At 71.9% G+C, this 55,543-nt stretch carries 60 protein-coding genes (1 of these 60 running past the window's edge); 15 read left to right on the top strand and 45 right to left on the bottom strand.

Annotated elements, in window-relative coordinates:
• The 8 genes from AB0M30_RS08200 to AB0M30_RS08165 all read right to left on the bottom strand — a co-directional run.
• Nucleotides 1–376 carry the 5' end (the start) of an NADH-quinone oxidoreductase subunit D gene (locus AB0M30_RS08200; protein ID WP_364581445.1) on the bottom strand. 1,004 nt of this gene lie to the left of the window's left edge, so the window shows 376 of its 1,380 coding nt (coding positions 1–376); its start codon is at nt 374–376; the stop codon falls past the left edge of the window.
• Nucleotides 373–1,122: an NADH-quinone oxidoreductase subunit C gene (locus tag AB0M30_RS08195; RefSeq protein WP_364581443.1), complete on the bottom strand. Its 750-nt coding sequence runs from the start codon at nt 1,120–1,122 to the stop codon at nt 373–375. The genes AB0M30_RS08200 and AB0M30_RS08195 overlap by 4 nt, the downstream gene beginning before the upstream one ends.
• A 4-nt stretch (nt 1,123–1,126) precedes the next feature.
• A complete protein-coding gene (locus tag AB0M30_RS08190) occupies nt 1,127–1,675 on the bottom strand; it encodes an NADH-quinone oxidoreductase subunit B (RefSeq protein WP_003081859.1) in 549 nt (182 codons plus the stop codon).
• 4 nt (nt 1,676–1,679) lie between these two features.
• The gene (locus tag AB0M30_RS08185; RefSeq protein WP_013222453.1) at nt 1,680–2,099 is read right to left on the bottom strand and encodes an NADH-quinone oxidoreductase subunit A; all 420 of its coding nucleotides are present in this window, start codon (nt 2,097–2,099) and stop codon (nt 1,680–1,682) included.
• 533 nt (nt 2,100–2,632) lie between these two features.
• Nucleotides 2,633–3,919 (bottom strand): geranylgeranyl reductase family protein, encoded by a 1,287-nt coding sequence (locus AB0M30_RS08180; protein ID WP_364581440.1) that lies wholly within the window; start codon nt 3,917–3,919, stop codon nt 2,633–2,635.
• A gap of 10 nt (nt 3,920–3,929) precedes the next feature.
• Nucleotides 3,930–4,619, bottom strand: coding sequence for a demethylmenaquinone methyltransferase (locus AB0M30_RS08175; protein ID WP_086838659.1), 690 nt, complete (start codon nt 4,617–4,619; stop codon nt 3,930–3,932).
• 31 nt (nt 4,620–4,650) lie between these two features.
• Nucleotides 4,651–5,754 carry a glycosyltransferase gene (locus AB0M30_RS08170; RefSeq protein ID WP_364581437.1) on the bottom strand — a complete coding sequence of 368 codons (1,104 nt, stop codon included), beginning with the start codon at nt 5,752–5,754 and terminating at the stop codon, nt 4,651–4,653.
• Nucleotide 5,755: 1 nt separating this feature from the next.
• Entirely contained in the window at nt 5,756–6,826 is a 1,071-nt protein-coding gene (locus AB0M30_RS08165; protein WP_364581434.1) for a glycosyltransferase family 1 protein, read from the bottom strand.
• A 177-nt stretch (nt 6,827–7,003) separates the two neighbouring features.
• On the opposite strand from AB0M30_RS08165, the gene AB0M30_RS08160 reads away from it, so the two are divergent.
• Nucleotides 7,004–7,834 (top strand): inositol monophosphatase, encoded by an 831-nt coding sequence (locus tag AB0M30_RS08160; protein ID WP_285987955.1) that lies wholly within the window; start codon nt 7,004–7,006, stop codon nt 7,832–7,834.
• Between the two features lie 21 nt (nt 7,835–7,855).
• Nucleotides 7,856–8,413, top strand: a complete 558-nt coding sequence (locus tag AB0M30_RS08155; protein ID WP_364581431.1) for a GNAT family N-acetyltransferase — start codon at nt 7,856–7,858, stop codon at nt 8,411–8,413.
• Nucleotides 8,414–8,778: 365 nt separating this feature from the next.
• Here AB0M30_RS08155 and AB0M30_RS08150 read toward each other — a convergent pair whose 3' ends face one another.
• The 3 genes from AB0M30_RS08150 to menD all read right to left on the bottom strand — a co-directional run bounded on the left by AB0M30_RS08150 (nt 8,779) and on the right by menD (nt 12,575).
• Nucleotides 8,779–9,216: a DUF3592 domain-containing protein gene (locus tag AB0M30_RS08150; protein WP_364581429.1), complete on the bottom strand. Its 438-nt coding sequence runs from the start codon at nt 9,214–9,216 to the stop codon at nt 8,779–8,781.
• Between the two features lie 22 nt (nt 9,217–9,238).
• On the bottom strand, nt 9,239–10,777 hold the full coding sequence (locus AB0M30_RS08145) for a M1 family metallopeptidase (RefSeq protein WP_364581426.1): 1,539 nt from the start codon (nt 10,775–10,777) through the stop codon (nt 9,239–9,241).
• 121 nt (nt 10,778–10,898) lie between these two features.
• The gene (gene menD, locus AB0M30_RS08140) at nt 10,899–12,575 is read right to left on the bottom strand and encodes a 2-succinyl-5-enolpyruvyl-6-hydroxy-3-cyclohexene-1-carboxylic-acid synthase (protein ID WP_364581424.1); all 1,677 of its coding nucleotides are present in this window, start codon (nt 12,573–12,575) and stop codon (nt 10,899–10,901) included.
• 90 nt (nt 12,576–12,665) lie between these two features.
• On the opposite strand from menD, the gene AB0M30_RS08135 reads away from it, so the two are divergent.
• Genes AB0M30_RS08135 through AB0M30_RS08120 form a run of 4 tightly spaced genes read left to right on the top strand, consistent with a single transcriptional unit; the run spans nt 12,666 to nt 15,827 of the window.
• Nucleotides 12,666–13,589 (top strand): 1,4-dihydroxy-2-naphthoyl-CoA synthase, encoded by a 924-nt coding sequence (locus AB0M30_RS08135; RefSeq protein ID WP_364581423.1) that lies wholly within the window; start codon nt 12,666–12,668, stop codon nt 13,587–13,589.
• A 1-nt stretch (nt 13,590) separates the two neighbouring features.
• The gene (menE, locus tag AB0M30_RS08130; protein WP_364581872.1) at nt 13,591–14,715 is read left to right on the top strand and encodes an o-succinylbenzoate--CoA ligase; all 1,125 of its coding nucleotides are present in this window, start codon (nt 13,591–13,593) and stop codon (nt 14,713–14,715) included.
• A 51-nt stretch (nt 14,716–14,766) separates the two neighbouring features.
• Nucleotides 14,767–14,904, top strand: a complete 138-nt coding sequence (locus tag AB0M30_RS08125) for a hypothetical protein (RefSeq protein ID WP_364581420.1) — start codon at nt 14,767–14,769, stop codon at nt 14,902–14,904.
• 50 nt (nt 14,905–14,954) lie between these two features.
• Complete coding sequence (locus AB0M30_RS08120; protein WP_364581418.1) at nt 14,955–15,827, top strand: 1,4-dihydroxy-2-naphthoate polyprenyltransferase; 873 nt, start codon at nt 14,955–14,957, stop codon at nt 15,825–15,827.
• Here the strand turns inward: AB0M30_RS08120 and AB0M30_RS08115 are convergent.
• The 3 genes from AB0M30_RS08115 to AB0M30_RS08105 are packed head-to-tail and all read right to left on the bottom strand — an operon-like array spanning nt 15,824 to nt 17,672.
• Nucleotides 15,824–16,909: a PLP-dependent cysteine synthase family protein gene (locus tag AB0M30_RS08115; protein WP_364581415.1), complete on the bottom strand. Its 1,086-nt coding sequence runs from the start codon at nt 16,907–16,909 to the stop codon at nt 15,824–15,826. The two genes, AB0M30_RS08120 and AB0M30_RS08115, sit on opposite strands and share 4 nt — an antisense overlap.
• Nucleotides 16,906–17,187: a DUF4229 domain-containing protein gene (locus tag AB0M30_RS08110; protein WP_103337318.1), complete on the bottom strand. Its 282-nt coding sequence runs from the start codon at nt 17,185–17,187 to the stop codon at nt 16,906–16,908. The genes AB0M30_RS08115 and AB0M30_RS08110 overlap by 4 nt, the downstream gene beginning before the upstream one ends.
• 11 nt (nt 17,188–17,198) lie before the next feature.
• Nucleotides 17,199–17,672 (bottom strand): Lrp/AsnC family transcriptional regulator, encoded by a 474-nt coding sequence (locus AB0M30_RS08105; protein ID WP_199191200.1) that lies wholly within the window; start codon nt 17,670–17,672, stop codon nt 17,199–17,201.
• A gap of 277 nt (nt 17,673–17,949) precedes the next feature.
• On the opposite strand from AB0M30_RS08105, the gene AB0M30_RS08100 reads away from it, so the two are divergent.
• Complete coding sequence (locus AB0M30_RS08100) at nt 17,950–18,162, top strand: BldC family transcriptional regulator (protein WP_086837800.1); 213 nt, start codon at nt 17,950–17,952, stop codon at nt 18,160–18,162.
• Nucleotides 18,163–18,306: 144 nt separating this feature from the next.
• Entirely contained in the window at nt 18,307–18,492 is a 186-nt protein-coding gene (locus tag AB0M30_RS08095) for a hypothetical protein (RefSeq protein WP_103337315.1), read from the top strand.
• Between the two features lie 74 nt (nt 18,493–18,566).
• On the opposite strand, the gene AB0M30_RS08090 is transcribed toward AB0M30_RS08095, so the two are convergent.
• The 7 genes from AB0M30_RS08090 to hemL form a co-directional block, all read right to left on the bottom strand.
• Nucleotides 18,567–19,943, bottom strand: coding sequence for a MinD/ParA family protein (locus tag AB0M30_RS08090; RefSeq protein WP_364581411.1), 1,377 nt, complete (start codon nt 19,941–19,943; stop codon nt 18,567–18,569).
• Nucleotides 19,944–20,018: 75 nt separating this feature from the next.
• The gene (gene ccsB, locus AB0M30_RS08085) at nt 20,019–20,987 is read right to left on the bottom strand and encodes a c-type cytochrome biogenesis protein CcsB (protein WP_364581408.1); all 969 of its coding nucleotides are present in this window, start codon (nt 20,985–20,987) and stop codon (nt 20,019–20,021) included.
• Nucleotides 20,988–20,990: 3 nt separating this feature from the next.
• Nucleotides 20,991–22,586 (bottom strand): cytochrome c biogenesis protein ResB, encoded by a 1,596-nt coding sequence (locus AB0M30_RS08080; protein ID WP_364581405.1) that lies wholly within the window; start codon nt 22,584–22,586, stop codon nt 20,991–20,993.
• Nucleotides 22,583–23,356: a cytochrome c biogenesis CcdA family protein gene (locus tag AB0M30_RS08075; protein ID WP_364581404.1), complete on the bottom strand. Its 774-nt coding sequence runs from the start codon at nt 23,354–23,356 to the stop codon at nt 22,583–22,585. The genes AB0M30_RS08080 and AB0M30_RS08075 overlap by 4 nt, the downstream gene beginning before the upstream one ends.
• Before the next feature lie 343 nt (nt 23,357–23,699).
• Entirely contained in the window at nt 23,700–24,263 is a 564-nt protein-coding gene (locus AB0M30_RS08070; protein ID WP_364581401.1) for a TlpA disulfide reductase family protein, read from the bottom strand.
• Nucleotides 24,260–24,886: a histidine phosphatase family protein gene (locus AB0M30_RS08065; RefSeq protein WP_364581399.1), complete on the bottom strand. Its 627-nt coding sequence runs from the start codon at nt 24,884–24,886 to the stop codon at nt 24,260–24,262. The genes AB0M30_RS08070 and AB0M30_RS08065 overlap by 4 nt, the downstream gene beginning before the upstream one ends.
• The gene (gene hemL / locus AB0M30_RS08060) at nt 24,883–26,184 is read right to left on the bottom strand and encodes a glutamate-1-semialdehyde 2,1-aminomutase (RefSeq protein ID WP_364581396.1); all 1,302 of its coding nucleotides are present in this window, start codon (nt 26,182–26,184) and stop codon (nt 24,883–24,885) included. Before hemL ends, AB0M30_RS08065 begins: the two co-directional genes overlap by 4 nt.
• Before the next feature lie 60 nt (nt 26,185–26,244).
• Here hemL and AB0M30_RS08055 point away from each other — a divergent pair, with 60 nt between their 5' ends.
• Entirely contained in the window at nt 26,245–26,721 is a 477-nt protein-coding gene (locus AB0M30_RS08055) for a TspO/MBR family protein (protein ID WP_364581393.1), read from the top strand.
• 6 nt (nt 26,722–26,727) lie between these two features.
• On the opposite strand, the gene AB0M30_RS08050 is transcribed toward AB0M30_RS08055, so the two are convergent.
• The 8 genes from AB0M30_RS08050 to hemB all read right to left on the bottom strand — a co-directional run bounded on the left by AB0M30_RS08050 (nt 26,728) and on the right by hemB (nt 32,902).
• Nucleotides 26,728–27,303, bottom strand: a complete 576-nt coding sequence (locus AB0M30_RS08050; RefSeq protein ID WP_364581391.1) for a hypothetical protein — start codon at nt 27,301–27,303, stop codon at nt 26,728–26,730.
• An 11-nt stretch (nt 27,304–27,314) separates the two neighbouring features.
• A complete protein-coding gene (locus tag AB0M30_RS08045) occupies nt 27,315–28,520 on the bottom strand; it encodes an ABC transporter permease (RefSeq protein WP_364581388.1) in 1,206 nt (401 codons plus the stop codon).
• Nucleotides 28,517–29,221 carry an ABC transporter ATP-binding protein gene (locus AB0M30_RS08040; RefSeq protein ID WP_364581386.1) on the bottom strand — a complete coding sequence of 235 codons (705 nt, stop codon included), beginning with the start codon at nt 29,219–29,221 and terminating at the stop codon, nt 28,517–28,519. Before AB0M30_RS08040 ends, AB0M30_RS08045 begins: the two co-directional genes overlap by 4 nt.
• Nucleotides 29,218–30,519, bottom strand: coding sequence for an HlyD family efflux transporter periplasmic adaptor subunit (locus tag AB0M30_RS08035; protein ID WP_364581384.1), 1,302 nt, complete (start codon nt 30,517–30,519; stop codon nt 29,218–29,220). Before AB0M30_RS08035 ends, AB0M30_RS08040 begins: the two co-directional genes overlap by 4 nt.
• A gap of 62 nt (nt 30,520–30,581) precedes the next feature.
• Nucleotides 30,582–30,920 (bottom strand): hypothetical protein, encoded by a 339-nt coding sequence (locus tag AB0M30_RS08030; RefSeq protein ID WP_364581382.1) that lies wholly within the window; start codon nt 30,918–30,920, stop codon nt 30,582–30,584.
• Nucleotides 30,921–30,933: 13 nt separating this feature from the next.
• Nucleotides 30,934–31,380, bottom strand: coding sequence for a hypothetical protein (locus tag AB0M30_RS08025; RefSeq protein WP_364581380.1), 447 nt, complete (start codon nt 31,378–31,380; stop codon nt 30,934–30,936).
• Entirely contained in the window at nt 31,377–31,913 is a 537-nt protein-coding gene (locus AB0M30_RS08020; protein ID WP_364581378.1) for a hypothetical protein, read from the bottom strand. The genes AB0M30_RS08025 and AB0M30_RS08020 overlap by 4 nt, the downstream gene beginning before the upstream one ends.
• A gap of 17 nt (nt 31,914–31,930) precedes the next feature.
• Nucleotides 31,931–32,902, bottom strand: a complete 972-nt coding sequence (gene hemB, locus AB0M30_RS08015; protein ID WP_364581376.1) for a porphobilinogen synthase — start codon at nt 32,900–32,902, stop codon at nt 31,931–31,933.
• A gap of 87 nt (nt 32,903–32,989) precedes the next feature.
• On the opposite strand from hemB, the gene AB0M30_RS08010 reads away from it, so the two are divergent.
• Complete coding sequence (locus AB0M30_RS08010) at nt 32,990–33,778, top strand: AraC family transcriptional regulator (protein ID WP_364581373.1); 789 nt, start codon at nt 32,990–32,992, stop codon at nt 33,776–33,778.
• The gene (locus AB0M30_RS08005; RefSeq protein ID WP_364581371.1) at nt 33,775–34,647 is read left to right on the top strand and encodes an NAD(P)-dependent oxidoreductase; all 873 of its coding nucleotides are present in this window, start codon (nt 33,775–33,777) and stop codon (nt 34,645–34,647) included. The genes AB0M30_RS08010 and AB0M30_RS08005 overlap by 4 nt, the downstream gene beginning before the upstream one ends.
• Before the next feature lie 48 nt (nt 34,648–34,695).
• Here the strand turns inward: AB0M30_RS08005 and AB0M30_RS08000 are convergent, their stop codons facing one another.
• From AB0M30_RS08000 to AB0M30_RS07970, 7 genes are all read right to left on the bottom strand, one after another.
• Complete coding sequence (locus tag AB0M30_RS08000; RefSeq protein WP_103337296.1) at nt 34,696–36,228, bottom strand: bifunctional uroporphyrinogen-III C-methyltransferase/uroporphyrinogen-III synthase; 1,533 nt, start codon at nt 36,226–36,228, stop codon at nt 34,696–34,698.
• Between the two features lie 83 nt (nt 36,229–36,311).
• The gene (gene hemC, locus AB0M30_RS07995) at nt 36,312–37,241 is read right to left on the bottom strand and encodes a hydroxymethylbilane synthase (RefSeq protein ID WP_093945337.1); all 930 of its coding nucleotides are present in this window, start codon (nt 37,239–37,241) and stop codon (nt 36,312–36,314) included.
• Between the two features lie 20 nt (nt 37,242–37,261).
• Nucleotides 37,262–38,569 carry a glutamyl-tRNA reductase gene (locus tag AB0M30_RS07990; protein WP_364581367.1) on the bottom strand — a complete coding sequence of 436 codons (1,308 nt, stop codon included), beginning with the start codon at nt 38,567–38,569 and terminating at the stop codon, nt 37,262–37,264.
• A complete protein-coding gene (locus AB0M30_RS07985; RefSeq protein WP_360178253.1) occupies nt 38,566–39,489 on the bottom strand; it encodes a redox-sensing transcriptional repressor Rex in 924 nt (307 codons plus the stop codon). The genes AB0M30_RS07990 and AB0M30_RS07985 overlap by 4 nt, the downstream gene beginning before the upstream one ends.
• 348 nt (nt 39,490–39,837) lie before the next feature.
• Nucleotides 39,838–41,394: a molybdopterin-dependent oxidoreductase gene (locus tag AB0M30_RS07980; RefSeq protein WP_364581365.1), complete on the bottom strand. Its 1,557-nt coding sequence runs from the start codon at nt 41,392–41,394 to the stop codon at nt 39,838–39,840.
• A 76-nt stretch (nt 41,395–41,470) separates the two neighbouring features.
• Nucleotides 41,471–41,707, bottom strand: a complete 237-nt coding sequence (locus AB0M30_RS07975; RefSeq protein WP_103337292.1) for a glutaredoxin family protein — start codon at nt 41,705–41,707, stop codon at nt 41,471–41,473.
• A 19-nt stretch (nt 41,708–41,726) separates the two neighbouring features.
• Nucleotides 41,727–43,238: an AMP-binding protein gene (locus AB0M30_RS07970; RefSeq protein ID WP_364581362.1), complete on the bottom strand. Its 1,512-nt coding sequence runs from the start codon at nt 43,236–43,238 to the stop codon at nt 41,727–41,729.
• Between the two features lie 314 nt (nt 43,239–43,552).
• On the opposite strand from AB0M30_RS07970, the gene AB0M30_RS07965 reads away from it, so the two are divergent.
• From AB0M30_RS07965 to AB0M30_RS07950, 4 genes are all read left to right on the top strand, one after another.
• Nucleotides 43,553–44,245, top strand: coding sequence for a sigma-70 family RNA polymerase sigma factor (locus AB0M30_RS07965; protein ID WP_360177934.1), 693 nt, complete (start codon nt 43,553–43,555; stop codon nt 44,243–44,245).
• Between the two features lie 114 nt (nt 44,246–44,359).
• The gene (locus AB0M30_RS07960) at nt 44,360–45,430 is read left to right on the top strand and encodes a DUF5667 domain-containing protein (protein ID WP_364581359.1); all 1,071 of its coding nucleotides are present in this window, start codon (nt 44,360–44,362) and stop codon (nt 45,428–45,430) included.
• A 95-nt stretch (nt 45,431–45,525) separates the two neighbouring features.
• On the top strand, nt 45,526–46,443 hold the full coding sequence (locus tag AB0M30_RS07955; RefSeq protein ID WP_199191199.1) for an HAD-IB family hydrolase: 918 nt from the start codon (nt 45,526–45,528) through the stop codon (nt 46,441–46,443).
• A 102-nt stretch (nt 46,444–46,545) separates the two neighbouring features.
• Complete coding sequence (locus AB0M30_RS07950) at nt 46,546–47,451, top strand: type II CAAX endopeptidase family protein (protein ID WP_364581356.1); 906 nt, start codon at nt 46,546–46,548, stop codon at nt 47,449–47,451.
• Between the two features lie 165 nt (nt 47,452–47,616).
• Here AB0M30_RS07950 and AB0M30_RS07945 read toward each other — a convergent pair whose 3' ends face one another.
• The 9 genes from AB0M30_RS07945 to AB0M30_RS07905 all read right to left on the bottom strand — a co-directional run bounded on the left by AB0M30_RS07945 (nt 47,617) and on the right by AB0M30_RS07905 (nt 55,431).
• Nucleotides 47,617–48,279 (bottom strand): response regulator transcription factor, encoded by a 663-nt coding sequence (locus tag AB0M30_RS07945; RefSeq protein WP_364581353.1) that lies wholly within the window; start codon nt 48,277–48,279, stop codon nt 47,617–47,619.
• Nucleotides 48,267–49,499 (bottom strand): sensor histidine kinase, encoded by a 1,233-nt coding sequence (locus AB0M30_RS07940; protein ID WP_364581351.1) that lies wholly within the window; start codon nt 49,497–49,499, stop codon nt 48,267–48,269. The genes AB0M30_RS07945 and AB0M30_RS07940 overlap by 13 nt, the downstream gene beginning before the upstream one ends.
• Nucleotides 49,500–49,554: 55 nt before the next feature.
• The gene (locus AB0M30_RS07935) at nt 49,555–50,583 is read right to left on the bottom strand and encodes a lysophospholipid acyltransferase family protein (RefSeq protein WP_364581349.1); all 1,029 of its coding nucleotides are present in this window, start codon (nt 50,581–50,583) and stop codon (nt 49,555–49,557) included.
• 77 nt (nt 50,584–50,660) lie between these two features.
• The gene (locus tag AB0M30_RS07930; RefSeq protein WP_364581347.1) at nt 50,661–51,704 is read right to left on the bottom strand and encodes an NAD-dependent epimerase/dehydratase family protein; all 1,044 of its coding nucleotides are present in this window, start codon (nt 51,702–51,704) and stop codon (nt 50,661–50,663) included.
• 255 nt (nt 51,705–51,959) lie between these two features.
• Nucleotides 51,960–52,061, bottom strand: a complete 102-nt coding sequence (locus AB0M30_RS07925; RefSeq protein ID WP_007030867.1) for an AURKAIP1/COX24 domain-containing protein — start codon at nt 52,059–52,061, stop codon at nt 51,960–51,962.
• A 166-nt stretch (nt 52,062–52,227) separates the two neighbouring features.
• Nucleotides 52,228–52,443 carry a helix-turn-helix domain-containing protein gene (locus AB0M30_RS07920; RefSeq protein WP_013222402.1) on the bottom strand — a complete coding sequence of 72 codons (216 nt, stop codon included), beginning with the start codon at nt 52,441–52,443 and terminating at the stop codon, nt 52,228–52,230.
• A 204-nt stretch (nt 52,444–52,647) separates the two neighbouring features.
• Nucleotides 52,648–53,460, bottom strand: a complete 813-nt coding sequence (proC, locus tag AB0M30_RS07915) for a pyrroline-5-carboxylate reductase (protein WP_364581344.1) — start codon at nt 53,458–53,460, stop codon at nt 52,648–52,650.
• A gap of 208 nt (nt 53,461–53,668) precedes the next feature.
• Nucleotides 53,669–54,487 (bottom strand): thioesterase family protein, encoded by an 819-nt coding sequence (locus AB0M30_RS07910; RefSeq protein ID WP_364581868.1) that lies wholly within the window; start codon nt 54,485–54,487, stop codon nt 53,669–53,671.
• A 131-nt stretch (nt 54,488–54,618) separates the two neighbouring features.
• The gene (locus AB0M30_RS07905) at nt 54,619–55,431 is read right to left on the bottom strand and encodes a sugar phosphate isomerase/epimerase family protein (protein WP_364581341.1); all 813 of its coding nucleotides are present in this window, start codon (nt 55,429–55,431) and stop codon (nt 54,619–54,621) included.
• Between the last annotated feature and the right edge of the window lie 112 nt (nt 55,432–55,543).

Below are 55,543 nucleotides of genomic sequence, written 5' to 3'. Positions count from 1 at the left end.
AAAGCGGGGCCAGGTAGTCCATGCGCGTCACGAACGTGACGCCCTGGGTCCAGGTCCGGTACTCGCAGTTCTTCTCGATGCCGGTGTGCAGGTAGCCGATGACCGACCGCAGCTGCGTGACGGTCTCGCCCTCCATCTCCAGCACGAGCCGGAGCACGCCGTGCGTCGACGGGTGCTGCGGGCCCATGTTGATGACCATGCGCTCGTCGTGCGCCGCGTCGGCGATGACGTCGTCCCAGTCGCCGCCGGAGACCGAGTAGACGCGGCCTTCGGTGGTGTCGCGGGAGTCGGCGTAGTTCGCGTTGTCCGTGCTGTCGCTGCCGGTCTCGGTGGTGCTCGTTCCGGTCGTGACGTCCGACAGGTTTTCGGTGCTCACGAGTACGACCTCCGCTGGTCCGGCGGCGGGATCTCCGCGCCCTTGTATTCGACCGGGATCCCGCCGAGCGGGTAGTCCTTGCGCTGGGGGTGGCCGTCCCAGTCGTCCGGCATCAGGATCCGGGTCAGCGCCGGGTGGCCGTCGAAGACGATCCCGAACATGTCCCAGGCTTCCCGTTCCTGCCAGTCGGCGGTCGGGTAGGTCTCCACCAGCGACGGCACGTGCGCGTCCTCGACGTCGAGGGTGACCTCGAGCCGGATCCGGCGCCGGTAGGTCAGCGACGTGAAGTGGTAGACCGCGTGCAGCCGCTGCGGGACGTCGACGCCGTAGTCCACACCGGACACCGAGGACAGCAGCTCGAACCGGAGGCCGCCGTCGTCGCGCAGGGTCTTCGCGATCGCGGGCAGGTGCTCGCGGGCGACGTAGAAGGTGATCTCGCCGCGGTCGACCGTCGTCTGGAGGATCGCCTCGGCGGGGATCTTGCGCTCGGCCAGCGCGGCGTAGAACTCGTCGGCGAAGGCGTCGAACCAGCCGCCGTACGGGCGCTCGGCCGGCGCCGGGCTGTACGCCGGGAGCCGGACGCCGCCGTAGCCGGAGGTGTCGCCGGTGCCGTGGACGCCGAACATGCCCTGGCGCTCGCGCCCGGTGACGACCGCCTCGGCCGCGCCCGGGCCCTTCGCCGTCAGGCCGGTTTCGGCTCGCTCGGCGCTCGACTGCTCTTCGCCGGGTTGGGGGTTCTCAGTCATCGCTCTACTTCTTCGCGTACTTGATCGACGACGCGACGAGCTCGGTGCGCTCCCCGCTCGCGGCGCGGATGGCGGCGCGGCGGGCGTTGATCGGCTCGTCCTGGATCTTGGCGTGCAGCTTGAGGATCGCGTCCAGCAGCATCTCCGGCCGCGGCGGGCAGCCGGGCAGGTACATGTCGACCGGCACGATGTGGTCGACGCCCTGGACCACGGCGTAGTTGTTGAACATGCCGCCGGAGGAGGCGCAGACGCCCATCGCGAGGACCCAGCGCGGCTCGGCCATCTGGTCGTAGATCTGGCGCAGGACCGGGGCCATCTTCTGCGTGACGCGCCCGGCCACGATCATCAGGTCGGCCTGCCGCGGCGTCGCGCTGAAGCGCTCCATGCCGAAGCGGGCGATGTCGTAGCGGGAACCGCCGACCGTCATCATCTCGATCGCGCAGCAGGCGAGACCGAAGGTGGCGGGCCACAGCGAGTTCTTGCGCGCCCAGTTGACGAGGCCTTCGAGGCTGGCCAGCAGGATGCCGTTGGGGAGTTTTTCTTCCAGGCCCATGGGTCTAGTTCCAATCCAGGCCGCCGCGCCGCCACACGTAGGCGTACGCGAAGCCGACCGTCGCGATGAACAGCAGGATCTCCACCAGGCCGAACGTGCCCAGCGCGTCCGCCTGCACGGCGAACGGGTAGAGGAAGACCATCTCGATGTCGAACAGGATGAACAGCATCGCGGTGATGTAGTACGCGACCGGCATCCGCCCCGCGCCGACGAGCGGCTGCGGGGACGGTTCGATGCCGCACTCGTAGGCGGACAGCTTGGCCTTGTTGTACCGGCTGGGGCCGACGAGCGGCCCGAGCAGGACCGACAGCACGGCGAAACCGAGCGCCAGCACGAACAACAGGACCAGGGGCAGGTAGGGCTTCAGGCTCGGGGCCTCTTGCGCCAGCTGCACCGTGTCGGTCCGGGTCAGCAACGTCAGCACGGGGTCTTCGCCATCCTTTCCGCGCCGCTGCGGTTGAGCTTGTGGTGGGGAACCGCTGGGCCTCGTCGGCACCCTAAGGGACCTGGGTCACACCGCCGAGGGTCAGGGTCTCCTTACGGCCCGTGGCTGGGCCCAGAGGGAAAACACAGTGCGCTTGTGAAATAGTTCACAAGCCACTCGTCGCGGATGTGAAGGGATTCACAAAGCATGGGGGGAGTCTAGGACGCGACTCACACTCTTGTCCCTAGTACCCCGGGTTATCAGGGTCGCCTAAGTTCCCGCGCCATCGTTGTCACAGGTCGGCAACACCGCGCGCGCGACCTGCGCGAAGAGCGGTCAAGATCGCGTTCCGGCCGGACAAAACGGGCGCTGACCTGTGATCTATCCCACTGACCGCACGGCCAACTTGTTACGCCACTCGTGTGTCCGCGCACGAGCGCCCCAATGTGGCCTTGGGTGCGTCAGACGCACCCAATGTGGCCTTCGGTGCGTTGAACGCACCGAAGGCCACATTGGGGCGCTGGGAACCCGGGTCAGCGGGGGGTGGGGGTGGCGCGGGCGAGGGCCGCGATCAGGCGGTCGACGCCGTCGCCGCCCTTGGCGTCGTAGCAGCCCGAGAGGCCCTTGTAGACCAGCGGGAGGAGCTTGTTGATGCGCAGCCCGTACTTGGTGCACGCGTGCATGATCTTCGGCTTGCCGATGATCTTCGCAAAGACGTTGCCCAGCTGGTAGTAGCCGCCCATCAGCTCGCCCACGGCCCGCGGGTACGCCTCCAGCGCCCGCTCCCGCGAAGGGCCTTCGCGCCGCGCCAGGGCCTGCACGACGACCTCCGCGGCGATCTGCGCGGACTCCATCGCGGCCGAGATGCCTTCGCCGTTGAACGGGCTGACCATGCCGCCGGCGTCGCCGAGCAGCAGCAGGCCGTCGCGGTAGTGCGGGGTGCGGTTGAAGCCCATCGGGAGGCCGGCGCCGCCGACCTTGCCGATCGCGTTCTCCTCGCGGTAACCCCACTCCTCCGGCGTCCCGTCGAGCCACTGGCGCAGCAGTGCGCGGTAGTCGGTGTTCCGGAACGAGGCCGACGTCGACAGCATGCCGAGGCCGACGTTCACCGTGCCGTCGCCGAGCGGGAACGCCCAGCCGTAGCCCGGCAGCAGCTTCGGGTCACGCGGGTCGGACTTGTCCCACAGCTCGAGGTGGCCCTCGATGAACGGGTCGTCGTGGCGCGGGCTCTTGTAGTACTGGCGCACCGCGACACCCATCGGGCGCTTCTCGTTCTTCTGGATGCCGACGCTCAGTGCGAGCCGCGCGGACACGCCGTCGCAGGCCAGGACGAGCGGCGCGCGGTAGTTCACGGGCGTCCGCTCCGGGCCGACCTTCGCCTCGACGCCGACCACGCGCCCGCTCGCGTTCGTGATCGCGCTGGTGACGGTCGTGCGCTCGTAGAGCCGCGCGCCCGCCTTCACCGCGAGCTTCGCGAGGAGGTCGTCGAAGTCGTGGCGGGTGCGGGACACCCCGTACGGCGGGTAGCTGGTCAGGTCCGGCCAGTCGAGTTCCAGCGTGAGGTCGCCGGTGAGGATCCGCAGGCCGCGGCTGTGCACCCAGCCGGCGTCCTCGCTCGTGTCGATGCCCAGGTCGATCAGCTGCTTGACGCCACGCGGGGTCAGGCCGTCGCCGCAGACCTTCTCGCGGGGGAACTCGGTCTTCTCCAGCAGGAGGACGTCGACGCCCGCGCGGGCCAGGTAGGTGGCCACGGTGGACCCGGCGGGTCCGGCGCCGACGACGATGACTTCGGCGTCCTGATCTGGGCTACGACGGCTCATACCCGCGAGTTTAGGCAGGCTTTCGCGCGCGGTGGATCGCCACGACGCCGAATGTGAGGTTCAACCACTCGACGTCGGCCCAGCCCGCGCTCGCGATGATCTCGCCGAGGGTGCGCTGGTCCGGCCAGGCCAGCATCGATTCGGCCAGGTAGGAGTACGCCTCGGGGTTCGACGACGTCCGCTTGCCGACCCAGGTGAGCAGCTTGAGCATGAACCGCCGGTGGATGAACCGGATGGGCGCGAACGGCGGCGTCGAGACCTCGCAGATCACCAGCCGGCCACCCGGCTTGACCACCCGGGCGATCTCGGTGAGCGCCGCCTTCGTGTCGACGAAGTTGCGCAGGGCGAGGGAGATCGTCACGGCGTCGAAGCTCTCGTCCGCGAACGGGAGGTTCAGCGCGTCCGCCGCGACCATCGGGACCTTGCGGTGCAGCCCGGCACGGAGCATGCCGAACGAGAAGTCCGCGGCCAGGCACCAGGCGCCCCCGCGGGCGTACTCGACGGTGGACACCCCGGTGCCGGCGGCGAGGTCCAGGACCTTTTCGCCGCGGCGGGCGTCGAGCACGCGGGCGGTGGTGGTGCGCCAGCGCCGGTCGAAGCCGAACGTCATGAACGAGTTCGCCCGGTCGTACCCGTCCGCGACGCCGTCGAACATCGCGGCGACTTCGTGCGGGTCCTTGTCCAGGCTTGCGCGTGACATGGGTCGAATCTAGCCCGGACCGCCGGGACGTTCAGCGGAAGGTGGCCAGCATCCCGGCCACCGCCGCGGGCCACGTGAACTCCTCGGCCCGAGCCCGTGCCGCCGCGCGCCGGGCCTCCTCCGGGTGCTCGAGCAGGTCCGTGACCGCCGTGGCGAAGGCGGGCGCGTGGTCGTCCACCGCCGCGCCGCAGCCCGGGCGCACGATCTCGCGCAGCGCGGACGACGCCGACACCACCACCGGCGTCCCCGAGGCCAGGGCCTCCAAGGCCGCCAGCCCGAACGTCTCGTGCGGCCCCGGCGCCAGCGAAACGTCCGCGCTGGCCAGCAACCGGGCGACGTCGTCGCGGCCGGACAGGAACCCCAGGAACGTCACCGGCAGGCCGCGTGCCCGGCGCTCCAGGGCCCGCCGGCGCGGCCCGTCGCCCGCCACGACCAGCCGGACCCGCGCGCCCGCCTCGGTCAGCTCGGCGACGGTGTCCACGCTGCGTTCCACGTGCTTCTCCGGCGAGAGACGTCCACAGTGGACGAGCAGGGTGTCCGCGCCGGAGGCCAGGCCGGTCCGCCAGCCGTCGTCGCGCATGGCGGGCCGGAACGTCGCGAGGTCGACGCCGAGCGGGACGCGGCGGACGTTAGGCGCCGCGATCCGGTCGAACTCCGCGCGCGCGAACGCCGTCGTGCAGACGACCGTGTCGTAGCTCGCGGCCATCCGCCGGTTCGCGGTGTCGGCGACGCGGCGGGCCACCGGCGCGGGCAGCAGGAACTGCTCCAGCAGGCGGTCGAGGCGCTCGTGGGAGATGACCGTGCTGGGCACGCCGTGGCGGCTCGCCCAGCCGCCCATCCCCCGCAGCGTCAGCCGGTCGGACACCTCCAGGCGGTCCGGCTCGAGCTTCCGCAGCACCGCGCGGACCCGGTGCGGGTCGACGGCCCGGTAGCCGCCGGTACCCGGGATCCGCGGCGCCGGCAGGGAAAACCGCCGCACGCCGGTCGGCAGGACCTCGTCGGCGTACCGGCGGCCGGGCACCACGAGCGTCACCTCGTGCCCGCTCGCGACGTAGCCGGCGCCGAGGTGGTGCAGCGCGGTGCGCAGGCCGCCCGAGCGCGGCCCGTAGAAGTTCGCGAGCTGGACGATGTGCACGTCAGGCCGCGCGGGCGGCCCGGCCCCGCACGGCTTCGTAGTGCCCGACCAGCTCGTGGCAGACGGCGGGCCAGGTGCGGCCCAGCACCACCTTGCGCGCCTTCTCGCCGAGCCTCGCGCGCAACGCGGCGTCTCGGAGGGCGTCGACCCTTTCGACGAGCGCCGTGCCGAACCGCTCGCGGTCCGCGGGCAGCAGGTAGCCGGTGCGGCCGGGCAGCACGAGGTCCTTCGGGCCGCCCGCGTCCGGGGCGAGCACCGGCAGCCCGGAGGCCATCGCCTCCTGCACCGCCTGGCAGAACGTCTCGTGCGGTCCGGTGTGGACGAAGACGTCGAGGCTCGCGTACGCCTTCGAGAGGTCCTCGCCGTACTTCGCGCCGAGGAAAGCGGCGTCCGGCAGCTGCTCCCGGAGGCTTTCGAGCTCGGGCCCGTCGCCGACGACGACCACGCGGATCCCCGGCACCGCGGCCAGCGCGGCCAGCCGGTCGACCTCCTTCTCGGGGGCCAGCCGGCCGACGAACCCGACGAGCAGCTCACCGGCCGGGGCCAGCTCGGCCCGCAGCACCGGGTCGGCGTGCGCCGGGGAAAACCGGTCGATGTCCACGCCGCGCGCCCACCGGTGCACGCGCGGGACGCCGTGGAGCCGCAGCTGCTCGACGGAGTCGCTGGACGGGGCGAGGGTCCGGTCGGCGCGCGAGTGCAGCCGCCGCACCCAGCGCCACGCGGCGCGGGCGCCGATGCCGAAGCCGTACGCGGCGGCGAACCCGGCGATGTCGGTCTGGTAGACGGCGATCGACGGGACGCGCAGCCGTCTCGCGGCGGCGAGCCCGCGCGCGCCGACGACGAACGGCGACGCCAGGTGCACGACGTCCGGGCCGAACGCGGCCAGCGCGTTCAGCACCGTGCGCGTCGGCAGGCCGATCGGCAGGGAGCTGACCCCGGGGACGTCGAGCGCGGGAATCCGGATGACCGGGGCCCCGCGGTAGGAGTCCGGGCCGGGGCCGGGGGCGATGATCAGCACGTCGTGCGCGCGTTCGCGCAGGTGCTCGACGACCCGCAGGACGGAGTTGGTCACGCCGTTCACCTGGGGCAGGAAACTTTCGGTGACTATGGCGACTCGCACGTCCTGGACGATCGCACCCGATCCTGGCGCTGGTGTGACGTGTGAGCCAACGCTGCCGGAACAGATCGGCTACGACATGTCATCTCAAGGTCGTGTCCTGGAAACCAGGGTGGGCCAGGCTAAGCAGGCATGACCCTCTTGTCCTCACGGCCGCCGCGGCCCGTCGAGCCCGGCCTGCTGTCGAGGGCGCTCGAAGTGGCCGGGCGGCTGGCCAACGACGCCACCGACGTGATCACCGCGACCGCCGGCCGCGGCGCCCACCCTTCGACGCTGGATTCGCCGTTCGACTGGGTCACCGACACCGATCGCATCCTGGAGCGCCACACGCGGCGCGTCCTGACCGCGGAGTTCCCGGGCATCCCGGTGGTCGGCCACGAGTTCGGCGCCGACCACGGCGCGGACGTCGCGGAATACCGCTGGGTGGTCGACTCGGTGGACGGCACGGCGAACTACGTGGCCGGGGTGCCGTGGTGCGCGTACAGCCTGGCGCTGGTGGACGCGGCGGGCCCGGTGGTGGGCGTGGTGGCGGACCCGTACCGCGCCCAGATCTACGCCGCGGCGCGCGGCCGGGGGGCCCGCGCGAACGGCAAGCCGATCAAGCTGGTGGACCGCTGCGTGACGGCGGGGGCGCTGGTGTGCACCGAGCTGGCCCGCAGCGGCCCGTGGCCGGGCATGGGCGGCTTCATCGAGCGGGCGGCGGCGGCCCACGCGGGGGTCCGGGTCCTCGGCTCGGCGGCGTTGTCGATCGCCCAGGTGGCGTTGGGCCACGCGGCGGCGGCCGTGCTGCACAGCTACCACGAGTGGGACGTGGCCGGCTCGGTGGCGATGGCCATCGAGGCGGGCGCGGTGGTGCTGGACAAGCACGGCGAGGACACGGCCCTCCCCACGGACGGCCTGCTGGTGGCGGCCCCGGGAGTGGCGGACGAGGTCCTCGGCTGGTGGCAGGAGACGGCGGGCTGATCGGGTTGCGAAGATCGGGCCATGCCGACCCTTCGCACGCCGCGGCTCACCCTCGTGCCGCTGGCCGACGAGCACCTCGAGCTGGAGTACGAGCTGGACTCCGACCCGGAGATGATGCGCTACCTCACCGGCCGCGCGGCGACGCGCGCCGAGGTCGCCCAGGCCCACGCCCGCCGGATGGCGACTGTGTCAAGCTTCGGCTTTTGGATGGGCTTCGCGGGCGAGGACTTCGTCGGGTGGTGGCTGTTGCGGCCGCCGAACGGCCCGGACCAGCCTTTCGCCGAAGGCGAGGCGGAGCTGGGTTACCGCCTGCTGCGCCGCCAGTGGCGTCAGGGGTACGCCCGGGAGGGTTCGCTGGAGCTGCTCCGCTACGGCTTCGAGGAGCTGGGCCTCGACCGTGTTTTCGCCCAGACGATGGCGGTCAACACACCATCTCGGGCCACCATGGCCTCGGCCGGGCTGACGTTCGCGCGGGCGTTCACCTCGGCCGCGGAGTACGCCGACCCGATCGAAGGCGCCGAGCAGGGCGAGGTCGAGTACGAGATAACGCGGAAGCGGTGGCAGGAGACAGCGGGCTGAGTTATCCACATCATGTCCGGCTATCCACAGATTCGCCGCATCACCCATTTGTGCAGCGCCCCACCGATAGACTGGAACAGGGCACGCCCCCCAGGGTGTGGCGGGGAGCTGTCTGCGCGGCCGGGGGCCTCAACCCCACAAGGCACACAGCCCGTCTACACCTCCGCCGCCCGACACAAGCCCGGCCGGGCATGGGCCGAACCAGCCCGCCCTACACCTCCCCCGCCCCTCGTCCCCGCCGCAGTCAGCACCGGAGAGCCGGGGTCAAGGGTGAGCGAAGCTCACCGCGAAGCGACGCCGAAGGCGCCCTCGAGGCCGGCTCTCCGGTGTTGAACAATCGAGGACGGGGAGCGGGGAACCACGGATCAGGCCGCAGCCTTGACCCGCTTGTCCTGCCGCCGGATCCACCAAAGCCCGGGCCCACCCACCAGCCAGGTAAAGAAAACAAAACTCCCCAGCGGCAGCAACGTCAGCGTCGCGGACCGACCCGCCACCCGCGCCAGCTCCGGATCAGACGCGTCGTACTCGATCCGCACCAGCTGCCCGGCCGCCAAGCCGTCCGGGTACAGCACGCCGTTCGCGGGGCTGTGCACGATCCCGTCCGGCGTCTCGAAGTGGATGATCGTCCGATCGAACGCCACCGAATCCACCGTCGCCGTGGCCGTCCCCATTTGGGCCGAGATCGCGCTGTCGTTGCGGATCGCGGCGAACAGCAGGCACACGCACATCACCGTGAGGAGCGAGGCGACGCCGAGGATGGTCCACCACCCGACGCGCCTCGCCCGCTCACCTCTCGTGCTCACGCCGCGAGCGTAGCGGTCTTGCTCAGCCCGCGTGTTCGGCGGCGAGGAACCGGTGGTTCGCCTGGATCTGGTCGTACGAACGCGGCTTGACCGAAGCCGAAGCCGCAGCGGAAGCCGAGGCCGAAGCCCGCGAAGCAGGAGCGGCAGCACCGTTCGGGCCCACCGCGGGCTTCCCCGCCGTGTACAGCCACGTCTGGAACAGGTCGTGCAGCGGCTTGCCCGAGATCTTCTCCGCCAGCGCGATGAACTGGAGGATCCGCCCGTCCGAACCGCCCTTGGCCGCCTGCCACGCCTTCAGGATGGCGAAGAAAGCGTCGTCACCGACGGCCGTCCGCAGCGCCTGCAGCGTCAGCGCACCCCGGTCGTAGACCGCGTTGTCGAACTGGTTGTCCGCGCCCGGGTCGGCCGGGACGAGCTTCCACAGGTCGGCGTCGGCCGGGTTCGAGTCGTACGTGTACTGCGCCAGCTCGGCGACCGTGCCCTCGCCCTCGTGCTCCGACCACAGCCACTCCGCGTAGGACGCGAAGCCCTCGTTCAGCCAGATGTCGCTCCAGCGGCCGAGGGAGACGTTGTCGCCGAACCACTGGTGGGCGTTCTCGTGCGCGATCAGCGTCGTGTTCGAGCCCGCGCGGAAGTTGCGGACGCCGTACGTCGGGCGGGTCTGGTTCTCCAGGGAGAACGTGATCCCGCTGGTCACGACGCCGCCCTCGGCCTCGAACGGGTACGGCCCGAACTGCGTCGCCAGGAACTCGTCGATCTCCGGCGTCCGCTCGACGCTGGCCTTCGCCGCGTACAGCGAGTCGCCGAGGTCGGCTCCGTACGCCGTCACGAACGGCTTGCCGTCGGGCGTCGTGGACTCGATGACCTCGTACTTGCCGACGATGAACGACGTCAGGTACGTCGCCTGCGGCTTGGTGCTCCGCCACTGCCAGCGGGTCCAGCCGGCGCGCTGCTTCGTCTTGCGCACCAGGGTGCCGTTGGAGATGGCGGCGTTGTCGTCCGGCGCCTCGATGGAGACGTCGTAGGTCGCCTTGTCGGTCGGGTGGTCGTTGGCCGGGAACCACCACGCCGAGCTCTGCGGCTCGTCGATGCCGAGCGCGCCGAAGGACCCCTTCTTCCACGCGTTGATGCCGTCCACCGTCTCGGTCGACGGCGTGTCCGCGTAGGCGACGACGACCGTCGCGGTCTGGCCCTTGAGCAGCGGCTGCGCCGGCGTGACGACGAGTTCGCCGTTGCCCGTCTGGTTCGTGAACTGGGCGGGCCGGTTGTTCACCCGCACGCTCGACGCCTTCAGCGCGAAGTCCAGGTCGAACCGCGAGAGGTCCTGCGTCGCCGTGAGCAGCAGCGTCGTGCTGCCCGACAGGAGATCGGTCGCGGGCTGGTAGGTCAGCCGGATGTCGTAGTGCAGCACGTCGGTGCCGCCGTTGCCGGCGTTCGGGTAGTACGGGTCGCCGACGCCGGGGGCGCCGGGGGCGGGCGCCGCGCTCGCGGTGCCGGCGAGCAGCACCGAGACGACGCCGGCCGCGAGCGCACCGAGACCGGTACGCGTTCTTGCACGCATTCGAATTCCTCCAAAAGGAGTGAGGATCAGCGCGCTCGAACGTAGCCAGCCAAGGAGCACCCAGAAACAGCCGAAGGGAGGTTTCTTGCCTGCTGAGATCCCACCCGGAAAGCGGTTGACGTCAGACCGCGGAGACGGCCGCGGAGACCGCCGCCCGCAGGCGGGCGTGCAGGTCGCGGTGCCGCGACCGGTCCACGCGCACCTCGACGACCCGCAGCCCGGGCGCGGGGGCCAGCGCCGCCTGGAACTCCGTCAGCGTCTCCGCGACGACGTGCGGGACGCGGTAGCCCGCGCACAGCGCACCCAGGTCGGCGCCGTGCGGGGTGCCGAAGACGCGCTCGAAGCTGGCCGAGTGCTCGGGTGCCCCCTGCTCGAGCAGCGAAAAGATGCCGCCGCCGTCGTCGTTGAGGACCACGATCGTCAGGTCGGGCCGCTGCTCGGCGGGCCCGGTCAGCAACCCGGAGGCGTCGTGCAGGAACGTCAGGTCGCCCAGCAGCGCGTACGACGGGCCCCGGTGCACGTACGCGGCGCCGATGGCCGTCGAGACCGTGCCGTCGATGCCCGCGACGCCGCGGTTGCGGTGCACGAGGACGTCCGGCCGCAGCCGGCCGGCCAGTGCGACGTCCCGGGTCGGGTTGGACGAGCCCACCACCAGCAGCGAGTCCGGGGGCAGCGCGTCCACCAGCTCGGTGGCCACCCGCAGCCCGCTGGGCCACGACTCTTCGGCCAGCGTCGCGGCGACGGCCGACGCGGCCGCGGCGTCGGCGCGGCGCCAGCTCGCCAGCCACTCCGGGTCGGCGGGCTTGGTCGGCTCGTCGAACCACTGCCCGACCTGGCGGACGTTGTGCGCGGGCGCCGGCCAGTCCGAGTCCGGCCGCACCAGCAGCACCTCGACCTCGGCGTCCGAGAGCACGTTCTGGATCTGCCGGAACACCGTCGGACGGCCGAGGCAGAGCACCTGCTCCGGCTTGTGCCTGCTGATGAACTCCTCGACGGCCAGCAGCCACACCCCGGACGAGATCGCCGTGCCGCCGGACAAACCCAGGCCGCCGGTCTCCGACACGACCGGCCAGCCGTGCTGCTCGGCCCACTCGCTGGCCGCCTGGACGCCGGTGTCGCACGCGATCACCAGGCCGTGGCGCGCCGAAGGCACCACGAACGACGGGAGTGCCCCGAAGTCCGGCAGCTCGGTCCAGCGGGACCCGTCCGCCCGGCCGTCGAGGGATTCGTACCACTCACCGTCATCGTCCAAATCGGGCACGAGCGGCTCGCGGAACGGGATGTTCAGGTGCACCGGCCCGCAGCGCCACTCGCCGTAGGCGGCGTTCCAGGCGCGGCAGATCTGGCTGCGCCAGTACGAGTTCTGCCCGGCCCGCCGCTCGGCGACGGCCAGCTCGTCGAAGTAGCGGACGGCGTCGCCGTAGAGCTGGTGCTGGTCGATGACCTGCGACGCCCCCGCGGCCCGCAGCTCGGGCGGCCGGTCGGCGGTCATGACGATCAGCGGGACACCGGCCCGGTCGGCCTCCAGGACGGCCGGGTGGAAGTTCGCGGCCGCGGTGCCGGACGTGCAGAGCACGGCCACCGGGCGGCCGGTGCGCGCGGCGATGCCGAGGGCGAGGAAAGCGGCGCCGCGCTCGTCGATGCGGACGTGCAGCCGCAGCTTGCCGGCGGCCGCCGCGTCGTACAGCGCGATCGACAGCGGCGCGTTGCGGGAGCCCGGGCAGAGGACGACGTGGGAAACGGTGTTGCGGACGAGTTCGTCGACGATGACCCTGGCCTGCGCGGTGGAAGGGTTCACCGGCAGGCTCCGTCGCCCGCCGACGCGCTCTTCACCGCGGAGGCGGCAGCCGGCACAGCAGAAGTGTCCACAGGTCCTATCCTCGCAAACGTGGATGACGCCCGAGTTTCCGAGCTGTTCGACCCCGCCGCGTGGACCGAGGTCGAAGGTTTCGCCTTCACCGACATCACCTACCACCGTTCCGCTGAGAACCGCGGCGGCAAACGCGTGGTGCGCATCGCGTTCGACCGTCCGGAGGTCCGCAACGCCTTCCGGCCGCACACCGTCGACGAGCTCTACCGGGCCCTCGACCACGCCCGGATGAGCTCCGACGTCGGCTGTGTCCTGCTCACCGGGAACGGCCCGTCGCCCAAGGACGGCGGGTGGGCGTTCTGCTCCGGTGGTGACCAGCGTATTCGCGGACGCTCCGGGTATCAGTACGCGAGCGGGGAGACCTCCGACACGGTGGACCCCGCGCGGGCCGGCCGGCTGCACATCCTCGAGTGCCAGCGGCTCATCCGGTTCATGCCGAAACCGGTGATCGCGGTGGTGCCGGGCTGGGCCGCGGGCGGCGGGCACTCCCTGCACGTGGTGTGCGATCTCACGCTCGCCTCGGCCGAGCACGCGAAGTTCAAGCAGACCGACGCCGACGTCGGCTCGTTCGACGGCGGCTACGGCTCGGCCTACCTGGCGAAGATGGTCGGCCAGAAGTTCGCCCGCGAAATCTTCTTCCTCGGCCGCGAGTACTCCGCCGAGCAGATGCACCGGATGGGTGCCGTGAACGCGGTCGTCCCGCACGCCGACCTGGAAAAAGAGGCGCTGACCTGGGCGTGGGAGATCACGCGCAAGTCGCCGACGGCGCAGCGGATGCTGAAGTACGCGTTCAACCTCACCGACGACGGCCTGGTCGGCCAGCAGCTGTTCGCCGGCGAAACCACCCGGTTGGCCTACATGCAGGACGAGGCCGTCGAAGGCCGTGACGCGTTCCTCCAGAAGCGCGACCCCGACTTCAAGGACGTCCCCTATTACTACTGAGCTGCTCCCGGTCCACCTCGACGGCTCGCCCGAAGCACTCGGCACGCTGAACAGAGCCGTCGCGGACGCGCTGGGCGGTGGCCCGGCGGTCCTGCCGTTCACCGACCCCGCGCTGCGCGACGCCATGGCGCCGGACGAGCCCGCCGAACCGGGCACCGCCGTGGTCATCGCCACCTCGGGCTCGACGGGCGCGCCCAAGGGCGTGCTGCTGTCGGCCCGCGCGCTGACCGCGTCCGCCGAGGCCACGCACACGCGGCTCGGCGGCCCGGGGCACTGGCTGCTGGCCACCCCGGCGCACTACATCGGCGGGCTGCAGGTGCTGGTCCGGTCGCTGCTGGCCGGGACGACCCCGGTGCCGCTGACCGGCACCGGCTTCCGCCCGGACGACTTCGCGGCCGCGGCGGCCCGGCTGCCGGGCGGCCCGCGGTACACGGCGCTGGTGCCGACCCAGCTGGTCCGGCTGCTCGACGACGGCGGCGCGGGGCTGGCCGCGGCGAAGACGTTCGACGCGATCGTGGTCGGCGCGGCGGCGACCTCGCCGGCCCTGCGTGAGCGCGCCGCGGACGCCGGGGTGCGGATCGTGCCCGCGTACGGGATGAGCGAGACGGCCAGCGGCTGCGTCTACGACGGCTTCCCCCTCGACGGCGTCCGCGTCGACCTCTCCGGTGACCGGATCCGGATCGCCGGGGACGTCCTCGCGCACGGCTACCGGCGCCGGCCGGACCTGACGGCGGAGTCGTTCGCGGACGGCTGGTTCACGACGTCCGATCGGGGGGTCCGGCACGACGACGGCCGCATCGAGGTCCTCGGCCGGGCCGACGACATGATCAACACCGGTGGCGTGAAGGTGTCGGCGAACGCGATCGAGCGGTGCCTCTGCGCGCAGCCCGGGGTGCGGGACGCCTGCGTCGTCGGCGTGCCGGACCCGGAGTGGGGCGAGGCCGTGGTGGCGCTGGTCGTCCCGCCGGGTGAGCACGGTGACCTCCGCGCGGCGGTCCGCGCGGAGCTGGGTGCGGCGGCGACGCCGAAGCGCATCGAATTCGGCTCCGAACTGCCGCTGCGCGGGCCGGGCAAGGTCGACCGGGCGGCGGTGAAGGCCCAGCTGACACCGGGCGTGACCCGCTGAATGGCGGCACTTCGTTGACACGCACCGGGTGCGCCCGCTTGGCTACTCACCATGAGGCGCTGGATCCGAACTGCTCTCGTCGCCACGGCCGTCGCGCTGGGCGTCCTGCTGCCCGCGAGCGTGGCTCTCGCCGACGGCGTGGACCCGAACAGCGGCTCGCTCGTCTGGGAGATGCCGACCTCGGACTGATTGCCCGGGTTCCGGCTCCCCCGTAGATCGTCATGGCGTTGAATGGCGCCATGGCGAGCTTGAGCGAGTGGATCGAAGGGGCCCGGCCGCGGACGCTGCCCAACGCGGTGGCGCCGGTGGTGGCGGGTGTCGGCGCGGCGATCGCGCTGGACACGTTCTCCTGGTGGCGTTCGGCGCTGGCGCTGCTGGTTTCCCTCTCGCTGATCATCGGCGTCAACTACGCCAACGACTACTCCGACGGCATCCGCGGCACGGACGAAAACCGCGTCGGCCCGCTCCGGCTGGTCGGCTCCGGCGTCGCCGCCCCGAAGGCCGTGCTGACCGCCGCGCTGATCTCCCTGGGCCTGGCCGGGGTGCTGGGGCTGGTCCTGGTGGCCGTCAGCGGGCACTGGTGGCTGCTGGGGATGGGCGCGCTGTGCATCCTCGGCGCGTGGTTCTACACCGGCGGCAAGAAGCCCTACGGCTACTACGGCTTCGGCGAGATCGCCGTCTTCGTGTTCTTCGGCCTGGCCGGCGTCCTGGGCACGGTGTACGTCCAGGCGGGCCGGGTGAGCTGGCCGGCGCTGGCGTGCGCGATCGCGGTCGGCTGCTTCTCGACGGCGGTCCTGACGGCCAACAACCTGCGTGACATCCCGACCGACGTCGAGGCGGGCAAGCACACCCTGGCCACCAGGCTGGGTGACCAGGGCACGCGGCGGCTGTACCTGGTGCTGGTGGCGGTGCCGTACGTGCTCGGCGGGGTCCTGCAGTTCACCACGCACTCGCTCGCCGCGCTCACGGTGCTGAGCGCCGCCCTGCTGCCCCAGTCGGTCAAGGCCATCCTCCGGGACGCGACCGGCCGCGACCTCATCCCGGCCCTGCGCGACACCGGGCTCGCGATGCTCGCGTGGGCGGTGCTGGCCGCGGTCGGCCTGAACCTCTAGCTCTCCGGGACGAACTTCCCGGTGGTGAGGAACTCCTCCAGCAACGCCGTGTGCGGGGCCAGGTCCAGGTTCTGCTGGGCCAGCCACTCGTCGTTGTAGTAGGTGTGCGCGTACCGCTCGCCGCCGTCGCACAGCAGCGTCACGACGCTGCCCGCCTGGCCGTCCTCGACCATCCGGGCGATGAGCCGGAACGCGCCGTAGAGGTTGGTGCCGGTCGAGCCGCCCGCCCAGTGGCCGGTCCGCTCGCGCAGCAGCCGGATCGCCGCCAGCGAGCCCGCGTCGGGTATCTGGAACATCTCGTCGATGACGCCGGGGACGAACGACGGCTCGCAGCGCGGCCGCCCGATGCCCTCGATCCGCGACGGCATGCCGGTGGCGTAGTCCAGCGCCCCGGTCTCCCAGGCGCCGTAGAACGACGAGTTCTCCGGGTCGACGACGCAGACCTTCGTCGTGTGGCGCTTGTAGCGGACGTACCGGCCGAAGGTCGCGCTCGTGCCGCCGGTGCCCGCGCCGACGACGATCCACGCCGGGACCGGGTGGCGCTCCGAGCGCATCTGCGCGAACACCGACTCGGCGATGTTGTTGTTGCCGCGCCAGTCCGTCGCGCGCTCGGCGTAGGTGAACTGGTCGAGGTAGTGCCCGCCGCACTCGGCGGCGAGCCGCTCCGCCTCGGGGTACATCGCCGGGGCCATGTCGACGAAATGGCACTCGCCGCCGTAGAACTCGATGAGCGCGACCTTCTCCTTCGACGTGCGCCGGGGCACGACGGTGATGAAGCGCAGGCCGAGCATCCGGGCGAAGTAGGCCTCGGACACCGCGGTCGACCCGCTGGAGGCCTCGACGAGCACGGTGTCCGGCCCGATCTGGCCGTTGACGAGCCCGTAGAGGAACAGCGACCGGGCCAGCCGGTGCTTCAGCGAGCCGGTCGGGTGGACCGACTCGTCCTTGAGGTACAGGTCGATGCCCCACTCCGGGGGCAGCGGGAAGACGTGCAGGTGCGTGTCGGCGCTGCGGTTGGCGTCGGCCTCGATGATCCGGACGGCCTCGCGGACCCAGCTGCGGTTGTGCGGACGGCGGCTCACTCGGGCTGTCCCTCGCCGCGCAGCTGCGCGCGCAGCTCGGCACGGGCGCGGGCGCGCTTCTCGTTGCGCTTCGCCAGCCCGGCGGTCACGCGGGCGTTGAGCGGGCGGAACAGCAGCAGGCCGAGCGGCAGCCCGACGACCAGGCCGATCACCAGGGCGACCAGCAGCGGCACCCCGGTCAGGGACAGCCCCCACGCGATCACCCCGACCAGCACGAACCGCGCCAGCAGGTACAGCGTCAGGTCACGGGGCAGGTGGTCGGCCTTCACGTCGCTCACATCAACGCAGGCTACGCCCCGCCCGCCCGGTCCTTCTGCAGGCCCGCGTTGTTCGGGCGGCCCTCGAACCGGGTCGAGAGCACCACGGTGGTGTTCGTCCGCCCGACGCCGGGGATGCGCCGCAGCCGGCCCAGCGTGCGCTCCAGCTCGTCGACGGTCGACACGCGCACCTTGACGACGAACGCCTCGTCGCCGGCCACCGCGTAGCAGCTCTCGACCTCGTCGAGCTCGGCGAGCGCGTCGGCGACGTCGTCCTCCGTGGCCGTGTCGGTCGGGTGGATGCTGACGAGGGCGGTGACGCCGAGCCCGACCGAACTCGGGTCGACGACCGCGTGGTAGCCGGTGATCACGCCGGCGGCCTCCAGCTTTCCCACGCGCTCGTGCACCGACGACGCGGACAGCCCGACGGCTCGTCCGAGATCGGCGTAGGTGGCCCGTCCGTTGATGCGCAACGCTGCGATGATCTTCCGGTCCAACTGATCCACGGGGATCACTCTATGCGGTTGGACAATCCCCCATTGGCACCACGCCTCGCCGCCGGTGCCCAGGCGAGGGACGTTCTCGCACGTCACGTCACCGGACGGTAGCCACCACGGCGCGCAATCTGTCCGTTTTGACCTTTAAGGGCTCTTTACTCGCGGACAACCGTTCGAGTACCCGACGGGTGAAGTGCAACGATTGCCTTGTTGGCTACCCCGGCGCGACGGGCCAGAAGGCCCGGACGCCTCCGGTATAGCAGTGAGTTCGTTAAGGAGGCGGAAAATGACCGCGACGATGGGCGGACGCCTGCTCACCCCTGGCGAGGTGGCAGCGCTGTTCCGAGTGGACCCCAAGACGGTGACGCGGTGGGCGACCGCGGGGCGGATCGGCTCGATCCGGACCCCGGGCGGGCACCGGCGGTTCCGGGAGTCCGAGGTGAACGAGCTCCTCGCCGAGCTGACCACCGACGCCAGCGAACCGGCGCGCACCGCCTGAACCATCCGGACGCCAGGGCCGTGTCGGGTACGGGAACCACCCCGTCCCGGCACGGCCTTCGTGTTTCCGGTGACCGCTTCAGGCCCACCACACGGCCGGAGAGGTTAACCTCGGGGGACAGGCAGCCATACGGAAGGATCCGGCATGCTCGCTCTGCTCGCGGCGGTCGGCGCGCTGGTCGTCGCCCTGCTCCTGTGGCGGTCGTTCGCCGGCCAGCGGATCGGGGTGCCCTCGGCTCCGCGCCGCGTCACCCTCGCCCCGGACGACGACCCCGACTTCCTGCGCCAGCTGGCCGAACAGCAGCGCAAACGCCGGGACGAAGACCTTTAGGGAGTCCTTTACCTTCGCCGCCCCGGTCGTGAGTGATAAAGCGGGTCAGAACCCGCCTCACCACTCACGAGCGGTCAGCGGTAGCCCTGGGAGAGCGGGGTCGCGAAGCCGTCGGCGACGGTCGCGGCCAGCTCGAGCAGGGCCAGGCGGGTGTCGCCGGACAGGCGGTCCAGCTCGATCTCGGCGCCTTCCTCCAGGTGCGGGTCGAACGGCACCTTGCAGACCGCCCGGACCTTCGCGCCGAAGTGCGCCGACAGCTTGTCGAGGTCGACCGAGCCGCCCTTGGGCCGGACCGAGTTGATCACCGCCACCGAGCGCTTGACCAGCTCGCCGTAGCCGTGGGCTTCGAGCCAGTCCAGCGTCGCCGAGGCGCTGCGGGCGCCGTCGACCGAGCCGGACGAGACCACGACCAACGCGTCCGCGACGTCCAGGACGCCCTTCATCGCCGAGTGCATCAGGCCGGTCCCGCAGTCGGTGAGCACGATGTTGTAGAAGTGCTCCAGCAGGTTGACCGTGCGCCGGTAGTCGTCCTCGGAGAAGGCCTCCGACACGGCGGGGTCCTGCTCGCTGGCCAGGATCTCCAGCCGGCTCGAACCCTGGGACGTGTAGGACCGGACGTCGCTGTAGCGCGTGATGCGGGCGGCGTCACGCAGCAGGTGGCGGACCGTCGCGGTCGTCTCCAGCGGGATCTTCTGCGACAGCGTGCCGCGGTCCGGGTTGGCGTCGACGGCGACGACGCGGTCGCCGCGCAGGGACGCGAACGTCGAGCCCAGCGTCGTGGTCACCGTGGTCTTGCCGACGCCGCCCTTGAGCGACAGCATCGCGATCTTGTAGCAGCCGCGCAGCGGCTGGTTGACGCGCGCGATGAGCTCGCGGCGGCGGGTGTCCGCCGGGCTCTCCCCCGGGTTGACCAGCTTCCCGGTGCCGACGTAGAGCGCCTTGCGCCAGCCGGACTGCGGGGGCCGCCGGGTCTGCTTGACCAGGTGCGCGGTCGACAGGTCGTGGCCGTGGCCCGGCTGCGCCTGCGGGGCCGCGTGCCGGCCGCCCTGGGGCTGCGGCAGCCCGGACGGCTGCCGCGGCCCGGGCGGCGGCTGCTGCGGGTACTGGGCGCTGGCCTGGTACTGCTGCGCCGGGTCGCCGTACTGCGGCTGCAGCGGCGGCAGGTTCTGGTCGTAGCCGTAGGGCACCTGGTGCGGCCCCGACACGGCCGGATTGGGCACCTGGTGCGGCCCCGACACAGCAGGGTTGGGCACCTGGTGCGGCCCCGAGACCGCCGGGTTGACCGGCGGCGCCACCGCCTGCGTCGGCTGCACGTCGAACGCCCCCGATGTCTCGGGGTGCGGGTGCGAGTCCGTCCGATCGTCGGCGAACAGGCCCGGCTGCGGTGCCGCAGCGGCCGGTTCAGCCTGTTCGGGGTGGCCTGGAGCCGATTCTTCGCTGGGTCCGGTCACCGGTGAAAACCTCCACGCGCTCCGCCTGACACTCCGCCCCCGGTGACGACGGTAGTCGGCGGACGCGCGGGCTGCTCAGCCCACCCCGGCGTAGGAGTGCAGGCCCGCGGTGACGAGGTTCACGAAGAACAGGTTGAACACGATCGCGGCGAACCCGACGATGTTGATGGCCGCGGCCCGGGCCCCCCGCCAGCCCGCGGTGGCCCGCGAGTGCAGGTAGGCCGCGTAGACCACCCAGGCGATGAAGGCGACGGTCTCCTTGGGGTCCCAGCCCCAGAACCGGCCCCACGCCGACTCGGCCCACACGGCGCCGCAGAGGACGCCGAAGGTGAACACCGGGAAGGCGAAGATGGTGGTCCGGTAGGCGATCCGGTCGAGGACGTCGGCCGCCGGCAGCTTCGAGGCGAACCGGGCGAACTTCGTGCCGTCCTTTTCGAAGGCCGCGCGGAACAGGTACAACACGCTGGCCACGCCCGGCACCAGGAAGACGCCGGAGCCGATGATCGCCGCCGAGACGTGGATGACCAGCCAGTACGACTGCAGCGCGGGCTGCACCGGCGCGGCGGTCGTGTACAGCAGCGTGCCGTTGACGAACATCAGGATCACGACGGGCAGCAGCAGGAAGCCGGTGAGGTGCCGGACCGGGAACTTCGACAGCACGATCAGCCAGGTGAGGACCGTGATGAATGTGACGGCCATGCCGTACTCGTACATGTTGCCCCAGGGCGCGCGGTGCACGGCGAGGCCGCGCAGCACGATCGCCGAGAGCTGCAGCAGCGCGCCGAGCACGAGCAGCGACGCGCCCATCCGGCCGATCCGCTCGGGGCGGCCGACCTCGCGCTGGGCGGCCGGGACCTCTTCGACCGGCGGCCCGCCGGCGCCGACGAGCTCGCGCGCCCGCAGCTTGGCGCGCTCGGTGGCGAGCCGGCCCTTGGCGCCGAAGCCCTGCTCGACCAGCGTCATCATCAGCGCGACGACGTAGATCGCCGCGGCGGTCGTGTACAGCCAGTCGCTGTAGGTCGACAGCGTCTCGTTGATCGGCATGCCTCAGCCCTTCTGACCACTGATCAGGCGTTCACTGACCCGCTGGAACTCTTCGCCGTACCCGGCCTGGTCGGTGCGGGCCAGCCCGGCGACCTCGATCACGGTACCCGGGTCGGCCGGCGTGCCCGGCTTCACCCGCACCCACAGCCGGCGGCGCTTGACCAGCAGGGACGCGCCGAGGCCGAGGAACATCGCGATGGCGAACCCGAGCACGAACCCCTGGGTCGGGTCGTGGGAAACCTGCAGGGAGACCCACTCGCCGACGCCGTCGAAGCGGACCTTCGTGCCGTCGTCGAGCTTGAGCTCCTGGCCGACCTTCAGGTTCTCGCGGGCGACCTTCTTCAGCCTGCCGTCGTCGATCAGGGTCTGGTCGACCTCGAACACCGACTGGCCGCGCCCGGCGTCGAGGCCGAGGTCCCCGCGCAGGACGTCGACGGCGACGGCGGGGTCCTTCGCCTCGGGCGCCGACGACGTCAGGACGTTGCCGTGCAGGAAGGCCGTGGGGGCGAACAGGCCGGTGACGGCCAGCTGGCGGGTCCGCCGCTGCACCTCGTCGGTGATGCCGGGCTGGTCGAACTTCGTCGCGCCTTCGGCGAGCATCGTGGTCGGGTCGACCGTGCGCCACTGGGTGTTCTGGGTGCGCTGCGAGCCGTCCGGGAAGGTGACCGTGAACTTCGGCGAGTAGCCGTGCCCGAGCAGGTAGACGCGGTCGCCGGCGGTGCGCAGCGGCGAGTTGACCTCGAGGCCGTACGGGCGCCAGGTGCCCGTCTCGAGGTCCGGGCCGGACTGGTACTCGATGTTCGAGTGGTAGTAGTCGGGCTGGCCCGACTCGGTGTAGCGGGCGGTGAAGTCGTTGACCTTCACGCAGAACGGGTCGAGGTCGGTGCCGTCGACGCGCAGTCCCGCGTTGAAGGAGTCGTAGTTGTAGATGCCGGCGTTGCAGAAGCCGTCGCCGTTCGCCTGGACGATGACCTGGCCTTCGTAGCCGTAGAGCTTGCCGAGGGCGAAGAAGACGATCAGGCCGAGCATGCTGAAGTGGAAGACGAGGTTGCCGGTCTCGCGCAGGAACCCGCGTTCGGCCGAGATCGTGCGGACGCCGTCGGCTTCCTCGCGCTCGACGCGGCGCCAGCCGGAGAGCTGCTTGTGGACGGCCGCGATCTCGGCGGCGACGTCGGCTTCGCTGCGGCCGAGCCGGTAGTGCGGCATCCGGGCCAGGTTGCGCGGCGTCAGCACCGGTTTGGCGCGCATCGCCTTGACGTACTCGAAGCTGCGCGGCGTCAGGCAGCCGATCAGCGAGATCATCAGCAGCAGGTAGATCGCCGAGAACCAGATGCTGGAGTAGACGTCGTAGAACTCGAGCTTGTCGAGCAGCGTCCCCCACCACCCGTGGGCGGCGAGGTACTCGGCGACCTTGGGCGCGTTGAGCTTCCGCTGCGGCAGGAGCGCGCCGGGCAGGGCGGCCAGGGCGAGGAGGAACAGCAGGACGAGCGCGGTGCGCATGGACGTCAGGCCGCGCCAGGTGTTGCGCAGGAAGGCGAAGGTGCGCTTGGCGGGCGTGGGGCCCGGCGGGGTCTTCGGGGGCGCCTCGGTGGTCGTCACAGCGGCAGCTCCAGGTTGACCGCGAGTTCGTTGCGGAGCCAGCCCATCAGATCTCCCCAGACGCCGGTGACCAGCAGCAGGCCGACGATCAGCAGCAGCACGCCGCCGAAGACCTGCACCTGGCGGCCGTGCCGGCGGACCCAGTCGGTGGCGCGCACGGCCCACCGGGCGCCGAGCGCGATGAGCAGGAACGGCAGCCCGAGGCCGAGGCAGTAGACGGCGATCAGCAGGTACCCGCGGGCCGCGGCGCCGCCGGTCGCACTGGCCAAGGTGGTGACGGCGGACAGCGTCGGGCCGATGCAGGGCGTCCAGCCGAGCCCGAAGATCGCGCCGAGCAGCGGGGCACCCCAGACACCGCCGCGCGGGACGTGGTGCGAGCGCACCTCCCGCTGCAGGCCCGGGATCCAGCCGAGGAACACCAGCGCCATGGCGATGGTGAGCACGCCGCCGAGGCGCTGCAGCAGGTCCTGGTTGAGGGTGAGGGTCGCGGTCAGCCAGACGAGCGTGCCGAAGGTCGCGACGAACACGACGGTGAACCCGAGCACGAACAGCAGCGCGGCTCCGACGACGGCCCACCGGCCCTGCTTGCGCTCTTCATCGGCACTGACGGCGGGAGCATCGGCCCCGACGAGCGCGGCGAGGTAGGCGAGGTACCCCGGCACGAGCGGCACCACGCACGGCGAGGCGAAGGAGATCGCGCCGGCGAGCAGCGCGACACCCGCGGCGAGCAGCAGCGGTCCGGAGATCGCCAGCTCGGTCACGGAGTTCACCCCGTTGAGGGTAGGCAGTGAGGTCCTGGTGAGAACGCCGGGGCCGCTTCACAGGACCTCGGTCACAGCAGATCAGGACCTTGGTCCCGGGGTTTCGGCCCGGTTCCGGCGGCCGCTGGTGCCGCGAATGACTCATTGGGGACCTCCGGCGTCCCGAATGAGTCATTCGCGACCTCCCGCGTCCCGAATGACTCATTCGCGACCTCCGGCGTCCCCAATGAGTCATTGGGGACCTCCCGCGTCCCGAATGACTCATTCGCGACACTCGAAACCGCAGCCGCACCGGTGATCAGCGGCGGCCTGGCCGGGCGACGTTCCCGGAACCCGCCGGGGAAGGCGAGCGTCAGGCTTCCGCGGTCAGCCGCTGCGTCACCGGGAGCAGGTCCTGGGCCAGCACCGGCCGCAGGAACACCGCTGCCACCCGGTGTTGCTTGTCCAGCACGATCGTCGACGGGATGATGTTGCGCGGGTAGCCGCTCAGCTTGAGGAGCACCCGGCCGTCCGGGTCGTAGATCGACGGGTACGTCAGCTGCCGGTCGCGGACGAAGTCCTGGGCCACCTCGCGGGCCGGGTCGCGGACGTCGATGCCCACCACCTGGACGCCCTGCTTCGCCAGCGACTCCATCTCCGGCGCCTCCGTGCGGCACGGTCCGCACCACTGGCCCCACAGGTTGAGCACCACGACCTTGCCCGCGTAGTCCGCCAGCGACAGCTGCTTGCCCTCGTTCATCAGGTCCTCGCCGGCCAGGACCGGGGCCGTCTGGCGCTGGGCGGCGTCGTAGGTGATGTCGATCTTGCCGCCCGGGGAGACGAAGCTGAAGCTGCTCCCCTGCACCACCGCGTCCTTGCCCGCACTGCAGCCGGCCAGCACCAAAGCCGCGAGCACCGCCCAGACCAGGCGTTTCATGCCCCGGTCACCTTCGGGTCGGTCGCGCCCGCGGGCTCGCTGTAGACGATCTCGCGCAGCTCGTCGCCCTCGAACACCAGTGACGTCAGGGACGCCAAGGAGCACTGGCGGCGCCGCGGGTCGTGCCACAGGCGCTTGCCCTCGAGGAACCGCCGCAGCGTCCAGATCGGCAGCTGGTGCGAGACGCACAGGGCCTCGTGACCAACAGCCGCCTCGCGGGCGCGGTGGACCGCGCCGAGCATCCGGTGGGCGATCTCGAGGTACGGCTCGCCCCACGACGGCTTGAACGGGTTCACCAGCTTCGGCCAGTGCTTGGGCTCCCGCAGCGCGCCGTCGCCGACCGCCACGTGCAGGCCCTCGAACTGGTTGCCCGCCTCGATCAGGCCCTCGTCGGTCGCGATGTCGAGCCGGTGCGCGGCGGCGATCGGGGCCGCCGTCTCCTGCGCCCGCTGCAACGGCGAGGCGACGACGTGCACCAGGTCGTGCCCGGCGACGGCCTCGGCGACCGTGAGTGCCTGACGCTGCCCGCGCTCGGAGAGCCGGTAGCCGGGCAGCCGGCCGTAGAGGATCTTCGACGGGTTGTGCACTTCGCCGTGCCGCAGCATGTGGACGACGGTGGTCACTGGACGGCCCCGGCCGCCGCGCGCGCCGCCGCGGGCAGCGCCGCTTCGATCACGGAGAACGCTTCGTCGTCCATGGCCGCGTTGACGAACCACGCCTCGTACGCGCTCGGGGGCGCGTACACGCCTCCGTCGAGCAACGCGTGGAAGAACGGCGGGAAGCGCCACGTCTCGGACGCCTGCGCGCCGGCGTAGTCGCGGACCGGCGTCTCACCGAAGAACACGCTCACCAGGTTGCCCGCGTACTGGACGTGGTGCGCCACCCCCGCTTCGAGGAGCGCGGCGTGGAAGAGGTTGCCGAGGCGCTTCGCGTTGGCGTCGAGCGCCGCGTACACGGCGTGGTCGGCCGCGCGCAGCGTCGCGAGGCCCGTGGCCACCGCGACGGGGTTCCCGGAGAGCGTCCCGGCCTGGTAGACCGGCCCGCCCGGGGCGAGCTTGGCCATCACGTCGGCGCGGCCGCCGAAGGCCGCCGCCGGCAGCCCGCCGGACATCACCTTGCCGAACGTGTAGAGGTCGCCGGCCACGCCTTCGAGGCCGAACCAGCCCGCGGCCGAGACGCGGAAGCCGGTCATCACCTCGTCCATGATCAGCAGCGCGCCGTGCTCGTGCGCGATCTCGCGCAGCCCGGCGTTGAAGCCGTCGTCCGGCGCGACCGCGCCCATGTTCCCGGCCGCCGCCTCGGTGATCACCGCGGCGATCTCGCCCGGGTTGTCCACAAAGGATTTCCGGACCGCGTCGAGGTCGTTGTAGGGCAGCACCAGCGTGTCCGCGGCCTGGGCCCCGGTGACACCCGGCGAGGTCGGCAGCCCGAGCGTCGCGACGCCGGAGCCGGCCTGCGCGAGCAGCGCGTCGACGTGACCGTGGTAACAGCCGGCGAACTTCACGATCTTCGACCGGCCGGTGAACCCCCTGGCCAGCCGGATCGCGCTCATCGTGGCCTCGGTCCCCGAGTTGACCAGGCGGACCTGCTCGACCGGCTCGACCCGGCCGATGATCTCCTCCGCCAGTTCGACCTCGCCGATCGTCGGGGTGCCGAACGAGAGCCCGGACGTCGCCGCCCGGCGCGCCGCCTCGACGACCGCCGGGTGCGCGTGCCCCAGGATCATCGGGCCCCAGGACGACACCAGGTCGACGTAGCGGTTGCCGTCGGCGTCCCACAGGTGCGGGCCCTCGCCGCGGACCATGAACCGCGGGGTGCCGCCGACCGAGTTGAACGCCCGCACCGGCGAATTCACCCCGCCCGGGATGGCCGCCTTCGCGCGGTCGAACCATGCCTTGGACTGCTCGGTTCCAGTGCTCACCTGCCCAGTGTGGCAAACCCGCCTAGGATGGCGGGCAGCCGCCCGGGAGGGGAACAGCCGGTGACCGAACGCGCGCCGCACCGCAACCCGTGGCTCGTGCTGGCCGGGTTCCTGGGCGTCGTCGCCGTGGTGGCCGTGGTCGGCGGCCTGGCCGCGACGAACGCGAGGGTGGTCTACGCGCGGCTCGAGCAGCCGGCGTGGGCACCGCCCGCCGCCCTGTTCGGTCCGGTGTGGACGGTGCTGTACGTCACCATCGCGGTGGCGGGCTGGCTGTACTGGCGGACCGACGGCGAGACGCGCGGGTTCGCCGCGTACGGCATCGGCCTGCTGTTCAACCTGCTCTGGACCCCGCTGTTCTTCGAGGGCGGCGCGGCCGGGCTCGCCCTGGCCGACATCGTGCTGCTGGACGTCGTGGTGGTCGTGACGATCGTCCTGTTCGGCCGCCGGTCGAAGACCGCCGCCGCGCTCCTGGTGCCCTACCTCGCCTGGATTCTCTATGCGACGGCGCTCAACACCGCGATCCTCGTCTTGAACTAGCCGGAACTAGCGCCCGGCCTGCTGGGTGATGGCCTGCGCGGTCACCGTGCCGTCGCTGCCCGCCTGGCCCTGGACGACGACCGTCGCGCCCGGCTTCAGGTCCGCCAGCTTGCCCTGCTGGGTCACCCCGACCGTGGTCGAGTCCGATGTGGACACCTTGACGTCGGCGCCCTGCGCGGTCTTGACGTAGACCGTGGTGCCGTCGACGTGGTCGACCGTGCCCGTGGTGCCGCGGCCGCCGCGGAACCCGCCGCCCTGCTGGCCGGTGCCGCCGGGCTGGCCGGTGCCGCCCTGGGCGCGGGCCTGGCCGCCGCCGGCGGTGCCGCCCGGGCGCGCAGGCGTGGCGGAACCGAACGCCGCGTGCGTCCAGGCGCCGCCGCCGAACGCGATCGCGAACGCGACGAGCCCGGCGAGCACCAGCGTCGTGCGGGAAAACGGCTTCGCGGCCCGGCGCATTTCGGCGTTCAGGTCACCGTCGACCGCCGGGCTGGCGACGATCTGCTCCGCGGTCGGCTCGACGGCGGGCAGGATCGCCGTCGGCTCGTCACCCGGGACGGGCGGCGTCTGGGTGGAGGAAGACATGCGGGAACTCCTTATTCGTGACGCAACGCATCGATGGGCCGGAGCTTGGCGGCCCGGTTCGCCGGGAAGCTGCCGAAGAACAGCCCGATCAGGGCTGATACCGCGAAGGCGAGCAGGATCGACGAGGGCACCACGACCGGTTTGATCCCGGAGATGGTGAACCGGCTGCCGATCACCCCGATCGCGACGCCGAGCAGGCCGCCGAACAGGCTGAGCATGGTCGCTTCGGCGAGGAACTGGCCGAGGATGGCCGAGCGCGGGGCGCCGATCGCCTTGCGGATGCCGATTTCGCGGATCCGCTCGGTCACCGTGACGAGCATGATGTTGGTGACGCCGATCCCGCCGACCAGCAGCGAGATCGCCGCGACCGCCCCCAGCAGCACGGTGAACGTCTCGGTCGCCGACGTCCGGGTCGCCAGGAGCTGCTCGGAGTTCTGGATCTGGTAGTCCGGGGTGCCGCCGAGCCGGACGCCGTGGCGGGCGTTGAGGATCGCGGTGATCTCGGACTGGGCCAGCGAGACGGCGTCGGCGCTGGTGGCCTGGACGGCGATCTGGCTGAGGCTGCCGTAGCCGGCGAGGGAGTTCTGGACCGCCGAAATCGGCGCGATGGCGACGTCGTCGGCGTTCTGCAGCCCGGTGCTGCCCTTGGCCTGCAGCACGCCGATCACGGTGAACTGGATGCTGTTCAGCAACACGTTCTTGCCGACCGCGTCCGCGGTGGTGCCGAAGATCGACTCCGCGGTCGTCGGGCCGAGCACGACGACCTTCCGCGCGGCCGTGACGTCCTCGCTCGTGAACAGCTGCCCCTGGGCGAGTTCGCGGTTGGTCGTGGTGAAGTACGCGGGTTCGGTGCCGGCGACGCTGGAGATGTCGTAGGACGTCTGCCCGTAGGTCGCGGTCGCCGTCGTGTTGACCACCGGCGAAGCGGCCTTGACGTCCGGGGCGCCGACGGGGTCGACGAGCGCGTGCGCGTCCTGGACGGTCAGCGGCCGTGCCGCCGCGCCCTGCCCGCCGCCGCGGGCCGGGGAGACGTTGACGACGTTGGTGCCGAGGCCCTGGATGCTGGCCGCGATGGCCGCCGACGCGCCGTTGCCGACCGCGACCAGCAGGATCACCGCGGCGACGCCGATGGTGATGCCGAGCGTGGTGAGGGCCGAGCGCAGCTTGTTCGCGGTGAGCCCGCGCACGGCGAACCGCAGGATTTCGAGGAGGTTCACAGGACCGCTCCCACCGCACGCGTGGTTTCGTCGGACACGATCAGCCCGTCGTCGACCCGGACGACGCGGTGCGCGTGCTCGGCGACCTCGTCCTCGTGCGTGATGACGACGATGGTGCGGCCGAGGGAGTTGAGCCGGTCGAACACGCCGAGGACGTCCTCGGTGCTGCGCCGGTCGAGGTTGCCGGTGGGCTCGTCGGCCAGCAGCATCGCCGGGCCGGTGACCAGCGCCCGCGCCACCGCGACGCGCTGGATCTGGCCGCCGGAAAGCTCGCTCGGCAGGTGCTTGGCCCGGTCGGACAGCCCGACCATGTCGAGCGCCGCGAGCGCACGGCGACGCCGCTCGGACCGCTTGAGTCCACTGTAGACCAAAGGAAGTTCCACATTGGACAACGCGGACGTCCGGGGCACCAGGTTGAAGGACTGGAAGATGAACCCGATCTTCCGGTTGCGCAGCAACGCCAATTGCCGTTCGTTCAGCTTGCCGACCCCGAAGCCGTCCAGGAGGTACCGGCCGGAGGTCGGCACGTCCAGGCAGCCCAGCATGTTCAGCAGCGTGGACTTCCCCGAGCCGGACGCGCCCATGATCGCGACGTACTCGCCGGGCCACACGGTGAGGTCGACGCCGCGCAGCGCGTGCACCGCCGTCTCGCCGGCCCCGTAGGTCTTGCGCAGTCCGGAGACCGCGATCACCGGGTTCATCCGCGTCCGCCGAAGCCGCCGCCGGCGCCGGTGCCGCGCTGGCCGCCGCCCGGGAAGCCACCGGTCCCGCCGCCGGGGAAGCCACCGGTGCCGCCCGTGCCACCGGTGCGCCCGGTGCCGCCCGTGGTCCCGGTCGAGGCCGTCCCGGTGAGCACGACGTTCTCGCCTTCGGTCACCCCGGAGGTGATCTGGACCGTCGACTCGCCGCGCAGCCCGACCTGCACCTGGCGGGGGACGTTCTGCCCGTTTTCCTGCACGGTGACGACGTTGGTGCTGCCGACGGTCTGCACCGCCGCGGCCGGCACGCTCAGCGCGTTGTCCGCCTCGGCCACGGTGATCACGACGCTCGCCGACTGGCCGGGCCGCAGCCCGTCCGGCGGGCTGGTCAGGGCCAGCTGCGCGCCGTAGGAGACGACGCTGCCGCTGGTGGTCGGGGTCAGGTTGATGCTCGACACGGTGGCCTGGACCGGCTTGTCCGGCAGCGCGTTGAGCGTCACGGTGGCCTTCTGTCCGGTCTTGACCTTGCTGACGTCGATCTCCGCGACCGAGGTGTTGACGACCAGGCCGGTCAGGTTCGTGATGGTGATGAACCCGGAGCTGCCGCTACTGCTGCTGCTGCTCGATGCGGCGGCGCCGGAATTCGCCGAACCCTGGCCGCCTTGGCCGCTGCCGCTGCTCGAAGACTGGCTCGTGGCCGAGGAGCCGCTGGAGGACTGCTGCCCGACCGCGCCGTTGATCGCGGTGACCGTGCCGGCGCCGGGCGCGTAAAGCGCCGTGTTGTCGAGCGTCTGCTGCGCGGTCTGGACGTCGAGCTGGGCCTGGTCGAGTTTCGCCTGCGCCGAGGTGACGTTGTTGGCCGCGGTCTGGGCGCTGTTCTGGCTGTTTTGGCTGTTCTGCCCGGTGGCCGGGGTGTCTTCGGCCGTCTCGGCGGTGTTGAGGGCGTTCTGGGCGACGGCGAGGTTCGCCTTCGCGACTTGAAGCTGCTTCGCCGCCTGGGTGCTGTCGACGGTGGCGAGCTTCTGCCCGGCACTGACGACGTCACCGACCTTGACGTCGATCGAGGTGACCTTGCCGGCCGTCGCGAAGTTCGCCGCGCCGGTGTAGCTGCTGGCGAGGGTCCCGGCGGCGGAGACGGTCTCGGTGACCGTCGCCCGGCGGACCGGGGTGCTGCGCGACTGGGCCTGCGCCGAGCTCGGTTCGGGGCTGAATGCCTGGTATATCCCGAATCCGGCCCCGGCCAGCAGGACAACCAGTGCTCCGTTGATCACCCATGCCTTCGAGGCACGCACGCGCGTCATGCGGCAACCTTCGTGCCGCTGCTTAGCAATGGACTGTTGGTTACCTGTGCGCCAGCTGTGTATCAGGCCGTGGTTTTGGCGCTCCGCGCACGGATGGCGAGCGCCAGCTGACGCACCGCGTCGACCAGCAGCAGCGCGGCCACGGTCCCGAGCCCGATGGCGGCGGCGAGCAGCCCGCCGAAGTACCGGTGCGACTCGAGCACGGCGCCGTCCTCGGTCCGGGTGACGACGGTGGCGACGCTGCTGTGCCAGCACGCGTAGGCGGCCCAGCCGGCGACGACGGCGAGCACGACTTCCACGGCGGCGACGAACTTCCGCCATGGCTTGTGCAGCCGCGAACGCGGGCCGGGTTCTTCCGGCGGCCAGAGCTCGGCCCCGGTGGGCTGCGGAAGGTCGATCACACCGGGGATTTTCTCATGCTTCGCGCGGCGTCGCCCGGACGAGCCGGTCCAGCGCGTCCTGGAGGGCCTCGACGTCCTTCGCCCACGCCAGCACGACCGTGCCGTCGGTCAGCTCCACCGGCAGCGAGTCGTACTTGCGCGGCACCGACCAGCCGCCGCCCAGCACGCGCGCGCCGACCGGCGTCCCGACGTCGGTGACCGAAGCCAGCTGCGCGGCCGGCACCTTCTCCCGGCCCTGCCGCAGCTGCTCGGTCGTCACCTCGAGGGACAGGAACCGGCGGCGCGCGTACACCCACGGCATCGTGATGACGGCCAGCGCGAACCCGACCATCAGCCAGCCCACCACGTGCACCGGGCCGCCGGTGACGAGCTCCGCCAGCGCGCCCACCAGCGCGAACGCCGGGCCCCACAGAATCGCCGCCCAGCTCACGCCGGACTCGGCGTAGAGCCGGTCGCTCACAGCTTCTTGCCGACCTTGGGGAAGTAGCCGCTCACCGAAGGCAGGTACAGCAGCACCAGCGCGATCACGAACAGCAGCACCGCGACCAGCGTCAGGTAGGTGAGCACCGGCGCGAAGGTGAAGATCAGCAGCACCATCACGATCGGCAGCACGGTCAGCACGGTCCGGGCCGAGCGGGTGCCTTCGCGGGCTTTGTACGCGAAGAGCAGGAACAGCAGGGTGAACACGACCGAACCGGCAAGGAGGAACCACAGCATCGCCGTGACGCCGTCCGCGATCATCTGCGGCGTGATCTTCGGGTCGGTCGTCCCCTTGACGTACCGGTCGATGACCGCGGACTTGCCGGCCATCAGCTGGACGTACCCCAGGATCAGCACGACGCCGCCGGCCAGCCAGAGCCAGAACGACACGGCCACCGGACGCGGCGGTGCCGCCTTCGGGGCCCGCTCGCCGGGGAGCACCGGGTCGGGCGACCGGCCGAGTTTGCGCCGTTCGTCGTCGGTCAGACCCGTGAGGTCCTCTTTGTCTTCCACGCGCAGAGACTAACGGGTCAGTCCAGCCAGGCAGCGGCTTCCGCGGCCCAGTAGGTGAGGATCAGGTCGGCGCCCGCGCGCCGGATCGACGTCAGCACCTCGAGGACCGTCCGCTCGCGGTCCAGCCAGCCGTTCACCGCCGCGGCCTCGACCATCGCGTACTCGCCCGAGATGTTGTACGCCGCCACCGGGACCGGGGAGATGTCCGCGGCCGCCTTGATGACGTCCAGGTAGGCCAGCGCGGGCTTGACCATGATCATGTCCGCGCCCTCGGCGAGGTCCAGCTCGATCTCGCGCAGCGCCTCGCGGCCGTTGCCCGGGTCCTGCTGGTAGGTCTTGCGGTCGCCCTTGAGCTGCGAGTCGACGGCCTCCCGGAAGGGGCCGTAGAACGCGCTGGCGTACTTCGCGGAGTACGCGAGGATCGCCGCGTCCTTGTGCCCGACCTCGTCGAGCGCCCGGCGAATGACGCCGATCTGGCCGTCCATCATCCCGCTCGGCCCGAGCACGTGCGCCCCGGCTTCGACCTGCGCGATGGCCATCTGGGCGTAGATCCGCAGCGTGGCGTCGTTGTCGACCCCGCCGTCGGCGTCCAGGACACCGCAGTGGCCGTGGTCGGTGAACTCGTCGAGGCAGGTGTCGGCCATCAGCACGGTGGCGTCACCCAGCTCCTGGCGCAGGTCGCGCAGGGCCACGTTGAGGATGCCCTTTTCGTCGACGGCTCCGGAGCCCTCGGCGTCGCGCGTGGCCGGGATGCCGAACAGCATGAGCCCGCCGACGCCGGCGTTGACCGCGTCGACGGCGGCCTTCCGCAGCGTGTCGCGGGTGTGCTGGACGACGCCGGGCATGCTCGAGATCGGCCGCGGCGCGTCGATCCCTTCGGCGACGAACATCGGGAGGATCAGCTGGCGTGGCCGCAGCGTCGTTTCGCCCACCAGCCTGCGCATGGCCGGGGTGGTGCGAAGCCTGCGGGGACGATGCTCGGGGAACACCCTTACCAAGTTACTCCCGCTCCTTTCGCCGCAGTTCCGCAAGGGTGCGCTTGACGCCGCTCTCGCGGAACCGCTTCGGTGCGAAAGGTGTACGTCGAACGCCTTCCCGTGCCCGCGCTGGCCGGCCTCGTGCGGACGGTCTGGGTCCAGCGCACCGGTGACGCACCGTACGTCCAGCGGCACCTGCCGACCGGCGGGATCGAGCTCCACTTCCCGCTCGGTGGCCGGCCCCGGCTGCTCGGCCCGCTGACCGCGGCGCGGCTCGAGATCATCCCGCCACGCACGACCCTCGTCGGCGTGCGGTTCCGGCCGGGGGCCGCGCCCCCGCTGCCGGTGCCCCTCGGCGACCTGGTCGACCAGCACGTCGACCTGGCCGACGGCCGCTTGGCCGAAGCCGTGGCCACGGCCGGCTCCCCGGAGCGAGCGCTCGAGGTCGTCCAGGCCCGGCTGCCGGTGCAAGCGGTGGACCCGCTGGTGAACGAGGCCGTCCGGCGGCTGATGCCGTGGCACCCGGTCGACATCGACACCTTGGCCGGGGACCTCGCGCTCTCCCCCAGCCAGCTGCGCCGCCGCTGCCTGCGGGCGGTGGGGGTGAGCCCCAAGGTCCTCCAGCGGACGCTGCGGTTCCAGGGCTTCCTCGCGCTGGCCCAGGCGGGCGCCGGCAGCCCGGCCGGCCTCGCCGCCGACGCCGGGTACGCCGATCAAGCCCACCTCAACCGGGAGTGCCGCCGCCTGACCGGGCTGACCCCGCGCGCACTCCTCGGCGGCAGCCTCAAGGCGTGCGCGTGCAGCCACGACCACACCGCGTCCTCCCTGCCGTTCCTGCGTGATTCGTTCAAGAACTCGCCGCCCGGCGTCCCTAGCCTGGCGCGATGATCCTCGTCACCGGCGGGCTGGGCATGATCGGCGCCCACACCGCCCGCGCGCTCCTCGACCTCGGCCACGACGTGGTCGTGACGTCCCACCGGCGCGGCGAAGTCCCGTCGTTCCTCGAGGGCCGGGTCGCGGTCGAACAACTCGACGTGACCGACCGCGAGGCCTTCCTCGCGCTCGGTTCGCGGCACGCCATCAGCGACATCGTCCACCTGGCCGGCAGCATCCCCGGCGACGGCCCGGTGGACTTCTTCCGCACGGACATGACCGGGCTGCTGAACGCCCTCGACGCGGCCCGGACGTGGGGTGTTCGCCGGTTCGCCGTGGCGAGCAGCCTCGGGGTGTACATCGGCCGTCCGGAGATCCCCTGGACGGAGGACCTCTCCCTGCCGACCGCTTCGCTGCCGCACCTGATCATCGCGTTCAAGAAGGCGGTCGAGCCGCTGACGACGCACGGTCTCGCCGGGAGTGGTGTCCAGCCAGTGGTGCTGCGGATCGGGACGATCTGGGGTCCGCTGGTGGATCCGCAGTCGCCGTTCTGCCCGATCCCGTCGCTGGTCAACACGGGAACCTCGCACATGCACGCCGACGACGGTGGCGACGTCTGCTACGCCCCGGATGCGGGCCGCGCGATCGCCCTGCTGACCACGGCGCCGGTGCTGAACCACGAGGTCTACAACGTGTCGAGCGGCCGCCCGTTCACGTACGGCGAGTTCGCGTCGGCGCTGAACCTGACCCTCCAGCCGGGTGGCGCGAACGGCCCGTACCTCGACATCTCCCGCCTCACCGAAGACACGGGCTTCAAGCCCCAGTTCGACGTCCCGGCTTCGGTGACCGACTACCTGAAGTGGCGCGAGACCAACCCCCGCTGAAACGACGAAGGCCGCCCCGGGTCGGGGCGGCCTTCGTCGTGAAGAACCTCAGGAGCGGCGGGCCCGCTTCGCCTTGCGCGGCGGCGGCAGGGCACCTTCCGCGCGCAGCCGCGCGGCGTGCTCGGCCAGCGCGTCCACCAGGTGGGGGACGTCCGCCTTCTCCGGCTGGACGTCGACCCGGAGCCCGAACTCCACCGCGGTCTCGGCGGTCTTCGGGCCGATGCACGCGACCAGCGTGCGGGTGTGCGGCTTGCCGGCGATGCCGACCAGGTTCCGCACGGTCGAGGACGAGGTGAAGCAGACCGCGTCGAACCCGCCGGTCTTGATCATCTCGCGGGTCTCGGCGGGCGGCGGGGCGGCCCGGACGGTCCGGTAGGCCGTCACGTCGTCGATCTCCCAGCCGCGCTCGCGCAGGCCGGCCGACAGCGTCTCGGTGGCGATGTCGGCCCGCGGCAGCAGCACGCGGTCGACCGGGTCGAGCACGTCGTCGTACGGCGGGAACTCGGCCAGCAGCCCCTCGGACGACTGCTCGCCCGACGGGATCAGCTCCGGGATGATGCCGAACGAGCGCACCTTCGCCGCCGTCGACTCACCCACACAGGCGATCTTCACGCCGGAGAACGCACGAGCATCGAGCCCGAACTCCTCGAACTTCTCCCACACCGCGCGGACCGCGTTGGTGGAGGTGAAGACGATCCACTGGTAGCGGCCGTCGACCAGGCCCTTGACCGAACGCTCCATCTGGGCCGGGCTGCGGGGCGGTTCGACCGAGATGGTCGGCACCTCGTGCGAGGTCGCGCCGTGGCCGCGCAGGCGCTCGGCCATCTCGCCGGCCTGCTCCTTGGTGCGCGGCACCAGGACCTTCCAGCCGTAAAGCGCCCGCGACTCCCACCACGACAGCTTCGAGCGCTGCCCGGCGGCCTGGCCGATCGTGACGATCAGCGGCCCGACGAGCTCGCCGGCGTCGTTGGCGACCTTCTCGAGCGTGGTGTCGAGGGTGCGCTGGGTGTTGATGGTGCCGTTCGCGGTGACCGCGACCGGAGTCGACGCCGGGACGCCGTTGCCGGTCAGCGCGGACGCGGCCTCGGCCAGGTGCGCCGACGTCGCGTGCAGCACCAGCGGGCCGGGCGCGGCGGCCAGGGCCGCCCAGTCGACGTCGCCGCGGACGTCGACCTCGGTGTGCGTGCCGCCCAGGGCGACGCCCGCGTACGCGGGGACGGCCGCGGCCGGCGAGACACCCGGGATGACGTCGAACACGGCGCTCGTGCGCGCGACCGCCTGGACCTCGGCCACCACGGCCGGGGTGGTCAGCGGGTCGCCCGCGACCAGCCGCAGCACCAGCCGGCCGGCCTTGGCTTCGGTGGTCAGGTCCTTGGCGACCTCGGTGGCCTCGCCGACGGCGGGCCGGACCTCGGCGCCCTCGGCCGCCATGGCGAGCACGGACTGCGGCACGTCGGGGTCGGTCACCACGACCTCGGCCTTGGTCAGCAGCTCCTGGGCACGGACCGTGAGCAGGCCGGCGTCGCCGGGGCCGGAGCCCACGAACGCTACGCGCCCGGTGGTCTTTCGCGCGGGGGTCATCTGTGCGTTTCTCCTCTTGCGGCGACCGTGCACGCTCGCATGGCCGCAGGTCTCCTACGTCTTCGAAAGCGCTCGCGAGAGCGCTACTGAGCGGGGCCGGAGAGGGCTCCGGCTCCGAGGTCCAGCAGCTCGGCGGCCAGGTCCTTGCCCAGCTGGGCGGCCTGGTCCTTGTCGGCCAGTGCGATGGCCCGGACCATGTCCACCGCACCTTCCTCGCCCTCGACCGCGGCGGTGCCGCGCAGCGAGATCCGTTCCACGACCTTGCCCTCGGCGTCGAGATCTTCGACGATCTCGGCGAGCGCGCCCACCGGCGCGCTGCACCCCGCCTCGAGCGCGGCCAGCAGGGCCCGCTCGGCCGTCACCGCGGCCCGCGTGCCCTCGTCGTCCAAAGTGGACCGGAGCAGCTGCTCCAGGTCCACGTCGGCGGCCCGGCACTCCACCGCCAGCGCACCCTGCGCGGGTGCGGGCAGCATCTGGATCGGGTCGAGGGTCTCGGTGATCGCCTCGACCAGTCCGACCCTGGCCAGTCCGGCACGCGCCAGCACCACGGCATCGAGCTCGCCGTCGGTCACCTTGCGCATGCGGGTGTCGATATTGCCGCGAATCGGCACGATTTCCAAACCGAGACCCAGCGCACGCAGCTGCGCGGTGCGCCGCGCGGCCCCGGTTCCCACCGTCGAACCCGGCGGCAGCTCACCCAGCGTGAGCCCGTCGCGCGCGATCAGCGCGTCCCGCGGGTCTTCGCGGGGCGGCACGGCGGCCAGCGTGATCCCGGGCTCCGGCGCCGTCGGCAGGTCCTTGTAGGAGTGGACGATGACGTCGACCTCGTTGCGCAGCAAGGCTTCCCGCAGCGCGGAGGTGAACACGCCGACCCCGATCGTCGCGATCGGCGCCAGCGACTTGTCGCCGGGGGTGGTCACCTTGACGATCTCGACCTCGACGCCGGTGGCGCGCAGGGCGTCGGCGACGGTCCCGGTCTGGGTGAGCGCGAGCTTCGAACCGCGCGTACCCATACGAATGACTCTGGTCACTACTACTTCTTCTCTGGTGGGGGCTTCGGGCTCGCCACCGCGGCGGGCGCCTGCGGGTCGAGGCAGAACAGTTCTCGCAACGCGTTCGCGTAGTCGGTGTCGGCCGTCTCGGCGGCCAGCTGCTTGACCCGCACCGTCGGCGCGTGCAGCAGCTTGTCGACCACCCGGCGGACCGTGCGGCCGACCTCTTCGCGGACGGCGCCGTCCAGGCCGGGCAGGCGGTTGTCGAGCCGCAGCAGCTCGGCGTCGACGACCTCGGCCGCGCGGCGGCGCAGCGCGGTCACGGTCGGCGTCACCTCGGCGCTGCGCTGCCCGGCGAGGTAGTCGCGCACCTCGTCGAGGACGATCCCGGTCGCCTTGGCGGTCTGGCGCTCGGTGGTCGGCGTCCCGGCCTCGCGCATCCGGCGCTGGATGGTGGCCAGGTCGACCACCCGGACACCGGCGAGCTCGCCGACCGCCGGGTCGACGTCCCGGGGCAGGCCCAGATCGCAGACGACGAGGTCCCGGCCGCCGCGCGGCAGCACGTGCCCGGGGCCGAAGACGGCGTCCTGCGCGCCGGTGCAGCAGATGACGATGTCGGCGTCACGGACCGTGCCGGCGACGGCGGACAGCGGGACCGCCCGGGCCGGCACGCCCTGCTCGGTGACGTTCGCGGCGAGCCGGCGGGCGCGGGCGTCGGTGCGGTTGGCCACGGTGATCTCGCCGATCCCGGCCTTCCGCAGCTGCGACGCGCTCAGCGCACCCATCGAGCCGGCGCCGACGATGACGGCGTGCTTGCCGGTGACGTCCCCGGCCGCGGCGAGCGCTTCGGAGACGACCGACGCGCCGAGCTGGTCGAGCCCGGTCTCGGTGTGCACGCGCTTGCCGACGCGCAGCGCGGTCTGGATCAGCTCGTGCAGCGTGCGGCCGACGGTGCCGGCCTCGCGCGCGGTGGCGTAGGCGGAGCGGACCTGGCCCAGGATCTGGGTCTCGCCGACGACCATCGAGTCCAGGCCCGAGGTGACGGAGAAGAGGTGCTCGACGGCGGCGCCGGCGTAGTGCACGTACAGGCTGTCGTAGAGCTCGGCGGGCGTCATCCCGGCCTGGCGGGCGAGCACTTCGGAGACGTCGTTGAGGCCGCCGTGGAAGGTCTCGACGACCGCGTAGACCTCGATCCGGTTGCAGGTCGAGACGAGCATGACCTCGCTGACGTGCTCGGCCTGCTGCAGTTCGTCGAGGATCTTGCCGATCTCGGGCACCGGCACCGCGACGCGCTCGAGCGTGCTCAGCTCCGCACTCCGATGCGAGAGACCGACCGCCAACACGCTCATGAGCGCACCACCATTTCCCGTCCGCCGTCCGGACCCGTGCCGTTCCGCCTGCCGTTTCCATTGTCGGACGGGAGAACCGCACCGGGTAATCCGGAATTGCCCTGATTACCGGCGGCTAGGCCTTCACTGTCCGCTCGGCGGGCCACATGGAACGAGAGTATCTGCAGCTCCACGGCCAAATCCACTTTCCGGACCTCAATGTGAGCCGGAACTTGCAGCACGACGGGAGCAAAGTTGAGGATGCACTGGACACCGCCCGCGACCAGCCGGTCACACACCGATTGCGCCGCGGTGGGCGGGGTGGCGATCACGCCGATGGAGATGCCTCGCTCGGCGCAGATCCGGGGGATGTCGTCCATGTGCGAGACCGGGAGCCCGCCGACCGGCACGCCGATCAGGTCCGCGTCCAGGTCGAACAGCGCTTCGACCGGGAAGCCGCGCCCCGGGAAGCCGCCGTAGTTGGCCAGCGCGTGACCCAGGTTGCCGATCCCGACCACGGCGACCTTGTGCTGCCGGGTGAGGCCGAGGATGCGCTCGATCTGGCTGACCAGCACGCCGACCTCGTAGCCGACGCCGCGGGTGCCGTAGGAGCCCAGGTAGGAGAGGTCCTTGCGCAGCTTCGCGGAATTGACGCCCGCGGCCTGCGACAGCTCTTCGCTCGAAACGGTCGTCGCGCCCTGTTCCGACATTCCGGACAACACCCGGAGGTAGACGGCCAGCCGCGCGACGGCGGCCTCGGGAATGGACTTCGCCCGGACGGCCTCGGGGGCATCCCCGTTGCGGCCCGGCTCTCCCGCCGGTACCGCGGGCATTTCGGCGGTGGGAGCGTTGTCGGCGTCGGGGCCGGCCGGCCGGCGGGGACGCCGGGGCGCCCGGCCCGGGGAGTCCGCCGCGTCGCGCCTCCCCCGCTGTGTCACCACGCCGTAGTCTCCTGCCCGCTGTGCACGTCTGGCGGCCATCGCCATTCGGAACTGTGTCTTGACCCAGGACCCGGAGTCCGGTTCGATACCGGCTCGCTCCGGGCGATGGCCCTACGGTAGACCACTTGTGAACGCACGCACAAAGTCACTGGTCGGAGGCGGTTCCGGGGCGGCGGGAGGGCGACGGCGATCACGACACGGCGTCAGAATCCTTGTCCGGCAGGCACTTCCGCGTCCGGCGCGGATCGGCGGTGATCGACTGCCGCCCGGCGGCGCGGCCCCGGCCGCGCGGCGAGCGGCGCACCGGGCCCGGTGAACGGCTGCGGCGCACTGGTCGCCCCGTGCGCGTCAGCGGGCGTCGAGGGTGACCGAGTGCCAGCCGGTGGCGCCGTCCGGGACCGGGTCCGCCCGGTTCTCCGTCTGCGTGTAGCCGTCCTGATCGGTGGCCCGGACCGACGCCTGGTGCGTCCCCTTCGGCACGTCGAGCTCGATCCACCACATCCGCCAGGTGTCCTTGCTCACCTCCGCGGCCAGCGTCGCCGGCTGCCACGGGCCCTGGTCCAGCCGGACCTCGACCTTCGCGATGCCGGTGTGCTGCGCCCACGCCGTGCCGGTCAGCCGGACCTTGCCCGCCGTGACGCCCGCGAACCCGTGCGGCGAATCGATCCGCGATTCGGTCTTGATCGGCGCCTGCTCGGCCCACCCCCGGCTCAGCCAGTACGCCTGCCGGGCGTCCCACCGGGTGAATTCGAGCGATTCGACCCACTTCGTCGCCGACACGTAGCCGTACAAGCCGGGGATGACGATCCGGGCCGGGAAGCCGTGCTCGACCGGCAGCGGCTGGCCGTTCATCCCGATCGCCAGCATCGCGCCGCGATCCGGGTCGAGGGCGACGTTCGCCGGCGTGCCGCACGTCCAGCCGTCGACGCTGGTGGCGAACATCTGCTCCGCGCCCGGCTGCACGCCGGCCTGCTCGAGCAGGTCGACGAGGTCCACGCCGATCCAGGTCGCGTTCGAGATCAGCGGCCCGCCGACCTCGTTGGACACGCACGTCAGCGTCACCCGGCGCTCGACCAGCGGCCGGCTGCGGATGTCGGCGTAGGAGAACTTCACCTCGCGGTCGACCATCCCGTGGATGCGCAGGCTCCAGTCCTCGGTGCGCAGCTGCGGCACGATCAGCGCGGTGTCGATGCGGTAGAAGTCCGCGTTCGGCGTGATGAACGGCGGTGAGCCGAGCTTCGCGAAGTCGGCGTCCGCGGGCAGCGGCGGCGCCGTGCGCGCCGGGACGAGCGGCCCGACGGCGGCCCGCGAGTCCTCGGCGTTCGAGCTCGTCCCGGTGACCTGGCCGGCGACGGCCGCGATCCCCGATCCCGCGGCGACGCCGACCCCGGCGCGCAGGAACTTGCGGCGGTCGAAACCCCGCTCGTCGACGACGTCCACCGGCAGCGCGAGCCGGTGCAGGAAGGTGAACACCGCGAGCCCGGCGACCAGGGCGGCGACCGGCGCGAGCAGCGAAACCTGCCCGAGGTCGCTGCGCACGTAGACGGCCGCGACCCCGGCGGCACCGAGGAGCACGACGAGCACCTGTCCGGCCCGCGGCGTCCGGCGCGAAAGCTGCCCGGCGACCAGCGCGAACAGCACCAGCACGACCGCGAGCCCGAGCTTGAGCACCGGTTTGTCCCAGGTGCCCAGCGTCCGCTCGGCCCATTTCACGATGGCGGTCGGGCTGTGGTCGATGACGTAGTTGGCCACCGCGATGAACGGCGACGCCGTGTACCCGACGAAGCCCGCGACCAGGTGGCCGACGCCGAGGGCGGCGGCCAGCGCGAGGAGGCCGATCAGCGTCGCGACCGGTAGCGAAAGCCGACGCGGCGCCTCGGGCGGCGCGTCCTGCAGAGTGCTCACGTCTCCATCTTCGGAGCACGCGGCCGCCGCGGCGGCCCGAGGTGGCTTACGGACGTGTTACGGCTCACCGCCGGGGTCAGGCGAGCGCGCGCCGGAGCCGGTCCTCTTCGACGCGCCAGTACCCGTGCTCGGCGCCGTCGACCAGGATCACCGGGACGCGGTCGCCGTACTCCGCGCGCCACTCCGGGTCGGTGTCGACGTCCTCGGCCGTCCAGGCGACGCCGAGCTCGCCGCAGATCCGGGCGACGTCGGCCTCCGCGACCTCGCAGAGGTGGCAACCGTCCCGGCCCATCACCGTCACTTCGTGCGCCATGCCGTCCTTCCTACCGCACCTACCGCAACCGCAGGCGGCGCAGCTTCCCGGTGGCCGAGTGCGGCAGCGACTCGGCGAACTCGACCAGGTGCGGCACCTTGTACCCGGCCAGGTGGGCCGCGCAGTGGTCGGCGACCTGCTGCTCGGACAGCGCCGCCCCGGCCGCCGGCACGACGACCGCCTTGACCGCTTCGCCGCTGCGCTCGTCGACGACGCCGACGACCGCGGCCTCGGCCACCTCCGGCAGCTGCCCGATGACCTCCTCCACCTCGCGCGGGAAGACGTTGAAGCCGTTTACGATGATCAGGTCGTTGGCCCGGTCGACCAGGTGCAGGTCACCGTCGGTGTCGAGGTAGCCGACGTCGCCGGTGCGGAACCAGCCCTCGGCGTCCGGGCCGTGGCCGCCGTCGGGCCAGTAGCCGGAGAACAGGTTGGCGCCGCGGATCGACACCAGCCCGGTCTCGCCCTCGGCCTCGAAGACGTCGTCGACGTCGTCCGGGTCGAGCGGCACGGCCTGGTCGGTGCCGTCGCTGTCCACCAGCCGCAGCTCGATCCCGGGCAGCGGCCGGCCGACCGAGCCCGGCTTCGGGTAGCCGGTGACCAGCGTCGACGTCACCACCGGGGCGCATTCGGTGAGGCCGTAGCCCTCGTAGACGTCGAGGCCGGTGGCCTCGCGGATCGCGCCCAGCACCTTCGGGTGCAGCGGCGCGGCACCCGACGTCATCCGCCGCACGGTGGCCAGGCCGCGGCGGAGCTCGTCGGCGCCCAGCGCGGCGAACTCCCCGTACATCGTCGGGACGCCGGTGATCGAGGTGACGCGGTGTTCGGCGCAGTCGTCCAGCGTCCGCTGGGCTTCGAAGCGCTCCGAGAGGACCGCGGTAGCGCCCACGGCGGCCGCCTGCAGGAGGCCGGGCCCGAGGCCGTAGACGTGGAAGAGCGGGATGGTGATCAGCACCCGGTCGTCGTGTTCGAGGACCCCTTCGACCCCGCTGATCTGCTCGAGGTTGGCCAGCAGGGCCCGGTGCGACAGCATCACCCCGCGCGGCGGCCCAGTGGTGCCGGAGGTGTAGGAAACGACCGCGATGTCCTCCCCGGACCGGCCGGCGTCGGCGAACTCGCCTCCTCCGTCCGGGTCACCCACGGGCGTGAGACCGCTCACGCCGTCGGGGAGGTCCTCATCCGCGTCGCGCTGGACGACGACCTTCGCGCCGCTGTGCTCGAGCAGCTTCGCGAGCTCGGGCCCGGGCACCTGCGGCGACAGCGGCACGACGACCGCCCCCGCCCGCAGCGCGCCGAAGAAGGCGACCACGAAGTCCACCGACGTCGGCAGCCGCACCCCGACCCGGTCCCCCGGCGCGACGCCGGCGTCCGCCAGCCTGCGGGCCTGGGCCTGGGCGGCCGCGTCGACCTGGCGGTAGGTCAGGCCGCGTCCGGTGCCGGTCTCGAGCACGGCCGGGTGCTCCGGCCACGTGGCCGCGGCCCGTGTGAGCAGCCCGCCGACCCCCGGCTGCGTCCCCTCTGGAGCACTCACCCGCGACCCACCTCTCCTCGCCCCGCGCCAACCGTTGCAAGTCTGTCATCTGAAGCGACGTCATGGGTGCTGACCGCGAGCGTCGCGTCTGCGCAACCCCGGAACCACTACCTACTTAGCGGTAACAACACGTATGCTGCACTGCGTCGCGCCGGTGGTGTTGATCACCGTCGCGACCGGAGAGAGGGAGTCGCCGTGAGGAACTTGCCTGCCCACGAGGTCGTGGGGCACGCGAGCCGGCCGGCCCCTGCTCATCCGGGTTCCGGGGGTACCGAGGCCCGCTGGGCCGAAGCCACCGCCGGAGGTGCCGCCCGATGACCGTCCCGACCGCCGTCAGCCGCGGGCCCGTCTTCATGTTCGCCGAGCGCGTCTTCGGACGGACGTCGGCCGTGCCGCTGAGCAGGCAGGCGGCCGACGACGAGCGCGCCGAGGCGGCGAAGGCCGAGGCCTGGGACCTGGTGCGGGCCGCACAGGACGGCGACACGTCCGCCTTCGGCCGGCTCTACGACCGGTACGTCGACGTCGTCTACCGGTACGTGCTGTTCCGGCTCGGCGACCGCGACCTCGCCGAGGACGTCACCAGCGAGACGTTCCTGCGCGCGCTGCGCCGCATCACGTCGGTGAGCTACCAGGGCCGTGACGTCGGCGCCTGGTTCGTCACCATCGCCCGCAACCTCGTGCTCGACCACGTGAAGTCGAGCCGGTTCAAGCTCGAGGTGGTCACCGACGAGGTGACCGAGCCCGGTTCGGCACCCTTCACCGTCGGCGCGACCGCCCAGGTGGGCCCCGAGCAGGAGGCGATCAGCCGCGCCACCCGGGCCGAGCTGCTGCGCTGCGTCGCCGAACTGGGCGAAGACCAGCGGGAATGCATCGTCCTGCGGTTCTTGCAGGGCCTGTCCGTGGCCGAGACGGCCGAGATCATGAACCGCAACGAAGGGGCGATCAAGGCGCTCCAGCACCGCGCCGTGCGCCGATTGGCACAACTTCTGCCCACCGGATTGCGCTGAACCCGCGAACTTTTCCGTTCGTCGGCCGAAACCGGTAACCCTGACGGCTTCTGGATCGTTACCCCACGCAGACCGGTGTCAGGCCGGCCGAAGCCCGGGATGGAGAGCAGCGCCGTGAGGTTTGCGCGTGAGCGAGCCGAGAGCGAGCGGTTCGCGCGCGCCCTGGAACCGTCGCCGGTGCGCCGCGACGGCGAGTTCGCCGACGAACTCGCGCTCGTCGGCGCGCTGCGCGAACTCGGTACGGCCGGGTCCCCGGACCTGGAAACCCGGCAGCGGATCCGCGCGGAGATCGCCGGCCGCCTGGAGACGGCGGCGGCCACCACCCCACGTCGGAGGTGGCGGCCGCGGACCGCCGACCTGGTGGCCGCCGCGCTGTTCCTCGTCCTCGTCCTCTCGGGGCTGACGCTGGTGCTCTCGCGCACCGCGCTGCCCGGCGACCCGCTCTACACCGTGAAGCGCGCCGGCGAGTCGACCGCGCTGGGCCTGACGTTCGGTGACCAGGAGAAGGCGCGCAAGCACCTCGAATTCGCCACCAACCGGATCACCGAGCTCGGCGAGCTGGCCACCGAGGACGCGAGCGAAGCCGACTACCGGACCGCGTACGACGATTTCGCCGCCGACCTGCGGGCCGGCGTCGCCCAGATGTCCGCCGCGGCGACCAGCGACGGCGGCGGCACGCAGGCGCTGTCCGACGTCCGGCTGTGGGCGCGCAACCAGGCGGCGAGGCTGGGCGCGCAGCCGCTCCCGGCCGACGCGGCGCCGGTGTTCGGCGACGTCCGGGACCTGCTCGGCAAGGTCCAGGAGCGCACCAGCGGCCTGGTCGCGCGGATGAACTGCTACCGCATCACCACCGGCACGTCCGACGAGCTGGGCCCGCTCCCGGCGACCGGCGAGTGCACGCAGCGGCCCGTCCCGTCCGCCGGCAGCCAGCCGACGTCGGCGTCGGTCTCGCCCTCGTCGCAGGAAGGCACGGCACCGGCCGTGACGGGCACGCAGCTGCCCCCGTCGGACGCCGCGGCTACCCCGGGCATCCCCGCGCCGACCGGCGGGGTGACGCCGCCGCCGGTGTTCGGCCAGCCGTCGACGACCTCCCGGCCGCCGACGACGACCACCACCACACCCCCGCCGCCGCTGGTGTCGATCCCGCCGCTGCTGCCGGGCCTGCCGCCGATCGTGATCGGCTGAGGTCCCGCCCACACCTGCGACGGCGCGGTGGGCGGCTCGCTACGCTGTGCGAAGGACCCGGACGTTCCCAGGAACGTGGCCAGACGTGGGCAGACGTGGAGGCGGTGTGCGTGTCAGCTTGGCGTGGCAGGGATAAGAGTCAGGAGCTGGAACGGCTCGCCGCGCTCGCGGGCGAAGCGTCGGCCGAGGCCGCCCACGCCCGCGTGGTCTCCGAAGCCGCCGAGCCCCCCGCCCCGCCGGCCCCGCCGGACCTGACCGCGGCCGCGTTCTTCGACGTCGACAACACGATGATGATGGGCGCGTCGATCTTCTACTTCGCCCGCGGGCTCGCGGCGCGGAAGTTCTTCACGTCGTCGGACCTGGCCGGGTTCGTCTGGGGCCAGATCAAGTTCCGGCTGGGCGGCCGTGAGAACAAAGAGGACATCAAGACCCACCGCGAGCGCGCACTGTCCTTTGTGGCCGGCCGCACGGTGGCGGAGCTGACGTCGATCAGCGAAGAGATCTACGACGAGCTGATGGCGGACAAGATCTGGTCCGGCACGCGCGCGCTGGCCCAGATGCACCTGGACGCGGGCCAGCGCGTCTGGCTGGTGACGGCCACCCCGATCGAGCTGGCGGCGATCATCTCCCGCCGCCTGGGCCTCACCGGGGCGCTGGGCACGGTCGCGGAGACCCGCGACGGCGTGTACACGGGCCGCCTGGTCGGGGACTTGCTGCACGGCCGCGCGAAGGCCCACGCGGTGCGGGCCCTGGCCTCCCGCGAGGGCCTGAACCTCAAGCGCTGCACGGCGTACTCGGACTCGGCGAACGACATCCCGATGCTGTCGGCGGTGGGCACCGCGGTGGCGGTCAACCCGGACGGCGGCCTGCGGGACGTGGCCCGGGCCCGCGGCTGGGAGATCCGCGACTTCCGGACCGGCCGCAAGGCGGCGAAGATCGGCGTGCCTTCGGTGCTCGGAGCCGGGGCGCTGGCCGGCGCCGTGGCGGCGGGCATGGCCTACCGCCGCCGGTAGCGCCTGCGCTACCACCTTTCGGGTGCGCGCGGGAATGACCCGGCCGCCGCCGGCTGATGTGCTTTCCGCATCGGAAAAGCAGCTTCGGCGAAGGGCAGTGCGGTGGCGACCCGTGTGGACATCGGAGAAGAACAGACCGACGGCGGAACCGGGTGGCGGGACCGCATCCGCCGCCGCCCGCTGACGTCGTTCTTCGTGCTGGCCAACTTGCTCAGCTGGCTCGCGTGGACGCCGTACATCCTGTCCGGCAACGGGCTGGGCGTCCTGCACTTCCGCTTCCCGGAGGTGCTCGGCACGGCGCAGTTCGCCGGCGTCCTGCCGGGCGCGTACCTCGGCCCGATCGGCGCGGCGTTCCTCGTGACGGCGGTCGCCGACGGGCGCACCGGGCTCCGCCGCTGGACCGCGCGGCTGTTCAAGTGGCGCGTCAGCTGGCTCTGGTACGTCGGGGTGGTGCTCAGCGTGCCCGCGTTGCTGACGATCGCCACGATGGCGTTGTGGGAGCAGGAGCCCCTGGTGCCGGCGGTGGCGACGCTGGTGGCCTACCTGCCGGGCCTGGTCCTGCAGATGCTCACGACGGGCCTGGCCGAGGAGCCGGGCTGGCGGGACTTCGCCCTCCCCCGGCTCCAGCACCGCTACGGGCCCCTGGGCGGCACGATGATCCTGGGCCCGCTGTGGGGCGTGTGGCACCTGCCGCTGTTCTTCACCGAGTGGGGCGGCTGGCCGGACATCACCTGGCTGACGCCGGTGGAGTTCATCGCCACCTGCGTCACGTTCAGCATCATCATGACGTGGGTGTTCAACCGCACCGGCCAGAGCCTGCCGCTGGCGATGCTGCTGCACACGAGCGTGAACAACTTCTTCTCGCTGGCGTGGTCGGAGATGTTCCCGGGCCACTCGATCCACGACACGTCGGACGCCTTCCTGCTGGCGTCCACGGCGGTGGCCCTCGTCGTGCTGATCGCCACCCGAGGCCGGCTCGGGTACCGGCGGGCGGAAGTCACCACCTGAGCCGCCGTCACCCGCCGGTCCGCCCGGTCGGCCGGGCGCAGCTACCGGCGCGCCACGGCAGAAGCCGTCGGCTTACCCGGCGGGCGAGGAGCGCGGCCGGCATCCCGGCCCCACCCGGCCCGCGATGCCGGCCGCAAGCCGCGGGCCACCGCCACCCGGAACCCGTCACCCACCCAAGCGGGCGGTGTCCCGCAGGTAGTGCAGCACCGCGGTCACCCGCCGGTCCGCCCGGTCGGCCGGAGCGAGGTCCAGCTTCGCGAAGATGCTGCGGATGTGCTTGTGCACCGCGCCGTCGGTCACGACGAGCCGCTCGGCGATCGCGCTGTTGCCCAAGCCCTCCGCCATCAGCGCCAGGACTTCACGTTCCCGGGCGCTGAGGCGGCCGAGCCGGTTGTCCGGGCGGCTGCGCGTCAGCAACTGGGCGACCACCTCCGGGTCGATGACCGTGCCGCCGTCCACGATCCGGTGCAGGGCCTCCAAGAACTCTTCGACCCGGCCGACGCGTTCCTTCAGCAGGTAGCCGAGCCGGGCGCCGCCGTCGGTGAACAGCTCGGTGGCGAACGCCTGCTCGACGTACGCGGACAGCACCAGCACCGCGAGGCCGGGTTGCCGCCGGCGGGCCTCGACGGCCGCGACGATGCCCTCGTCCGTGTGCGTCGGCGGCATCCGGACGTCCACAATGGCCAGATCCGGTGCGTGTTCGTCCACCGCCGCCAGGAAGTCGACCGCGTTGGCCACCGCCGCCCGCACGTCGACGCCCTCGGCGCGCAGCAGCATCGCGACCCCCTCGCGCAGCAGGAGGTCGTCCTCGGCGATCACGATCCGCACGGCAGGCTCACCCTCAGCGTCGTCGGGCCGCCGGCCGGGCTGGCCAGTGCGAACGACCCGTCGTGGGCCTCGACGCGGCGCCGGATGCCGGTCAGCCCGGACCCGGTGTCCTCGTGCGCCCCGCCGCGGCCGTCGTCGCTGACCTCCACGTGCACCCGGTCCCGCTCGCCGCGGAGCCGGATCGTCGCCGTGCTCGCCCCGCTGTGCCTGGCGACGTTCGTGAGCGCCTCGGCGACCACGAAGTAGGCCGTCACCTGGACCGAGACGGCCGGCCGGCCCGGCAGGTCGGCGTCGATCCGGCAGGTCACCGGGCAGTCGGCGGCCAGCGCGGTGAGCGCGTCGGGAAGGCTGCGTTCGGTCAGCACCGGCGGGAGGATACTGCGCACCACCGCACGCAGTTCGGCGAGCGCCTGCTCGCCGGCGTCCTGGGCGCGCTCGAGGATCTCCTCGGCCGCCGCGGGATCCCGCGTCAACGCCCGCTTCGCCGCACCGAGCAGCACGTTCACCGCGACGAGCCGGTTCTGCGTCCCGTCGTGCAGCGACCGTTCGATCCGCCGCAGTTCGACGGCGTGGGCGTCCAGCGCGGCCGCGCGCGTGGCGGTCAGCTCGGCGACGCGCAGCGCGAGGTCGGTCCCGCGGTGGGGTGCCAGCAGCCGCAGTCCCGGCCACTCCTGCAACCGGGCCAGCAGCGGCGTGACCAGCACCGACACGACCAGTGTCGCGACGCCGAACAGGCAGACCGCGAAGGCGTCACCCCAGTCCGTCGCCGTGAAGAACCCCTGGGCCGGCGTGGCGTCGCCGGGCGAGACGAACCACCACCACACCGGGAACGACGCGTCGTGCATGACGTCGACGGCCAGCGTGAGGGCGGCCAGGCTGAGGAGCAGCCCGAAGGTGCTGTGGCAGCTGAGCCAGCCCAGCTCGCGCCGGACGGTGCCGTCGGCGAGGGCGGCACGCAGCCCGCGCGGCACCGGCGGCGGAGGCAGGATGTCCAGCCGCGCCCGCTCCCGGTCCGCGACGACGCGCAGCAGCCGCAGCCCCACCGGGACCAGCAGCAGGCCGATCCCGGCCAGGCACAGCACGGCCGAGCCGAGCAGCCACAACAGGGCGGCCACGGCCAGTATCGCGGTGCCCATGCCGCCGACGAGGCGTTCGAGCGCGTCCAGCGCGGCCCGGGCGCGCTCGACCGGGTACCGGCGACGCGCGTCCTCGGTGGCCATCTGCACCTCCTGGCCCGGAGAGGATAGAGCACCTCCTCGGGCCGGAGTGGCCGGCTCAGCCGCGGAAGACGGACTTCCGCTGCGAAAGCCGCCGGTACAGCGTCTGCTGGATCGACTCCCGCACCTGGTCGGTCAGCTGGAACACCAGCATCGGGTCGTCGACGGCGTCCGGGCCGTAGGAGTCCGTCGCGATCGGCTCGCCGAACTCGATGCTCCACTTGGTCGGCAGCGGGACCGCGCCCAGCAGGCCCAGCATCGGGAAGAACGGCGTCACCGGGAAGTACGGCAGCCCCAGCATGCGGGCCAGCACCTTGATGTCACCGAGCTTCGGGTAGATCTCCTCGGCGCCGATCACCGACACCGGGATGATCGGCACGCCGGCGCGCAACGCGGCCGACACGAAACCGCCGCGGCCGAAGCGCTGCAGCTTGTAGCGGGAAGCGAACGGCTTGCCGACGCCCTTGAAGCCCTCCGGCCACACCCCGACCAGCTCGCCCTTGCGCAGCAGGCGCTCGGCGTCCGCGTGGCAGGCCAGCGTCTGGCCGGACTTGCGGGCGAACGACCCCACGAGCGGCACCTGGAACACCAGGTCCGCGCCGAGGCCACGCAGGTGCCGGCCGCCGGTCTCGTCGTGGACCGCCACCGCCGTCATCAGGGAGTCGAGCGGGATCGTGCCCGAGTGGTTGGACACCAGCAGCGCGCCGCCGGCCGCCGGGAGGTTCTCGACGCCGTGCGTGTCGACGCGGAACCACTTCTGGTACAGCGCGCGCAGCGGCGGCAGGAACACCGCCTCGGTGAGCTCGGCGTCGAAGCCGAACTCGTCGACGGTGTAGTCACCGGTCAGCCGGTCGCGGAGGAAGCCGAGCGCCGACCGCGCGGCGTCCGAAAGCGGCTCGGCCGGCGTCGCCTGCTCGACGCCGCCGGGGAAGGCGACGACCGGCGCGTCGGCCCGGGCGGCTTCCTCCTCGCGCAGGTCCTGCTCCGCCGTCACCGCCTCGGGCTTCTCCCGGCCCGGTCCGTGCAGGGGGATGACCTGCGCCTCGGCACCGCCCACCGTTCCCGCCTCGCTTCCGAAGTCGTCCAAATCGTGCGGCCTGGCTGTAACAACCGGAGCTTCGCTCCGGGCCGGGGGCTCCGCCACCCGGACCCCCGAAAAATCCCTCATCGGCTCTGCCCGGTCGCGGCGGCGACGAGCACCTTGCCGGCCAGTCCGGCCAGCTTGCCGCCGTCGAGCACCGGGCGGAGCCCGCGTCCGACGATGTAGTCGTCGAACGCCTCACGCGTGGTCCACCGCGGGGTGTACCCGAACTCCTGCTTCAGCTTGGCGATGTCGACGACCCGGCCGAAGTTCAGCAGCCGGACCTGGTCGGCGGAGAAGTCCACCACGCGGGCGCCGCGCAGCACCTTGCCGACCGACGGCACCACACTCCGCGGCATCGGCAGCTCGACCCGGCCGGCTCGCCGGATCGCCTGCGAAAGGGTGAGTACCCCTTCCGCGCCGACGTTGAACACGCCGGGCCTGTCGGTCAAGGTCGCCCGCTCCAGCACGGACAACGCGTCGGAGGAGTGCAGCAGCTGGATGCGCGCGTCGTAGCCGAAGACCGTCGGCACCACCGGCAGCGCGAAGTAGCGCGCGAGGACGGTGTCGGTCTCGGGGCCGATGATGTTGGCGAAGCGGAACAGCGTCGTGGTGATGTCCGGGCGGCGGCGCACCAGGCCCCGCACGTACCCCTCCATCTCGACGGCGTCCTTCGCGTACCCGCTGGTCGAGGTGGGGATGAGCTCGGAGTCTTCGGTGAACACCGCCTGCGAGCGGGCGCCGGCGCCGTAGACCGCCGCCGTCGACTTGACCACCAGCTTCCGGACCAGCGGCGACCGCTGGCACGCGGCGAGCAGCCGCATGGTGCCGATGACGTTGACTTCCTTGATCGCCGTGCGGCGGCCCGGCCCGGCCGGGTGCGCGGTGCAGGACGCGTGCACCACCGTGTCGACCTGGGCCGTGCTGATCACCTTGGCGATCAGCGGGTTCCTGATGTCCGCGCGGACGAACTCCGCGTGGCCCATGCGCTGCAGGACCGTCTTGTCCGGCGGGACCGTGTCGACACCGATGACCCGTTCGAAGTCGGGGTTGTTGCCCAGCCGGGCGAGCAGTTTCCCGCCCAGTTCGCCGGCGACCCCGGTGACGAGCACGATGTTCGACGGCATGCGACTCCCTGCGGCGTAGGGCATGTGGGGGGTGGACGGTCACCCGAGGCGCGCGAACCTGCACTCACTGGAAGCATCGCGCGGACGCCATTGAGATGTTACCGCTCTTCAGTGGTAGCTCCGGCCCATCTCACGTGCTATTAACACCGGTTTCGCCGGAAAGCGACGAACGCCTCACTCGAACGGGCGGACCTGCCCACCACATGGACGTGGCCCGTCCAGAGACTGGACGGGCCACGGTCACACTCAGCAGGCTTACTTGCCAGCCTTACGACGCTGGACGCGCGTACGGCGAAGCAGCTTGCGGTGCTTCTTCTTCGACATGCGCTTGCGGCGCTTCTTGATCACAGAGCCCATGGGCGCTCCTTAGGTCGACGTCGGTCACGCTGCCCGGCGCAGCGTCCAACGGGTGGAGCGCACAGGCACGAGCGGTTTTCCAGGTTACCCGTCACCCGTGACGGGCCGGTCGGCGGGCACGTCGTAGCGCTGCGCGCCGCTGGCCACGGCGTGCCCGGCAGCCGGATCAACCCACGTCGTAGTAGGCACCTTGGAGGTACTCGTGCACTGCTTTCTCCGGCACCCGGAAGGACTTCCCGACCCTGACGGCGGGCAGCTCACCCGAGTGCACGAGACGGTAGACGGTCATCTTGGAGACCCGCATCAGCGTGGCCACCTCGGCAACCGTCAGAAACTGGACCTGCCCGACAGCGGGCAAATCCTCCTTTTTGTTCGGAGACATGTTTACCGCGTCCTTCGACACGTGTCGCGCCACGAGGCTTCCCCACCTGTGGTATCGACACGCACGTGCTCTATCGAGAGTAGCGGGACTGGTGGGACTAATGCGACGCCTGTCACCGAGATGGGCCCCTACCAGCGCTAACGCACAAGCACCCGCGCGTGCAAGACCCGGGCGATCGCCCGTTCCGGGGAAATCAGGCTGGCGTCAGTCTTCGTCGTGCGCCTTCCCGAGCTCCACGGAGCGGTCCTTGGCGGCTTCGATGGCGGCCAGCAGCGCGGCGCGGACGCCGTGCTTCTCGAGCTCGCGGATGGCGTTGATGGTCGTCCCGGCCGGCGAGGTCACGGCCTCGCGCAGCAGCACGGGGTGCTCGTCGGATTCGGCGAGCATCTTCGCCGCGCCGACGGCCGACTGGATGATCAGCTGCCCGGCGAGCGCCCGCGGCAGGCCCAGCAGGATCCCGGCGTCGATCATGGCCTCGACCAGGTAGAAGAAGTAGGCGGGGCCGGACCCGGACAGCGCCGTGACGGCGTCCTGCTGGCCTTCCGGCACCTCGACGACCTGCCCGACGTGCGAGAGCAGGTCCCGCACCACGGCGAGGTGCTCGGCGGTGGCGTACCGCCCGGCGGAGATGGCGCTCATGGCCTCGTTGACGAGCATCGGCGTGTTCGGCATGACCCGCACGACGGGAACACCGTCGGCGAGCCGCCGTTCGTAGAGCGAGGTGGGCAGCCCGGCGCAGAGCGACACGACGAGCGACGACGGCCCGAGCAGCGGCGCGAGCTCATCCAGAACGGGTTCGATGTCCTGCGGCTTGACGGCGACGACGAGCACATCGGCCCGCTTGGCGGCTTCCTCGACCTCGACGCCGCGCACGCCGTAGCGGCTGGTCAGTTCGTCGGCGCGCGCCGGGTACCGCTCGGTGAAGAGGAGGTCGCCGGCTTCGTGGCCGCCGTGCAGCAGCCCCGAGAGCAACGCCTCACCGATTTTGCCCGCACCCAGCACCGCGATGACCGTCATGGAGCCCAGCGTGCCAAACGGCGCTCAGGGGCCCGGTGCCGGGGCGTGGGCAGCCCGAGGTCTCACGGCGCAACGGGCGGCGCTGCCGGGCTGGGTGTCCCGAATGACTCATTCGGGACACCGGAGGTCCCCAATGAGTCATTCGCGACACCAGCCCGCCGCCGAACCCGGGCCACCGCCGCGCCCCCAGAACCGCCCCAACCGGCGCTCAGCCGCCCGGTGCCGGGGCCAGGCCCAGCTGCCGGGCCTGGCACACCAGCCGGCCCTGGGCATCCACCACCGTTGCGTCGGAGTCGAACCAGGACTCGTGCACCGACCTCGACTCCACCACCACCCGCAGCCAGCCCGGGGCCGGGCGGGTGCGCAGCAGGGCCGTCAGCTGGACCGTCGGCGCCCAGCCGATGCGGCCGAGGTTCATCACCACCGGCGGGTTCACGTCGGACGCCAGCAGCGAAAAGTACGGGTCGGCCAGGCTGTGCCGCGGCCGGACCCACAGCCGCATCCGGGGCGGCTCGCCCGTGCGGCCGGTCAGGTAGCCCGCGGTCGCCGGGTCCAGGCGGACCTCGCACCCCTTGGCCAGGTTGAACGGCCCCTCGGTGCTCTCCGCCATCGCCAGCGCCCCGGGCGGCGGCTCGGCCGGCATCGACGGCACGTCGGTCCACTCCGGGCGGCGCATCGGGAGCCGTCCCGTCGTCACCCTGGCCTCGACGCAGCTGCGGCCGCGCTGCTCCAGCCGGACCTCGACCACCGTGGCCCGGCGGCCGACCTTGCGGACGTCCGTGCGCAGCAGCACCGGGCCGAGCGCGGGCGCGTGCAGGAACTCCGCGCTGACGACCAGCGGCTCCGCGTGCGGCTCACCGCGCTCGTGCAGGGCGGCGATCGCCGCCCGGGCCAGCAGGGCGAGCAGGAAACCCCCGTGCGGGTGGGAACCGATGGCCCATTCCGCACGCAGCACCGCGGTGAAGGTGCCGTCCCCCAGCGACCGCGCCGCACTCGCCGTGTCGAAGGACACGGCGGTGCCGTCCATTCCGCTCACGAAGGGTCCGCGCCATTTCGGGAACCGGGGTAGGTGACAAGCAACGAGAGCGACGGTTTCACGGTCCGAACTTTACGGGTTGGACCGGCGGAAATGCACTCGGGCGTGGATATGCCGACGCGTTATTGCCCGAGGTGGAACCGCGCGAACAACAACGCCTCGGCCAGATCGCGGACGCGCTCGGCCGCGGTGCCGGCGTGCCGGGTGTTGATCTCCAGCACGATCTGGCCGGCGAAACCGTTGCTGACCAGCTTCTCGAGCAGTTCGGCGCAGGGCTGGTCACCGCGCCCCGGCACCAGGTGTTCGTCCTTCGGGACGCCGGTGCCGTCGGCCAAGTGGACGTGCGAAAGGCCGTCGCCCATCCGCTGCGCCAGCGCCAGCGCGTCCATCTCGGCTGCCGCTGTGTGGGACAGGTCGAGTGTGTAGTGCCGGAACCCGACGTCCGTCGGATCGATCGACGGCCGGAACGCGGACACGCGCGAATTCTTCGAACCACCCGGCGGCCGGACCTTGAACATGTTTTCCACGGCGATTTCGACGCCGCTCGACTCCTCCAGTTCGGCGACCAGATCGCCGAACGCCTCCCCGTACCGGCGCTGCCAGCGGAACGGCGGGTGCACCACGACCGTGCGCGCGCCGAGCTCGAGAGCGGCGTCGACCGACATCCGCAGCCGCACGACCGGGTCCGGCGACCAAATCCGCTGGGTGATCAGCAGCGACGGCGAGTGCACCGACAGCACGGGCACGCCGGTGCGCCGCGACCAGCGCCGCAGCGCCGTGACGTCCTGGCTGACCGGGTCGGCCCAGACCATCACCTCGACGCCGTCGTAGCCGAGCTCGGCGGCCAGCTCGAAGGCCGTGCCCGCCTTGAGGGGCCACACGGACGCCGTGCTGAGTCCGACGGGGACCGGCTGCTCGTCTGTCACGCGCGCCATCCTGCCTCCGAGCGTCGCGAATGACTCATTGGGGACCTCCGAGGTCCCGAATGAGTATCGTTCCCGGTTGGCGGCACGATCACCCGCATCGCCTGCGGCAGCACGATGCGCC

The sequence above is a fragment of the Amycolatopsis sp. NPDC051716 genome, assembly GCF_040681595.1.
GTDB lineage: Bacteria > Actinomycetota > Actinomycetes > Mycobacteriales > Pseudonocardiaceae > Amycolatopsis.
This window is presented reverse-complemented; position numbering and strand designations above follow the sequence as displayed.

Bases quoted from the DNA above. Each gene is read 5' to 3' on its own strand.
- AB0M30_RS07965 (WP_360177934.1), top strand. From the start codon at position 43,553: ATGACCGTCCCGACCGCCGTCAGCCGCGGGCCCGTCTTCATGTTCGCC.
- AB0M30_RS08040 (WP_364581386.1), bottom strand. From the start codon at position 29,221: ATGAACCCGGTGATCGCGGTCTCCGGACTGCGCAAGACCTACGGGGCC.
- AB0M30_RS08195 (WP_364581443.1), bottom strand. From the start codon at position 1,122: ATGACTGAGAACCCCCAACCCGGCGAAGAGCAGTCGAGCGCCGAGCGA.
- AB0M30_RS08035 (WP_364581384.1), bottom strand. From the start codon at position 30,519: ATGACGCGCGTGCGTGCCTCGAAGGCATGGGTGATCAACGGAGCACTG.
- AB0M30_RS08070 (WP_364581401.1), bottom strand. From the start codon at position 24,263: ATGAAACGCCTGGTCTGGGCGGTGCTCGCGGCTTTGGTGCTGGCCGGC.
- AB0M30_RS08120 (WP_364581418.1), top strand. From the start codon at position 14,955: ATGGCGAGCTTGAGCGAGTGGATCGAAGGGGCCCGGCCGCGGACGCTG.
- AB0M30_RS08145 (WP_364581426.1), bottom strand. From the start codon at position 10,777: ATGCGTGCAAGAACGCGTACCGGTCTCGGTGCGCTCGCGGCCGGCGTC.
- AB0M30_RS08180 (WP_364581440.1), bottom strand. From the start codon at position 3,919: ATGAGCCGTCGTAGCCCAGATCAGGACGCCGAAGTCATCGTCGTCGGC.
- AB0M30_RS08175 (WP_086838659.1), bottom strand. From the start codon at position 4,619: ATGTCACGCGCAAGCCTGGACAAGGACCCGCACGAAGTCGCCGCGATG.
- AB0M30_RS08050 (WP_364581391.1), bottom strand. From the start codon at position 27,303: ATGTCTTCCTCCACCCAGACGCCGCCCGTCCCGGGTGACGAGCCGACG.
- AB0M30_RS08005 (WP_364581371.1), top strand. From the start codon at position 33,775: ATGATCCTCGTCACCGGCGGGCTGGGCATGATCGGCGCCCACACCGCC.
- AB0M30_RS07930 (WP_364581347.1), bottom strand. From the start codon at position 51,704: ATGCCGTCGAACATCGTGCTCGTCACCGGGGTCGCCGGCGAACTGGGC.
- AB0M30_RS08190 (WP_003081859.1), bottom strand. From the start codon at position 1,675: ATGGGCCTGGAAGAAAAACTCCCCAACGGCATCCTGCTGGCCAGCCTC.
- AB0M30_RS07920 (WP_013222402.1), bottom strand. From the start codon at position 52,443: ATGTCTCCGAACAAAAAGGAGGATTTGCCCGCTGTCGGGCAGGTCCAG.
- AB0M30_RS08100 (WP_086837800.1), top strand. From the start codon at position 17,950: ATGACCGCGACGATGGGCGGACGCCTGCTCACCCCTGGCGAGGTGGCA.
- AB0M30_RS08160 (WP_285987955.1), top strand. From the start codon at position 7,004: ATGACCCTCTTGTCCTCACGGCCGCCGCGGCCCGTCGAGCCCGGCCTG.
- AB0M30_RS08155 (WP_364581431.1), top strand. From the start codon at position 7,856: ATGCCGACCCTTCGCACGCCGCGGCTCACCCTCGTGCCGCTGGCCGAC.
- AB0M30_RS07940 (WP_364581351.1), bottom strand. From the start codon at position 49,499: ATGGCCACCGAGGACGCGCGTCGCCGGTACCCGGTCGAGCGCGCCCGG.
- hemC (WP_093945337.1), bottom strand. From the start codon at position 37,241: ATGGGTACGCGCGGTTCGAAGCTCGCGCTCACCCAGACCGGGACCGTC.
- ccsB (WP_364581408.1), bottom strand. From the start codon at position 20,987: ATGCCGATCAACGAGACGCTGTCGACCTACAGCGACTGGCTGTACACG.
- AB0M30_RS07975 (WP_103337292.1), bottom strand. From the start codon at position 41,707: ATGGCGCACGAAGTGACGGTGATGGGCCGGGACGGTTGCCACCTCTGC.
- AB0M30_RS07990 (WP_364581367.1), bottom strand. From the start codon at position 38,569: ATGAGCGTGTTGGCGGTCGGTCTCTCGCATCGGAGTGCGGAGCTGAGC.
- AB0M30_RS07925 (WP_007030867.1), bottom strand. From the start codon at position 52,061: ATGGGCTCTGTGATCAAGAAGCGCCGCAAGCGCATGTCGAAGAAGAAG.
- AB0M30_RS07905 (WP_364581341.1), bottom strand. From the start codon at position 55,431: ATGGCGCGCGTGACAGACGAGCAGCCGGTCCCCGTCGGACTCAGCACG.
- AB0M30_RS07910 (WP_364581868.1), bottom strand. From the start codon at position 54,487: ATGGACGGCACCGCCGTGTCCTTCGACACGGCGAGTGCGGCGCGGTCG.
- AB0M30_RS08095 (WP_103337315.1), top strand. From the start codon at position 18,307: ATGCTCGCTCTGCTCGCGGCGGTCGGCGCGCTGGTCGTCGCCCTGCTC.
- AB0M30_RS08125 (WP_364581420.1), top strand. From the start codon at position 14,767: ATGAGGCGCTGGATCCGAACTGCTCTCGTCGCCACGGCCGTCGCGCTG.
- proC (WP_364581344.1), bottom strand. From the start codon at position 53,460: ATGACGGTCATCGCGGTGCTGGGTGCGGGCAAAATCGGTGAGGCGTTG.
- AB0M30_RS08000 (WP_103337296.1), bottom strand. From the start codon at position 36,228: ATGACCCCCGCGCGAAAGACCACCGGGCGCGTAGCGTTCGTGGGCTCC.